The sequence below is a fragment of the Priestia sp. KCTC 13724 genome, assembly GCF_056820425.1.
Map to the genome: position 1 here is coordinate 1 of NZ_JBXDLD010000017.1, position 49952 is coordinate 49952.

At 37.4% G+C, this 49952-nt stretch carries 57 protein-coding genes, 1 pseudogene and 3 other annotated features; of the genes and pseudogenes, 17 read left to right on the forward strand and 41 right to left on the reverse strand.

Going from position 1 to position 49952, the window contains the following annotated elements; genetic code table 11:
* Nucleotides 1-178: 178 nt before the first annotated feature.
* The 3 genes from AC1UFB_RS02090 to AC1UFB_RS02100 all read right to left on the reverse strand — a co-directional run bounded on the left by AC1UFB_RS02090 (nt 179) and on the right by AC1UFB_RS02100 (nt 1566).
* Nucleotides 179-403: a hypothetical protein gene (locus AC1UFB_RS02090; protein WP_061786370.1), complete on the reverse strand. Its 225-nt coding sequence runs from the start codon at nt 401-403 to the stop codon at nt 179-181.
* A 588-nt stretch (nt 404-991) separates the two neighbouring features.
* Nucleotides 992-1168, reverse strand: a complete 177-nt coding sequence (locus AC1UFB_RS02095) for a hypothetical protein (protein ID WP_167556128.1) — start codon at nt 1166-1168, stop codon at nt 992-994.
* A 119-nt stretch (nt 1169-1287) separates the two neighbouring features.
* On the reverse strand, nt 1288-1566 hold the full coding sequence (locus AC1UFB_RS02100; protein WP_025911238.1) for a Fe-S cluster assembly protein HesB: 279 nt from the start codon (nt 1564-1566) through the stop codon (nt 1288-1290).
* Between the two features lie 172 nt (nt 1567-1738).
* Between AC1UFB_RS02100 and AC1UFB_RS02105 the strand changes: the two genes are divergently transcribed.
* Entirely contained in the window at nt 1739-2185 is a 447-nt protein-coding gene (locus tag AC1UFB_RS02105) for a Dps family protein (RefSeq protein WP_061786371.1), read from the forward strand.
* A gap of 18 nt (nt 2186-2203) precedes the next feature.
* Here the strand turns inward: AC1UFB_RS02105 and AC1UFB_RS02110 are convergent, their stop codons facing one another.
* Complete coding sequence (locus AC1UFB_RS02110) at nt 2204-2755, reverse strand: hypothetical protein (protein ID WP_025911234.1); 552 nt, start codon at nt 2753-2755, stop codon at nt 2204-2206.
* A 172-nt stretch (nt 2756-2927) separates the two neighbouring features.
* On the opposite strand from AC1UFB_RS02110, the gene AC1UFB_RS02115 reads away from it, so the two are divergent.
* Nucleotides 2928-3560: a spore coat protein gene (locus AC1UFB_RS02115; RefSeq protein WP_100347970.1), complete on the forward strand. Its 633-nt coding sequence runs from the start codon at nt 2928-2930 to the stop codon at nt 3558-3560.
* Nucleotides 3561-3596: 36 nt separating this feature from the next.
* Here AC1UFB_RS02115 and AC1UFB_RS02120 read toward each other — a convergent pair whose 3' ends face one another.
* Entirely contained in the window at nt 3597-4340 is a 744-nt protein-coding gene (locus AC1UFB_RS02120; RefSeq protein ID WP_061786372.1) for a YwqG family protein, read from the reverse strand.
* Between the two features lie 151 nt (nt 4341-4491).
* Here AC1UFB_RS02120 and AC1UFB_RS02125 point away from each other — a divergent pair, with 151 nt between their 5' ends.
* Nucleotides 4492-5844 (forward strand): hemolysin family protein, encoded by a 1353-nt coding sequence (locus tag AC1UFB_RS02125; protein ID WP_100347971.1) that lies wholly within the window; start codon nt 4492-4494, stop codon nt 5842-5844.
* A 243-nt stretch (nt 5845-6087) separates the two neighbouring features.
* Here the strand turns inward: AC1UFB_RS02125 and AC1UFB_RS02130 are convergent, their stop codons facing one another.
* The 6 genes from AC1UFB_RS02130 to AC1UFB_RS02155 form a co-directional block, all read right to left on the reverse strand.
* Nucleotides 6088-7038 carry a sporulation protein gene (locus AC1UFB_RS02130; RefSeq protein WP_482588422.1) on the reverse strand — a complete coding sequence of 317 codons (951 nt, stop codon included), beginning with the start codon at nt 7036-7038 and terminating at the stop codon, nt 6088-6090.
* Nucleotides 7039-7128: 90 nt separating this feature from the next.
* A complete protein-coding gene (locus tag AC1UFB_RS02135) occupies nt 7129-7290 on the reverse strand; it encodes a hypothetical protein (RefSeq protein ID WP_157803618.1) in 162 nt (53 codons plus the stop codon).
* 78 nt (nt 7291-7368) lie between these two features.
* The gene (chrA, locus tag AC1UFB_RS02140) at nt 7369-8553 is read right to left on the reverse strand and encodes a chromate efflux transporter (RefSeq protein WP_163070884.1); all 1185 of its coding nucleotides are present in this window, start codon (nt 8551-8553) and stop codon (nt 7369-7371) included.
* Nucleotides 8550-8864 (reverse strand): PadR family transcriptional regulator, encoded by a 315-nt coding sequence (locus AC1UFB_RS02145; protein WP_025911351.1) that lies wholly within the window; start codon nt 8862-8864, stop codon nt 8550-8552. Before AC1UFB_RS02145 ends, chrA begins: the two co-directional genes overlap by 4 nt.
* A gap of 148 nt (nt 8865-9012) precedes the next feature.
* Nucleotides 9013-9354 (reverse strand): hypothetical protein, encoded by a 342-nt coding sequence (locus tag AC1UFB_RS02150; protein ID WP_025911349.1) that lies wholly within the window; start codon nt 9352-9354, stop codon nt 9013-9015.
* Between the two features lie 155 nt (nt 9355-9509).
* Complete coding sequence (locus AC1UFB_RS02155; protein WP_025911347.1) at nt 9510-9926, reverse strand: CBS domain-containing protein; 417 nt, start codon at nt 9924-9926, stop codon at nt 9510-9512.
* Nucleotides 9927-10208: 282 nt separating this feature from the next.
* On the opposite strand from AC1UFB_RS02155, the gene AC1UFB_RS02160 reads away from it, so the two are divergent.
* A complete protein-coding gene (locus AC1UFB_RS02160) occupies nt 10209-10313 on the forward strand; it encodes a YjcZ family sporulation protein (RefSeq protein ID WP_076512409.1) in 105 nt (34 codons plus the stop codon).
* A 166-nt stretch (nt 10314-10479) separates the two neighbouring features.
* On the opposite strand, the gene AC1UFB_RS02165 is transcribed toward AC1UFB_RS02160, so the two are convergent.
* A complete protein-coding gene (locus AC1UFB_RS02165; RefSeq protein ID WP_100347975.1) occupies nt 10480-11472 on the reverse strand; it encodes an extracellular catalytic domain type 1 short-chain-length polyhydroxyalkanoate depolymerase in 993 nt (330 codons plus the stop codon).
* A 408-nt stretch (nt 11473-11880) separates the two neighbouring features.
* On the opposite strand from AC1UFB_RS02165, the gene AC1UFB_RS02170 reads away from it, so the two are divergent.
* Together AC1UFB_RS02170 and AC1UFB_RS02175 are read left to right on the forward strand one after the other, a co-directional pair.
* A complete protein-coding gene (locus tag AC1UFB_RS02170; protein ID WP_153301150.1) occupies nt 11881-12018 on the forward strand; it encodes a hypothetical protein in 138 nt (45 codons plus the stop codon).
* Between the two features lie 196 nt (nt 12019-12214).
* Complete coding sequence (locus AC1UFB_RS02175) at nt 12215-13723, forward strand: FAD-dependent oxidoreductase (protein ID WP_482588437.1); 1509 nt, start codon at nt 12215-12217, stop codon at nt 13721-13723.
* Between the two features lie 205 nt (nt 13724-13928).
* Here the strand turns inward: AC1UFB_RS02175 and AC1UFB_RS02180 are convergent, their stop codons facing one another.
* From AC1UFB_RS02180 to AC1UFB_RS02230, 11 genes are all read right to left on the reverse strand, one after another.
* A complete protein-coding gene (locus tag AC1UFB_RS02180; protein WP_035321301.1) occupies nt 13929-14165 on the reverse strand; it encodes a hypothetical protein in 237 nt (78 codons plus the stop codon).
* 118 nt (nt 14166-14283) lie between these two features.
* A complete protein-coding gene (aroA, locus tag AC1UFB_RS02185) occupies nt 14284-15567 on the reverse strand; it encodes a 3-phosphoshikimate 1-carboxyvinyltransferase (RefSeq protein WP_459213890.1) in 1284 nt (427 codons plus the stop codon).
* A gap of 16 nt (nt 15568-15583) precedes the next feature.
* Complete coding sequence (locus tag AC1UFB_RS02190; RefSeq protein WP_482588423.1) at nt 15584-16441, reverse strand: prephenate dehydrogenase; 858 nt, start codon at nt 16439-16441, stop codon at nt 15584-15586.
* Between the two features lie 20 nt (nt 16442-16461).
* Nucleotides 16462-17628: a chorismate synthase gene (aroC, locus tag AC1UFB_RS02195; RefSeq protein WP_061786230.1), complete on the reverse strand. Its 1167-nt coding sequence runs from the start codon at nt 17626-17628 to the stop codon at nt 16462-16464.
* Between the two features lie 68 nt (nt 17629-17696).
* Nucleotides 17697-17901 (reverse strand) — a binding site (T-box leader).
* Between the two features lie 6 nt (nt 17902-17907).
* On the reverse strand, nt 17908-18981 hold the full coding sequence (locus tag AC1UFB_RS02200) for a bifunctional 3-deoxy-7-phosphoheptulonate synthase/chorismate mutase (RefSeq protein ID WP_025911338.1): 1074 nt from the start codon (nt 18979-18981) through the stop codon (nt 17908-17910).
* Nucleotides 18982-19072: 91 nt separating this feature from the next.
* Nucleotides 19073-19277: a binding site (T-box leader), on the reverse strand.
* Between the two features lie 69 nt (nt 19278-19346).
* Nucleotides 19347-19551: a binding site (T-box leader), on the reverse strand.
* A gap of 264 nt (nt 19552-19815) precedes the next feature.
* Complete coding sequence (locus AC1UFB_RS02205) at nt 19816-20346, reverse strand: chromate transporter (protein WP_025911336.1); 531 nt, start codon at nt 20344-20346, stop codon at nt 19816-19818.
* The gene (locus AC1UFB_RS02210; protein WP_025911334.1) at nt 20343-20921 is read right to left on the reverse strand and encodes a chromate transporter; all 579 of its coding nucleotides are present in this window, start codon (nt 20919-20921) and stop codon (nt 20343-20345) included. The genes AC1UFB_RS02205 and AC1UFB_RS02210 overlap by 4 nt, the downstream gene beginning before the upstream one ends.
* Before the next feature lie 33 nt (nt 20922-20954).
* The gene (locus tag AC1UFB_RS02215; protein ID WP_025911333.1) at nt 20955-22568 is read right to left on the reverse strand and encodes a gamma-glutamyltransferase family protein; all 1614 of its coding nucleotides are present in this window, start codon (nt 22566-22568) and stop codon (nt 20955-20957) included.
* A gap of 28 nt (nt 22569-22596) precedes the next feature.
* A complete protein-coding gene (locus AC1UFB_RS02220; RefSeq protein ID WP_482588424.1) occupies nt 22597-23838 on the reverse strand; it encodes a pyridoxal-phosphate-dependent aminotransferase family protein in 1242 nt (413 codons plus the stop codon).
* A 12-nt stretch (nt 23839-23850) separates the two neighbouring features.
* Entirely contained in the window at nt 23851-25101 is a 1251-nt protein-coding gene (gene allC / locus AC1UFB_RS02225) for an allantoate deiminase (protein WP_328101634.1), read from the reverse strand.
* A 93-nt stretch (nt 25102-25194) separates the two neighbouring features.
* A complete protein-coding gene (locus AC1UFB_RS02230; protein WP_482588425.1) occupies nt 25195-26583 on the reverse strand; it encodes a YfcC family protein in 1389 nt (462 codons plus the stop codon).
* 189 nt (nt 26584-26772) lie between these two features.
* On the opposite strand from AC1UFB_RS02230, the gene AC1UFB_RS02235 reads away from it, so the two are divergent.
* Together AC1UFB_RS02235 and AC1UFB_RS02240 are read left to right on the forward strand one after the other, a co-directional pair.
* Nucleotides 26773-28374 carry a PucR family transcriptional regulator gene (locus AC1UFB_RS02235; RefSeq protein WP_482588427.1) on the forward strand — a complete coding sequence of 534 codons (1602 nt, stop codon included), beginning with the start codon at nt 26773-26775 and terminating at the stop codon, nt 28372-28374.
* 114 nt (nt 28375-28488) lie between these two features.
* Nucleotides 28489-28650, forward strand: coding sequence for a hypothetical protein (locus AC1UFB_RS02240; RefSeq protein ID WP_156413431.1), 162 nt, complete (start codon nt 28489-28491; stop codon nt 28648-28650).
* 313 nt (nt 28651-28963) lie between these two features.
* Here the strand turns inward: AC1UFB_RS02240 and AC1UFB_RS02245 are convergent, their stop codons facing one another.
* Nucleotides 28964-29275: an MTH1187 family thiamine-binding protein gene (locus AC1UFB_RS02245; RefSeq protein ID WP_025911324.1), complete on the reverse strand. Its 312-nt coding sequence runs from the start codon at nt 29273-29275 to the stop codon at nt 28964-28966.
* 109 nt (nt 29276-29384) lie between these two features.
* Entirely contained in the window at nt 29385-30554 is a 1170-nt protein-coding gene (locus tag AC1UFB_RS02250; RefSeq protein WP_061786389.1) for a C40 family peptidase, read from the reverse strand.
* Between the two features lie 423 nt (nt 30555-30977).
* Between AC1UFB_RS02250 and AC1UFB_RS02255 the strand changes: the two are divergent.
* Nucleotides 30978-32675: pseudogene (locus tag AC1UFB_RS02255) on the forward strand (catalase).
* A gap of 61 nt (nt 32676-32736) precedes the next feature.
* Here AC1UFB_RS02255 and AC1UFB_RS02260 read toward each other — a convergent pair.
* Complete coding sequence (locus tag AC1UFB_RS02260; protein WP_225002376.1) at nt 32737-33135, reverse strand: hypothetical protein; 399 nt, start codon at nt 33133-33135, stop codon at nt 32737-32739.
* Between the two features lie 306 nt (nt 33136-33441).
* Nucleotides 33442-34779 carry a sodium-dependent transporter gene (locus AC1UFB_RS02265; RefSeq protein WP_025911316.1) on the reverse strand — a complete coding sequence of 446 codons (1338 nt, stop codon included), beginning with the start codon at nt 34777-34779 and terminating at the stop codon, nt 33442-33444.
* 182 nt (nt 34780-34961) lie between these two features.
* Here AC1UFB_RS02265 and AC1UFB_RS02270 point away from each other — a divergent pair, with 182 nt between their 5' ends.
* Entirely contained in the window at nt 34962-35414 is a 453-nt protein-coding gene (locus AC1UFB_RS02270) for a hypothetical protein (protein ID WP_061786391.1), read from the forward strand.
* Between the two features lie 25 nt (nt 35415-35439).
* Here AC1UFB_RS02270 and AC1UFB_RS02275 read toward each other — a convergent pair whose 3' ends face one another.
* Nucleotides 35440-35865, reverse strand: a complete 426-nt coding sequence (locus tag AC1UFB_RS02275) for a DUF6843 domain-containing protein (RefSeq protein WP_061786392.1) — start codon at nt 35863-35865, stop codon at nt 35440-35442.
* 178 nt (nt 35866-36043) lie between these two features.
* Between AC1UFB_RS02275 and AC1UFB_RS02280 the strand changes: the two genes are divergently transcribed.
* Entirely contained in the window at nt 36044-36184 is a 141-nt protein-coding gene (locus AC1UFB_RS02280) for a hypothetical protein (RefSeq protein WP_175384183.1), read from the forward strand.
* Nucleotides 36185-36235: 51 nt separating this feature from the next.
* Here AC1UFB_RS02280 and AC1UFB_RS02285 read toward each other — a convergent pair whose 3' ends face one another.
* The 8 genes from AC1UFB_RS02285 to lepB form a co-directional block, all read right to left on the reverse strand.
* Nucleotides 36236-36652 carry a DUF350 domain-containing protein gene (locus AC1UFB_RS02285; protein ID WP_081801912.1) on the reverse strand — a complete coding sequence of 139 codons (417 nt, stop codon included), beginning with the start codon at nt 36650-36652 and terminating at the stop codon, nt 36236-36238.
* Complete coding sequence (locus AC1UFB_RS02290; RefSeq protein WP_482588428.1) at nt 36649-37842, reverse strand: glutathionylspermidine synthase family protein; 1194 nt, start codon at nt 37840-37842, stop codon at nt 36649-36651. The genes AC1UFB_RS02285 and AC1UFB_RS02290 overlap by 4 nt, the downstream gene beginning before the upstream one ends.
* Before the next feature lie 364 nt (nt 37843-38206).
* Nucleotides 38207-38332, reverse strand: coding sequence for a hypothetical protein (locus tag AC1UFB_RS02295; protein WP_482588429.1), 126 nt, complete (start codon nt 38330-38332; stop codon nt 38207-38209).
* Nucleotides 38333-38478: 146 nt separating this feature from the next.
* Entirely contained in the window at nt 38479-38946 is a 468-nt protein-coding gene (locus AC1UFB_RS02300; protein ID WP_482588431.1) for a hypothetical protein, read from the reverse strand.
* 96 nt (nt 38947-39042) lie between these two features.
* The gene (locus AC1UFB_RS02305) at nt 39043-39282 is read right to left on the reverse strand and encodes a hypothetical protein (protein ID WP_100347189.1); all 240 of its coding nucleotides are present in this window, start codon (nt 39280-39282) and stop codon (nt 39043-39045) included.
* 308 nt (nt 39283-39590) lie between these two features.
* Nucleotides 39591-40517 (reverse strand): sulfite exporter TauE/SafE family protein, encoded by a 927-nt coding sequence (locus AC1UFB_RS02310; protein WP_411831189.1) that lies wholly within the window; start codon nt 40515-40517, stop codon nt 39591-39593.
* A 219-nt stretch (nt 40518-40736) separates the two neighbouring features.
* Entirely contained in the window at nt 40737-41840 is a 1104-nt protein-coding gene (locus AC1UFB_RS02315; RefSeq protein ID WP_100347188.1) for an oxidoreductase, read from the reverse strand.
* Nucleotides 41841-41922: 82 nt separating this feature from the next.
* The gene (gene lepB / locus AC1UFB_RS02320; protein WP_100347187.1) at nt 41923-42477 is read right to left on the reverse strand and encodes a signal peptidase I; all 555 of its coding nucleotides are present in this window, start codon (nt 42475-42477) and stop codon (nt 41923-41925) included.
* Between the two features lie 339 nt (nt 42478-42816).
* On the opposite strand from lepB, the gene AC1UFB_RS02325 reads away from it, so the two are divergent.
* The gene (locus AC1UFB_RS02325) at nt 42817-43479 is read left to right on the forward strand and encodes a hypothetical protein (protein WP_025911297.1); all 663 of its coding nucleotides are present in this window, start codon (nt 42817-42819) and stop codon (nt 43477-43479) included.
* A 77-nt stretch (nt 43480-43556) separates the two neighbouring features.
* On the opposite strand, the gene AC1UFB_RS02330 is transcribed toward AC1UFB_RS02325, so the two are convergent.
* The gene (locus AC1UFB_RS02330) at nt 43557-44621 is read right to left on the reverse strand and encodes an undecaprenyldiphospho-muramoylpentapeptide beta-N-acetylglucosaminyltransferase (RefSeq protein WP_328101879.1); all 1065 of its coding nucleotides are present in this window, start codon (nt 44619-44621) and stop codon (nt 43557-43559) included.
* Nucleotides 44622-44776: 155 nt separating this feature from the next.
* On the opposite strand from AC1UFB_RS02330, the gene AC1UFB_RS02335 reads away from it, so the two are divergent.
* Nucleotides 44777-45139, forward strand: a complete 363-nt coding sequence (locus tag AC1UFB_RS02335) for a CHY zinc finger protein (protein ID WP_076512423.1) — start codon at nt 44777-44779, stop codon at nt 45137-45139.
* A 48-nt stretch (nt 45140-45187) separates the two neighbouring features.
* On the opposite strand, the gene AC1UFB_RS02340 is transcribed toward AC1UFB_RS02335, so the two are convergent.
* Nucleotides 45188-45364 carry a hypothetical protein gene (locus AC1UFB_RS02340; RefSeq protein WP_482588433.1) on the reverse strand — a complete coding sequence of 59 codons (177 nt, stop codon included), beginning with the start codon at nt 45362-45364 and terminating at the stop codon, nt 45188-45190.
* 114 nt (nt 45365-45478) lie between these two features.
* Nucleotides 45479-45793, reverse strand: a complete 315-nt coding sequence (locus AC1UFB_RS02345; RefSeq protein ID WP_025911292.1) for an ArsR/SmtB family transcription factor — start codon at nt 45791-45793, stop codon at nt 45479-45481.
* Between the two features lie 177 nt (nt 45794-45970).
* Between AC1UFB_RS02345 and AC1UFB_RS02350 the strand changes: the two genes are divergently transcribed.
* Both AC1UFB_RS02350 and AC1UFB_RS02355 read left to right on the forward strand, forming a co-directional pair.
* Nucleotides 45971-46264 (forward strand): putative quinol monooxygenase, encoded by a 294-nt coding sequence (locus tag AC1UFB_RS02350; RefSeq protein WP_025911289.1) that lies wholly within the window; start codon nt 45971-45973, stop codon nt 46262-46264.
* A 529-nt stretch (nt 46265-46793) separates the two neighbouring features.
* Nucleotides 46794-47084, forward strand: a complete 291-nt coding sequence (locus AC1UFB_RS02355; RefSeq protein ID WP_025911288.1) for a hypothetical protein — start codon at nt 46794-46796, stop codon at nt 47082-47084.
* A gap of 62 nt (nt 47085-47146) precedes the next feature.
* On the opposite strand, the gene AC1UFB_RS02360 is transcribed toward AC1UFB_RS02355, so the two are convergent.
* A complete protein-coding gene (locus tag AC1UFB_RS02360) occupies nt 47147-47308 on the reverse strand; it encodes a hypothetical protein (RefSeq protein ID WP_482588434.1) in 162 nt (53 codons plus the stop codon).
* Between the two features lie 207 nt (nt 47309-47515).
* Between AC1UFB_RS02360 and AC1UFB_RS02365 the strand changes: the two genes are divergently transcribed.
* The gene (locus AC1UFB_RS02365) at nt 47516-48199 is read left to right on the forward strand and encodes a DUF4397 domain-containing protein (RefSeq protein WP_025911287.1); all 684 of its coding nucleotides are present in this window, start codon (nt 47516-47518) and stop codon (nt 48197-48199) included.
* A 37-nt stretch (nt 48200-48236) separates the two neighbouring features.
* On the opposite strand, the gene AC1UFB_RS02370 is transcribed toward AC1UFB_RS02365, so the two are convergent.
* Entirely contained in the window at nt 48237-48803 is a 567-nt protein-coding gene (locus AC1UFB_RS02370; protein ID WP_328101830.1) for a GrpB family protein, read from the reverse strand.
* A gap of 423 nt (nt 48804-49226) precedes the next feature.
* On the opposite strand from AC1UFB_RS02370, the gene AC1UFB_RS02375 reads away from it, so the two are divergent.
* Nucleotides 49227-49952 (forward strand): SH3 domain-containing protein (locus AC1UFB_RS02375; RefSeq protein WP_482588436.1); only part of this gene is annotated, 726 nt, incomplete at its 3' end.

Consider the following 49952-nt stretch of genomic DNA (forward strand, 5'->3'; position numbering starts at 1 on the left):
ACTTTTTGTTTGCCTAAAATAATAAAATTGAAGATTTTGAGTCTTTTTAATAGTTAATTTAAATTAATGCAACACTAGTGATTTCAAATACATATTGAAATAATAAAAAACTGTTTGGGGCTAATGATTACTGCTTCCTGATGCATATCGACCTTTGTAATAGCACGTCACCTCATCTCTAGTTTACAATTAGGTGGTTAATAGGCTTAAAAATTGCACTCAGCCAATCTAACGGATTAGGGAGCGGAAAGTGCATGCTATGTAAAATATTTAGAGTCATGCTAAAGAGTAGAAAGAAAGAAAATAAATAGAGTTCTTTTTTCTGCTCTTTTTTTAATAAAGAAGGAAGCTCAATCGCCGTAATGATACCGCTTAAAAGTAAAACACCAATTAGTAACTTCATCTTCCTTCCCTCCTTCTTCATCCTAGTTAGTAATAGCATTTCTCTAACCCCCAAAAATATTTATCAAAATAAAAAGACTAGATACTGGTTTGTATCTAGCCGGTAATCTAGCAACTTATTAGCTTGTCCGTTATGTGTTATAAACTGATCTTTAATAATAACTTTATCCATCCAAAGACAGAAAGCCAAAGCGGAATACTTAAAGACGTTCCCCATAGTAAGCCCAGTAAGAAGTTTCCATTTTCACTCATGCAAACCAACTCCTTCTTGCTTTTTAGAACGCATTTTACATATGTTATATTGGAACTAATTATAGTTTAACTTTAACAGAAAACGCTTTCAAAAGATAGTGAAATAATACCTAATAAAGAGTCTAGCACATAACGAAATGATTCTTTCCCAAAGACGAATGGTGATGTTTCTAAAATAGTTAGGTTGTAAGAACAAGTTTATTTCATTGCGCTGCAAACACTCGCTTTTTTAAATTGTTTTCAAACCAACAAAAAATATCCGAACTATCAAAAGGAGTTAACTCCCGACAGTTCGGATAGATCCTTGACTGAAATACGTATGTCCCAGCCTTGTTACTCACTTGTGCTCTCCATGACGCTGAAGACGATTCTCGATAAACAGTCGCTCAACAAATTGATTTAACTGCTGCTGATACATCAAACGTTCTTTGGCTGAACGCGAGTCTCGAATTAACTGTTTAAAATGTTTAATTTTTTTACGTTGTTCAACCGTTACATGATGAGAAAGAAGCATGTAATCCCCCCTCGTTTTCATTAACGCTTAAATTAAGTAAAACAATATTTTTCCATTATTCCAACAGATTTGTCAGACATTCTAACAAATTATTTATCGACTTTTTTCAAAACCTTTACTTATTGACCTTTGGCACCTACTAAAGCTAGCCCAGGTCCGTATGGTGTTAGATGAACATCTAGTAAAAGTTCTTTTGTATAAGGTAGAATCGCCTCTTGGATTGCTACTGATATACCGTTAATGACCTGCAGTTCATCATTTTCTTGGGCTTCTTCAAATGACAATCCGATATTTGGAATTTCACAGCTAATTCCTTTAAAGTAAAGACGAATACCTTCAATTTCTTGTTCTGATAAAATCTCTTCAATCAATGCTTTTGCTTCATTTGTAATAATCATTCAATCTCTTCCCTTTACTATATTCTCTTAGCTATCTTAACATAACCTCCTAACTCTTCTCATTAAAGAAAAAAGGTTCGTTATTAAATTATAATAATTATAAATAAGTATTGATTATAATATAATATATGTTATAATCTATATATATCAGTTAAACCAGGAGGAATGACACATGAATTTAGAACAATTCTTAAATCAGCAAATTGCTAACTTAAACGTATTTTACACGAAGCTCCACCGCTTTCATTGGTATGTAAAAGGACCTCAGTTCTTTACTCTTCATGAGAAATTTGAAGAACTATATACAGAAACGGCTGCGGATATCGATGAATATGCAGAGCGTTTACTAGCAATTGGTGGACAGCCTGTAGCTACGTTAAAAGGTTTTTTAAGCCTAGCTACTTTAAGTGAAGAGGGAAATGAACAAACTGCTCACGAAATGATTGAATCTGTTGTTAATGATTACCTAATTCTCGTTCAACAGCTCAAAATGGGGATTAAGATTGCTGAAGAAGCAAATGATCACGTTACTGCTGACTTATTCATCGGCACAGTTGGTCGTTTTGAAAAGCATATCTGGATGCTTAATGCGTTTTTACCAGTAAAAGAATTAGTATAAATAAAAGACGAGCCTACTTTACTTGGCTCGTTTTTTATGTTGTAGCCATTTAAAAAAAGTCATATCATCTTGAACACCTTCAACCAAAACTGCTTCATACACATGTGCACTTTTATAATAGCGATTATACCCATTTTGCTGTTTAAAAAATAAAATCTGCTCTCTTTTCTTCTCTGTCATTTTTGCTTTTAACTTTTGCTGTTTTTGTAGCATCTGCTGTATGGTTGCTTCAGACACAACATTCACATTAATTTTCCATTCATGTCCTTCGATGTCTGTGTATACAGCCCAAGTCATTTCTTCTTCCTTTTCTTTATTACCAATAAAGATCATTTTAACAGGCTTCATTCTCAATGCTAAGTCTTTACCAAGTGCAAAAAATAAATCTTCAATAACCTTATCGCTTCCAATGTAAACATCGAGATGACGAAGTACCATGACATTTAAATCAAAGCTGCCTGCAATGAGAGGGTTGCCATATTGTTTGCATAAATGTAAAAGCTGATATTCTTCCAATAAGCTTGTTGCTTCTGCTTGTAGTTGCTCTGACCATACCATTAACTCATTCATTAAGCTATATCTCCAATCCTTAAAGTTAAAGTTCATATTCGATATGTGTTGTAAAATTCCTTTGATATCATCAATAAAATCTAAAACCTTTCAATATTTTTATTTTTGTACGTATAAAGATGCTTGGATTCTTTACACTAAACAACGTATTTATTACACTAGGAGGATGGATATGAATAACGAACAAACACATATGAATATGCATACTGGTAAGGTTCCTCAAGTTATGAATCACGGAGGACATGAACTATTTGACGTTCATGAAACGCTAGCTGGCATGATCAATGTTTTAGATCAGTTCATGATGTTTCGACAATACATTCAAGATGAAGAGTTAAAGCAAATGTTAGATCGTCAATATAGTTTTATTTTGGAAGACTACAACCGTATTGTAGAATCTTTTTCAACAGGCCAAGACCCTTCTAGTCCAACGCAAACCTATAACATGGCAGAATCAAACGATTTTGTATACGGATTAAAAGCAAGTCAGCCTAAAAAACCAAGTCAATCCATTAATGACATTAGCGATAAAGGAATTTCTGGGCACATGTTAGGCTTATTAAAAGGTCATGCTTCACTCGTTACCATGACCTCACTTGAAATTACAAATCCTATTGTACGCCGCTTATTCGCTGATAGCGTTCCTAATTGGATTGAAATGGCATATGAAGTAGCTCACTATCAAAACAAGCGTCATGATTACCAAGTACCGCAGCTAGCCGCTCAAGATGTACAGCAAATGACGCAAAGTTTCGCAAAATCTACACAGCCTCCCGAGCTTCCAAACAATAAAACGTTACATTAAAAAAACATCTGCTTTGTGTGAAAGCAGGTGTTTTTCTTATGAACATTGCATGATTAACCATGTGTTTTCGAATTGTTTTTTTTCAAGAGCTTGTCTTTCAATACAATAATATAAGATTCCAACGTCGCCCCACATCATATTAAGCTGATCATCAGAGTCAATTTGAAATAATAACTGCCAGTCGCCTTTCTTACCAGAGAACTCTTGACATTCTTCCAAAACGTCCCCTTGGATATCCCACGCTGTTCCCCCAATTTGGTGAAATGGAATGTTACCATTGATTTCTAACATAAGAGCATCAAATTGATCATACAGCTGATCGTCTTCTATATATGTATCTCCAAGTCGGATATCATAGCTAAACTCTACCCCACACTGTAGGTATATGCTTGAAACGTCTACTTTTGTTGCAGTTAAATCATCTGCTGTCCCTTCATAAAAAAGTACGCGCCAACCATTTTGTTGATCCGCTTCACCATATGCTTCACCATCATAAAAGAAGTACAGATAACCCGTGTCAGGAAGAAGTAAATCTTGCTTCCACGCACCTTCTAACTGAGATAGATTGATTTGACCAATAAACTGTAGATATTCTCCATCCTGTTTAGGCCAGTAAAAATCTTCCGGTAAATCTGGGTATCCTCCTAATTTTGATGTACCCACTTCCAGTTCGTCAGCACGTGTTGGGTGTACCATAACACATGTATACAAAGAGCTATATATATCTTCCTTTAGTGTTTGAAGTCCATGTTTCAAAATTAAATTATCCAATATATTCACTATTTTCACCTCTAGGCTAGTATAGCACAAACCCATTAATGAGAACGCTTCTTTCTCTTTTTAAATAGCGCTGGGGATTGTTTCAATACATGTTCTTCCTTCGTTTAGATAACACTTACTATATACACGTACTAAATAGGTGGTGAAACGTTTGACGATTTTAAATCTTTTCCTCGTTGCTCTTTTAATTGGCTTAACTGCCTTTTTCGTAGCAACTGAGTTCGCAATTGTAAAAGTGAGAAGCTCGCGCATTAACCAGCTTGTTGATGAAGGAAATAAAAAAGCGATAGCGGCTAAGCATGTTATCACGCATCTAGACGAATATCTATCTGCTTGTCAGCTTGGAATTACCATTACAGCTCTAGGTCTTGGTTGGCTTGGTGAACCAACACTTGAACGCATCCTACATCCTCTTTTTGACGATATCAATATGAATGAACGTTTAGCAGGCATTCTGTCATTTGCGATTGCATTTGTCATTATTACATTTTTACATGTTGTGGTAGGTGAACTAGCACCGAAAACGTTCGCTATTCAAATGGCAGAACGAATTACTTTATTATTTTCTAAGCCAATTATTGGGTTTTATAAAATTATGTATCCATTTATTAAAACACTAAACGGATCCGCTCAGCTCCTAACTCGTATGTTTGGGTTACAGCCTGCTTTTGAGCATGAGGTAGCTCATAGCGAAGAAGAAATTCGAATTTTACTTTCTGAAAGCTTAAAAGGCGGAGAAATTAACCAATCTGAATATAAGTATATGAATAAGATTTTTGATTTTGATGACCGCTTAGCAAAAGAAGTGATGGTACCTCGCACTGAGATTGTAACTGCATCAAAAGATGATATTGTAGAAGTTTTTCTACAAGTGGCCAATGTGGAAAAATATACTCGCTATCCAATTATTGAAGATGGTGACAAAGATAAAATAGTTGGGCTTGTAAATATCAAAGAAATTTATAATGACATTGTGTTTAACCAAAAGGATGGTACAAACACTTTAGAATCCTATGTCAAGCCAATTTTAAAAGTAATTGAAACCATCCCGATTCATGATTTATTAGTAAAAATGCAAAAAGATCGTGTCCAAATGGCGATTTTATTTGATGAGTATGGCGGTACAGCTGGTTTAGTCACAATTGAAGACATCGTTGAAGAAATTGTTGGTGAAATTCGTGATGAGTTTGATGCAGACGAAATTCCCTATGTACAAAAAATTAAAGAAAATCATTATATTTTAGATGGCAAAATGTTAATTAGCGAAGTAAATGATTTGCTTGGTACAGATATTAGCGACGACGAAGTAGATACGATTGCCGGTTGGGTACTAACTGAACGATTCGATGTTGTTAAAAACGATATAGTACAATATAATGATTTTTATTTTAAAGTGTTAGTCATTGAAGACTTTCATATTAAATACGTGGAAGTAAAGAAACGAAAAGAAAATTCTTCAAGTAGTAATGAAGATAAAATAAAAAAAGAAGAGTTTGAGACATAACAAAATGATGGCTTCTAAAAGACGAACACTAGCTGTTCTCATCTCTTTAGTTTGTCTCAACACGTTCGTTCCATTGCGCTACGGCCACTCGCTTTCCGCGGGGAGGAACCTGAGCTTCCTCGCTGCGCTGCGGGAGTTTTCACAATCAACCAAAAAACCTGAACGATTAAAAGTTATGAACTCTCAATCGTTCAGGTATAGTAGAGGCTGAACTACTTATGTCTCAGTCTCCTTTGTTTCTTATTACCACTCATCGTCTCCGCTAAAAAAGTCACCATCAAAGAGATCATCGGCTCCTTCTAAGTCTTCTTGTATGTCATCAAATGCCACATCTTCAAACATGTCATCCATCACTTCTCCTAAAAGCATACCACCTATCATACCTGCTGCAAACCCTCCCATAGCGCCTCCAAGACCGCTCATACCTCTTTTATACTCGCCTCTTTGGTAATGAGAAGGCTGAAAGTGTTCATAGCTAGCTGGATTGTCAATCATTTCTTCAATAATTTGATAAAGTGATTGCTGAAGCTTCTTATTATTACTGAGTTCTTCAGTTGAAAAAGAGATTTCTCGCTTTATTTCACGCTCTCGACCAAAGCTTGGTAAATCCAGTTCAAGCAAAATACGAAGACCTTTATCTTCTACAGCTACCTCAAATTCTAGCTCTCGAATACTGCGTTGAAATTGAGAGGTTGGGAAAAACTCAAACTCTTGTTTATAACCGTTAAATTGGCCAGAATGCTGTTTCTCTCTAAAACCTAAACTTTCAAGTGCTTCTACAAATTGATAAAGTGCCTCAGGAGCTTTAATACGGATGTCATCTCGATCTTTGGCATCTGCTCCTCCTTCAATATCTAAATGTGTTTGAAAGAAATAGCTACAATTGCTTGCTGAAATAGGAATATCCATTGGTAAATCATATTTAAAACCCCATTCTTTCTCTTCTCCTTCTCTAATAAGGAAAGAAGAAACGATTGGGATGCTCGCTACTTTATGTGTATGAAACTGACCGTTACGTCCACGCACCTCCAGCCATAGTTCTACATTTATAAAATTAATGTGCTGCTCAATTTTGCCACCTTGGACTTTGATTTTTCCTTCCACATGCTCACCTAGCTTATATGTATTTTCGTTCAAAGTGAGGTCGACTTTTGCAGCGCCTACACCCATCTTTGCAAATATTTTCCTTAACATGATAATCCTTTTAAATTACTTACACTTGTATTACTACATACGAACGCTTTTTATATAAGTTTCAAAAAAAAGTTCTCACTCCGAGAACTTTTATCGCACCCTTAATTCTTTCATCTTTTGTAAAATGTTCAGCTCGCTCGCTTCGCCGACAAATAAACAAATATAGCCTATCACAATAATGCTAACACCGACTGTTTTAATTAACTGAGCCGCAATTTCTTTATCACGTAATAGCTCTTCAATCCACTCCACGGATTTTTCCTCTTCAGTGATAACGTATAGTTATCTATACTATGCGTTCACCCAGTTAGAAGTGAATAGTCATTGGTATTAGAAAAAAACCGATAGTAGATAACCACCTAGAGCAGTTGCAAGTACAACAATCCAGGGAGCTACTTTCCAGTACATTAATAAGCCAAATGCCACAAGCACTAATGCAAAGTCTGGTGTTGTTTTGATTGCACTAGTAAAAACTGGATCATATAATGCTGCAAGCAAAATTCCTACAACAGCTGCATTTACGCCCATTAAAGCTGCTCGTACGCTTGGTTTTCTACGAAGAACATTCCAAAATGGTAAGGTTCCAAGAACAAGCAAGAATGACGGTAGAAACATTGCAACAGTTGCAACTAAGGCACCGGACCAACCAGCGGTTACTGTTCCAAGGTAGCTCGCAAACGTAAATAAAGGCCCTGGAACTGCTTGAGTTGCACCGTATCCGGCTAGAAATTCAGACTCTGTCACCATGTTAATTGGTACTACTTCACGTTCTAGCATTGGAAGAACAACGTGGCCTCCTCCAAAGACAATCGAACCAACTCGATAGTAAATATCAATTATGCTCATCCAAACAGTAGGAATTGCGGTACGTAAAAGTGGTAACCCTACTAATAATGCGATAAATACAATCCATGCCAGCACGCCAACTTTTCGGCTGATTGTAATAGGCATGTCCTGCACATCATCCATTTTCATTTCTTTATATAGAACATATCCTATTATGCCAGCAGCTATAATAGTGCCAATTTGTCCAATAGCGCTTGGAAAAAACAAAGTAATTAGCGCTGCGAGTATAGCCATCGTAATACGGGGTCGATCTGGCGCTAAGTTTTTTCCCATGCCAAGAACCGCTTGGGCAACTACTGCAACAGCAACAATTTTCAGACCATTAATCCAGCCTGCACTTGATGCGTCAAATCCTTGCACTAAATATGCAAACACGATAAGCACAATAACTGAAGGCATTGTAAAACCTATCCATGACAACACGCCTCCAAAAATCCCACCGCGCAGCATCCCAATCGAAATTCCCACTTGACTGCTAGCTGGTCCCGGTAAAAATTGACACAATGCAATCAAATCCGCATAGCTTTTTTCATCAAGCCACTTTCTCTTTTTTACATATTCTTCTCTGAAATATCCTAAATGCGCAATAGGACCACCAAAAGAGGTTAACCCAAGCTTAGTTGAAATCAGTAAAATTTCAATCCACCTTCGAAACACTGATTGATTCATGTTGTATCCTCTCCTTCTTTTAATACTTCTCTAGCTAATTCACGAATTTGCTCTTTTGCACCTTGAAGCACCTCTTGCCCTTTTTCAGTAATCGTATAATACTTGCGAATTTTCCCTTTTACAATTCGCTCTTCTTTTATTAAAAGCCCATCTTTCTCCAAATGATGAAGCGTAGGATAAATGGTTCCAGGGCTAATATCGTAACCATGTGAATGAAGTTCTTCAATCATATACGACCCGTAAATTGGCTCGACGCTGGCATGGTACAAAATGTGGATTTTAATACTTCCCAGAAAGAATTCGCGTAACATAAGGATCCCCCTTATCTAATATCATATTTTGATATCGGACATTGATATCATAACATGATAAAGTTAATCATAATGTTAAGTGTTTGTAAACTTTATTTTTTTATTAAAATAAAAAAACCTTACCCGATGTAGGTAAGGTTTTACACTCTTAATATAGTAGGCGATTCCAGTTATCTCCCTTTTTCTTATGATGCGTACTTTTTTCATCATGCTGTTTTTTTTCTTTTCGATCCTGTCTTTCCGCTCTACGCTCATCACGAAGGCGATGTCTTTCTGCACGTTCTTCCTTCTTTTTGCAGTGCCCTTTTTCTCTTTCTACTCGCTCTTCCTTCTTTTTACAGTTCCCTTTTTCTACACGACATTCCGCTTTGGCATAATCTTCTTCTTTGCGTTTGCATCTTCTTTTCTTACATTTAGCTTCTGCTTTAAAGTAGTATTGATTTGATTGATGAAACTTTTTTTCTGCTTCTTTACGATGTTTTTCTGTCATATAAATTCACCTTTCAACATAGAATATTTTATTTATAGTAATAAACTATGTACAATCCTATAAGTACGTGCATTGTTGCAATTAAGTAACTGCGCCTTTTTTTATATTTCTTCTAAAAAAAAGCCTTTACATCGTTTTGGATGTAAAGGCTTTTTTCACTTAATCATACGTTTAATTATATTATCTGAATAAAACTCTAATATTTCTCTTCTACGAATAATACCGATAAAGACTCCTTGATCATCAACAACAGGTACAAAATTTTGCTCGATTGCCTTTGTAATAATCCCATCAATTTCTCCATAAATTGGAATTGGTTGATAATCTTGATAACGATCAACCTCTGTTACCTTAATATTTTCCATATCTTGAAAGCGATAATCTCCTAGACTTTTTAACTTCCAAAGCAAGTCCCCTTCAGTTAAAACACCAACGTATTTACCTTCATCATCTACCAAAGGTACCGTAGAATAGCGATGGTGCTCCATCTTCTCAAGCGCCTGCCTTAAGGTTGATTGAATATTAAGGGTTACTACTTCTTGTTTTGGAATCAAAAAAAATGCCAAATTCATTTTTTACTCTCCTTTTTTCCCACTAAACGTCCTTCTTATCTGTTTACTTTTCTTGTTATTTATTTCGAACAGTAACAAATTATAATTAGTATATACATGTTTACACGTTTTCTTCATTACTATTCCCTAACAAGCATATCATCAATCTTATTTTACACATTTTATTCACTCTAATCGAGAAATTACATAAGTTCGCACATTTAGTATTCCCGCCTATTATCGTCACCTTTTCCAGCGTCTTGCGTACAATAAAAGTGTAATATAAGGAAGGAGGCGTTACGAATGGGTTCTTATGGCGGTTACAATGGTGGTTTTGCATTTTTAGTCGTACTATTCATTCTTTTAGTTATCGTAGGTTGCAGTTGCTATGGTGGCTGGGGATACTAATGAATAAGTGAAGAGCTGACTCGTCAGCTCTTCTTTCCTTTATATTACATATTCTTTACACACCTGAATATTCCTGCTATACAAGGCTATTTATCATAAGTAAATGTCTTGATATCATAGTAGAAAGCTCAGTATATGAACCGGACTGAGCTTTTTATTTATTAGTTTATACACGAAAAGCATTTCCGTTTTTCATAAAAAACTCCCACATAATCCTACTTGAATCAGGGCCTTTTTCATCCGTATAGCTTCCTTCTGCGTTTCCGCCAGACCACGCGTGTCCCATACCATTTACAGTGTATTGATCGATTGAAATTTCTCCTTTGGGGCTTGCATATTGAGCATAAGTAAAATCTCTTCCAAACTGCCTTTTTTCTTCTCTAACCACTTTAGGCTTATGGTCAATCCACCCTTCAACCTTTCCATCAAACGCTAAATTATTCGTAGTAATCCACTGTTCTACGACTTGATCTGCATTTAAAACATTTACCGTAGAGTCCGCATTTCCATGAAACACAATCACCGGCATCGGCTTAGCTCGCTTACCCATTACCTGATGTGCAACTCTACCTTGTCTCACAGGTGGAGGACCTTGATTCGCCATTGCTGCGTACGCATTAAATACATTTAATGCTGCCTGATACTCAAGTCCAGCCGCCACGCCGATTCCAGAAAATAATTCAGGATACGTAACGCCCATAACGATGCTCATTGCTCCGCCAGCAGATAGCCCTGCAATAAACACTTTGTCGTGTTGAATAAAGTGCATACGCTTTACTTTTTTAACCATCCCAGCAATAATAGCAGGCTCTCCCAAACCTCTCAGTTGATGAAGAGGCTCAAACCAGTTCCAGCACTTCTTTAAATTTGCATTACTTGATTGCTGAGGATAGATAACGATAAATCCTTTTTCATCTGCAAGTGTGTTCATGTTTGTTCCTTTTGCGAAATCGCCTGCGCTCTGTGTACAACCGTGCAGCATAACCATAAGAGGATACGTTTTCAAGAAATAATAATTTTTAGGCAAATAAACTTTAAATTTCTTTCCTTGATAAGTATATGTTTTAAACGTACCACCAGATTGTGTTGAGAATTCCTGATCGTGATCTAAAGAGAGAAGTAACAAAGCCATAATAACAAAAGGTAGTGAGCCTGTCATAACATTCCACCTCTTTTTGTCAACGTTTTCATTTTTCTGTTTACACCTATATGTGAAAATTATCACTAGAAGATGATAAAAGGACAAACAAATCGTTTGCCCAGTTATAATTAAACGAATAAGAACGTCGTCAGTGTACTTATTCTATACCCCGTTAGCTAGTCTTGAACACATTAATGTTCATATACTTCTATTCTATGAACGTTTTTTGACAAATATCATTTTTATTATGATAAACAAACAATGGTTAACGTAACACCGGCTCCAGTAGTCAATACGGCTGCACCAAGTAAACCAAATAACTGTAGTGAAATTGTCGAGCCTGCTGCTAAAGTGACGATACTTTATCCCTTATAGTTTAGTAAACTAACCAAACCTCCTACAACCATGGATGGGACTGCTACACCATTGGTTACAATCCGTGCTGTCGCTAATAAGCCTGCATTAGACTGCTGTTTGTTAAGCATTCATCAACTAGTTGATGAAATTATTATTATCGATACGGGTTCTGTTGATGATACAGTCAAAATTAATGTACGGATTTAATCCCTACACACGCTAGCACTTTATATAATGAACACTATTTTAAGCAACGAAAATCTTTGATATAGACTGAGCTTAGAGGACAACGCTAAGCTCTTTAATGATTTATAGACATATTCACGACCTTATTTGGAAACATTATGCATATACAACGAAAAAGGTGGAGATAGTGTTGGATATTCCCAAAAAGGCACAGCCGATGTGGAGAGAAGAAGTTAAACTCCCAAAAGGCAGTACATTACAGGAAAATCGCAAAGTAGATGTGGTAGTAGTTGGTGGTGGAATTACTGGAATTACAACGGCTTATTTGTTGCAGAACGAAGGGCTAAACGTGGCACTTCTAGAAGCTAATGAAATTTTAAATGGGACAACTGGTCATACAACAGCCAAAATTACTGCTCAGCATGACGTTATTTATGATGAATTAATTGGACATATTGGCGTTGAGCAAGCAAGGCTTTATTATGAAGCAAATGATAACGCTCTACACTTTATGAAAGATCTAATAGAAAAAGAAAACATTGATTGCCAATTCTCAACGCAAGACGCTTACTTGTATGGTGCTACACTAGAATTTGATCATCGGATACATAAAGAATTTCGTGCGTATGAAAAACTTAACATTCCATGCGATTTTAAAACATCGCTTCCGTTTCAGTTTGATATTCGCGCTGCAGCTATTATGAAAAATCAAGCTCAATTTCATCCTCTCCAATATTTAACTCACCTTGCCAAACAGTTTTTGGAAAAGGGCGGAGTGATTTTTGAAAATACCGTAGCAAATGATATTGAAGAAGGTACATCCCCTACTGTCATTACGAGGGATGGCCACCGAATATCCTGTCAGCATGTTGCGATTTGTACACATTTTCCTTTTTATGATGGAGCAGGGTTTTTTTATACTCGAATGTACGCCAAGCGCTCTTACGTATTAGCGGCAAAAACAAAACAAAAATTTTCGGGAGGTATGTACTTAGGAGCAGACCAACCAACACACTCGCTGCGCTCAGCTACTTTAAATGGTGAGGAAGTAGTGTTAATTGGTGGTGAAGGTCATAAAGTAGGACAAGGAATCAATACAGAATACCACTATCAATCGTTACAGCGATTTGCAGAAGAAAACTTTAACGTTCTTTCCTATCCCTATCGATGGTCAGCTCAAGATCTTATTACCATTGACAAGATCCCTTATATTGGTAAATTGAAAGAAAGCAAAGAAAACATCTTTATTGCAACAGGATTTAAAAAATGGGGAATGACGCACGGAACGGTAGCCGCACAGCTTATTACAGACCTTATTATGCAACGGAAGAATCCGTATGAAGAAGTATATAAGCCTTCTCGTTTTCATGCTGATCCAAGTATCCGCTACTTCTTACGTCAAAATTTAGATGTTGCAGATCATTTTATTCGTGGAAAGCTTGATTTGCCTAAAAAGTCCGTTGAACAACTAGAAAAAGGAGAAGGAAATATCATTTATGTAAACAGTAAACGAGCAGGAGCCTACAAAGATGAAGGTGGAAAAATCCATTGTGTTGACACTACTTGTACACATTTAGGCTGTGAAGTGAACTGGAATGCTGGAGATAGCACATGGGACTGTCCATGTCATGGATCCCGCTTTTCTTATGATGGTACGGTCTTAGAGGGTCCAGCTAAAACGCCGCTAAAAACGATTAATCTAAACGACGAAGAGTTTGGGACATAACAAAATGATTGCTTCTAAAAGACGAACACTAGCTGTTCCCAACTCTTTAGTTTGTCTCAACACGTTCATTCCATTGCGCTACGGCCACTCGCTTTCTGTTTCCAACATTGTTTTCACAATCAACAAAAAAACTGAACGATTAAAAGTGAGAAACTCTCAATCGTTCAGGTTTATCATTGGCTGAATTACTTATGTCCCAGCCTCTTTATGCTTCTTTTCGAAAGAATCGATTATAGACTAAAATCATTGCGTACATCATTAAAAAGGAAGAGGTAAAAAAAACAAGCTTTCCCCAAACTGGGATATGATTAAAATAGCTTGTTTCATAAAACAAAACAAAAAAGCTAAATGGCAACAAAAACAATAGCCAAATAAAATCTCTATCCTTTAAAACTTTTAGAAAGAATAAAATCCCTCCGATATAGACAAACATTAAAAACATTGTAATTCACCAAATTCTCTTTCGTACTTTCTTCCATTATATAAGATAGTTAAAAGAAAACCTAGGTATATTCAAGTTAAATATGAAATACCGATCTTTTCACCTAGTTTTTAATCGGTTATTTACTTCCTTTAAGTTTATCTAGATGAACAAAGAATGATGGGTATGATACCGATACAGCTTCGCGGTTTTTAATGATTGTTTCACCTTCTGCAATACAAGAAGCAACTGCTAGCATCATGCCAATACGGTGATCTCCATGACTATTTACGCTTGCACCATGAAGCGGCGTTCCTCCATGAATAATCATTCCATCTTCTGTTGCTTCAATATTAGCACCCATTTTATTTAGCTCATTAACGACTGTGTCAATTCGATTTGTTTCTTTCACTTTTAATTCAGCTGCATCTTTAATAACTGTCGTTCCTTGAGCCTGAGTTGCAGCCAGCGCGATAATTGGAATTTCATCAATTAAACGAGGAATGAGATCGCCTCCTACTTCAGTGCCTTTTAAAGGTGCTGACTTTACAACTAAATCTGCAAAAGGTTCTGCTACATCTGTCTTTAAATTCTTTTCTTCAATAGATGCACCCATATTAAGTAATACATCTAAAATTCCTGTGCGAGTTGGGTTCATACCAACCTTTTTTAATTCAATTTGACTGTTTGAAATAATAGACCCTGCTACTAAGAAAAACGCAGCCGATGAAATATCTCCGGGCACTTCAATATGTGTACCTGTTAACGTTTGTCCACCTTCAATTGAAACAGATAATCCTTCTTCTTTCACTTGAACACCAAAAGCTTCTAGCATTCGCTCAGTATGATCTCGCGACTTTTCTGGCTCAATAACCGTTGTAACGCCTTCGGCTTGTAGACCAGCTAATAAAATCGCTGACTTTACCTGCGCACTAGCTACCGGAGATTTATATGTAATTCCTTTTACATTTCCACCTCTTAAAGAAAGAGGAGTAAAGTTGCCTTCTTCACGTCCATCTAATTGAATTCCCATACTACGTAAAGGGTCTGTCACTCGCTTCATGGGACGCTTTGCAATAGACTCATCTCCTATCAGCGTATGATGATGTGCCGTATTTGATAAAATCCCCATTATTAAACGAATTGTTGTTCCTGAATTTCCAACGTCCAATACTTCAGTCGGCTCTTGTAGCCCTTGAATGCCACGACCTTTTACAATAACTGTTTCTTCATTCACAACTTCAATTTCTACGCCTAATTTACGAAAGCAAGAAATAGTGCTAAGGCAATCATCACCTGGTAGGAATCCTGAGATGGTTGTTGTTCCTTCTGCAATTGATCCAAACATTACCGATCTGTGCGAAATCGATTTATCACCTGGAACTTGAATTATCCCGTTTAATCCTTGAAGTGTCATATTCATTCTCCTTTATAATAATTTATACGTGCAGGGAATCTCTGAATTGTTTAGCATCTGAAAAGTAATGAAACAATTCATGACTATCTCCCTTTTCGAGCAAGTTCTTCACTTGCTCCATTTCTTTCATCCAATCATCTAAAAGTGCTAACAGCGTGTAGCGATTTTGTTTTAGAATATCTCTCCACATATGCGGGCTACTTGATGCGATCCGAGTAAGGTCTCGAAAGCCACCTGCTGCCATCTCAGTAATAAGCGTATTCTTTGCTGAGTATCCTTTCACTTGACGAACAAGACTGGTAGCAATTACATGAGGCAAATGACTGATAACCCCTGTTACTTGGTCATGTGTAATCGCATCTATAAAGACAAAGTGAGCTTGTGTCGGCGCAAGTAAATGCATAAGCGCATCTATCTTTTGTGGATTTTCGTCTTCAAAAGGGTTTAACATATAGCGAGCTTCATAAAATAGATCTGCTCGTGCATTACTTGCACCACTTTGGTGAGAACCAGCCATTGGGTGTCCGCCAATGAACGTTACTCCTTTTTCTTTTAACAAAAATGCCGTTTCCATTACTGCTACTTTAGTACTTCCAACATCTGTTATAACAACATTTTGTTGCAATGTCCACTTTGAAAGAACGTGTATCCAATTAGCTGTCTCTTCTACTGGCGTTGCTAAAATAATATAATCTGCCATTTCAGCTTCTTTTTTTACATCATCTGCTTGTTCGTCAATGACTGCGTGTGCCATTGCCACACGCATTTCTTCTATATTAATATCTGCTCCCACAATATGCACGTTTTCATTTTTTTTAATAGAAAGTGCCAGTGAACCTCCGATAAGACCAACACCAATCAGTAATACACGTTTTTTCACCTTTCATTCTCCTTTATATGTTAAAATTGCGCTGCATGCTTTCGATGCTCATTAATGTTTTGTTGCAGCAAATCAATGCGGTCTGAACCAAATTGTTCAACAATAGCCGAAGCTAATTCCCATGCAATAACTGATTCAGCTACAACAGCTGCTGCTGGAACTGCACAGCTATCAGAGCGTTCAATACTAGCTGCAAACGGTTCTTTTGTATCAATATCTACGCTTTGAAGCGGTTTATATAACGTTGGGATTGGCTTCATTACGCCTCGCACAACGATTGGCATTCCAGTAGTCATACCACCTTCTAATCCGCCTGCATTGTTTGTTTTACGCGTGTAACCTTGCTCTTCACTCCATAAAATTTCATCGTGCACTTCACTTCCTGGCTTACGTGCTGCTTCGAATCCAACACCAATCTCTACACCCTTAAAAGCATTTATGCTCATAATCGCCGCTGCAAGCTTTGAATCTAGCTTGCGATCGTAGTGTACATAGCTTCCAACCGCTGTTGGCATCCCTTCTACGACTACTTCTACTACACCGCCAATGCTATCACCGTTTTCTTTGGCTTCATCAATTGCTTTCATCATCTTTTGTCCAGCTTCTTCATCCAAGCAACGCACGGGAGATGCTTCCGTTTTTTCTTGAAGTTCCGCTAAGGATTGGTATGATGTCTGCTCTGCTTTGACACCGCCAATTTCTAGAACATGACATGCAATATTGACACCAACAGCTTTTAAAATTTGCTTTGCAACAGCTCCCGTTGCAACACGAACTGTTGTTTCACGAGCAGATGAACGTTCTAAAACGTTTCTCATGTCACGATGTCCGTATTTAATTGCACCGTTTAAATCTGCATGACCTGGTCTTGGCTTTGTAATTTGACGCTTCACTTCTGCATCTTCATCCACAGGGTCAGCTCCCATGATATTTCTCCAATGCGTAAAATCTTTGTTTTCTACTACGAGTGCCACTGGTGAACCTAAAGTAGCCCCATGTCTTACTCCACCTACAATTTGTACACGGTCTGTTTCAATTTGCATGCGACGACCACGACCATGACCTTTTTGTCTTCTAGCTAAATCTTCATTAATATGTTCTGCCGTTAATTCAAGCCCTGCTGGTACCCCTTCAACAATTGCTGTTAATTGTGGACCATGTGACTCTCCTGCTGTTAAATATCTCATCGTTTCCATCCTCCAATTTGTAAAATTCAATCTTTTCACCTAATAAAATAAGCTCGCCCCTCTTTTAAGATAGGGACGAGCTTATTCTCGCGATACCACCCTAGTTGCAAGCTATTCGTACTTACCACCTTCATTGTTTAACGATCAGTCGACCGCTCTTTACAGAGTGCTCAAGGAGTGTATTTTGCTCACATCTTTGTACTGATTTACACCGTCCATCAGCTCTCTATAACAGGGAGATGCTTGCTACTAGAGTCCTCTCATTGCATCGCTATATAATTATGATAACTTAACTGCCGCACCTTTTAATTCTGCCATGAAGTCATGGAATTCAGGAATGTTCATTTGTTGTGCTGAATCTGATAATGCCACAGCTGGATCTGGATGAACTTCAGCCATAACTGCATCTGCACCAATCGCAATTGCAGCTTTTGCACAAGGTAATAATAAGTCTTTACGTCCAGTTGAATGCGTTACATCTACAACAACTGGTAAATGCGTTTCTTGTTTTAAGATTGGTACTGCTGAGATATCTAATGTGTTACGAGTTGCACGCTCGTATGTGCGGATACCACGCTCACAAAGGATGATGTTACCATTTCCACGAGACATAATGTACTCAGCAGCGTTAATGAACTCTTCAATTGTTGCAGCTAAGCCGCGTTTTAGTAGGATCGGTTTATCAACTGAACCTGCTGCTTTTAATAATTCAAAGTTTTGCATGTTACGTGCACCAATTTGAATTACATCTACGTACTCTAATGCTGTTTCAATATCTTGTGGTGAAACAATTTCACTGATAATTTGAAGACCTAACTCATCTCCAACTTTACGTAAGATTTGCAAACCTTCTACACCTAAACCTTGGAAATCATATGGTGATGTACGAGGCTTAAATGCTCCTCCACGCATTAGCGTAATGCCTTGTTCTTTTAGAGCTAAGCCAACTTGTTTTACTTGCTCGTAGCTTTCTACTGCACATGGTCCCATAACGAACTGTAAGTTTCCATCTCCAACTTTCGTTCCGTTTACATCGACTACTGTATCGTCAGATTTCTTTTTACGAGATACAAGAAGCGCTTTTCTATGATCATCTTCTTGAAGCTCTAAGCTTGCCTTGAAAATTTCTTTAAAAATATGTTGAACTGTTGATGCTTCAAATGGTCCGTTATGGTTTGCTAAAATGTGATTTAATGATTCACGCTCACGAACTGGATCAAAACGTTTTACACCTTGTGTACCTTTTAGTTCACCAATTTCTTTTGCAATCTCACCACGTTTATTTAATAATTCTAAAATTTCTAAATTTAATTGATCGATTTGTCCACGTAATTGCTCTAAAGTTTTTGTCATTGTTAAGACCCTCCTAGATTTTGTATGTTTTTATAGTATCTTACATGTCCGCTGAGTGCGGAATATACAAAAAGTCCCTACTGATTGTGTCAGTAGGGACGAATTGATCGCGGTACCACCCTAATTGCAAGCATTTGCTTGCCTCTTCATTACGATAACGGCTATGCCGCTTTTGCTATGCAAAAGTAAGCTCCAAGAATGTAATTCACAACTAGTTTGTGTTCTGACTCGCACCGACCGTCAGCTCTCTGAAACAGGGAAACACGTTGCTACTATGCTCTTTTCATCGCTTGTTTAATTATTTAATTTTCTATAGGGCGGTAAATACAAAAAGTCCCTACTGATCTCACCCTTAAGGTAAGGTCAGTAGGGACGAATTAATCGCGGTACCACCCTAGTTGCAAGCATTTGCTTGCCTCTTCATTACGATAACGGCTATGCCGTCTTTTCCTACTCAGAAAAGATGCTCAAGGAATGTACTTCGAAGGGTTTGTGTTCTGACTCGCACCGACCGTCAGCTCTCTGAAACAGGGAAACCTTTTCTACTATTGCTCCTATCAACGCTCAATATTGACTATGTATGTGTGTTTAAACGTTTGTTTTAACGTTTAAATGATGTTGTGTGATGTTGATTTGTATTATGAATGGTTTTACCTAAATCGTCAATACTTTTTTAGGTTTTTTTTTAAATCTTTTACAAACTTTTTCCATAGACTTCCTTAAAACGTTGAATTATAAGCATATAAAACGTTTTCAATTAACTTCATTTTTTTATAAATAATACTGATTTTTATTATTTTCACACAAAAAAAGGCCTCATACTCGAGGTCTTTTTTAAGCAAGAAAAATAGCACCGTAAGCAAGAGCACCTACAATAACAATCGCTGGATGAACACGTAATCTCTCCATCAATACAAAGCTCGTAACAATTAAAAATAACGTCTGCCATACCCCTGAATCCACATAAGAGCTTGCAAAGAAATCATAAGCCATAACTCCAAGTAGAACAGCAATAACAGGGCGAATAAAGTTTGTCATTTTCTTCACGTTTGGTGAATCTTTATACTTATATAAGATCCGTAATAAGACAACTAGAAGTATGACAGAAGGAGCAATTGTAGCTAGTAATGAAACAAACGCCCCCAGGATACCTGCTTCTTGATAGCCAATAAAACCTGCCATTTTTGTTGCGATTGGACCCGGTAGCGCATTACCAATTGCCAACATTTCACTAAACTCATTAACCGTTAACCACCCGTAGCGGTCAACTACTTCTTTTTGAATTAATGGAATTGAGGCTGGTCCCCCTCCATAACCTAAAATATTTGATACAAAAAAAGCCATAAACAATTGCCAATAAATCATACAGTTTCCCTCTTTTGTTCCTGAACTTCTTTTTCTTTTTGCTTTCTTTTAACGGGAATCCACGCTGCAACCATTAGTAAAATAATAATAATTGCTGGATGAATATGAATAAACTCCATCAGTACCAAACTTACAAATGCCAGTAAAATAGCTTTTGTCCAACCTAATCCACCAGTAGATTTTTTCAAGAAATCCCACGTCATAACAGCTAACATAACCCCAACTACAGGTACAACAGCTTTAGTCATTCCGATTACCCATGCCTGGTCTTTAAACTGCGTAAGGGTTGTCAAAAGGAGAACCATAAGCAAGACAGTTGGTGCTACTGCCGCAATTAATGCGTTAATCATCCCTATCACTCCGCCAACCCGATACCCAATATATCCGGCTAGCTTTGTTGCAATAGGACCTGGTAGCGTATTAGCAATTGCTAATACGTCACCAAACTCATCGCTATCCATCCACTTGTATGTATCAACAACCTCTTTTTTAACAAGTGGTATAGCGGACGGCCCACCTCCGTAACCAAGCATACCTGAGCGAAAAAACGCGATAAAAATATGTAATTGCTGCATTTTATACGCTCCTTTCTTTGTTGTAATCTCTCCTTAATACGTTAGAACAGCCCCATCTGTTCGAGGCTCTGTTCCTCCAAACAATACCCCTGTTTGAGGATCTCTGCGAATAATTTGTCCACGACCAAACGAATGACGACTTGTTGCCACTTGAACATCATGACCTTTTCTCTCTAACGCTTCCACAATATAACTTGGCATATCTTTTTCTACAAGAACTGTTTTATCATTGATCCATTGCCACCTTGGTGCATCTAGTGCCGCTTGAGGATTTAAATCAAAATCAACCATATTCATAATGACTTGAACATGACCTTGAGGCTGCATGAACGCTCCCATTACACCGAATGGTCCAACCGCTTGATTACCTTTTGTTAAAAAGCCTGGGATAATAGTATGATATGTTCTTTTACCTGGCTCTAGTCGATTATCGTGACTCTCATCGAGTGAAAAATTGTGTCCGCGGTTTTGAAGAGCAATGCCTGTTCCTGGAACAACTACTCCTGATCCAAAGCCTTTATAGTTGCTTTGAATAAAAGAAACCATATTCCCTTCATCATCAGCCGTTGCTAAATAAACGGTTCCACTGTGAAGTGGTTGACCAGCTTCTGGTAGCCTTGCATCGTCACCGATTAAAGCTCGACGTGCATCAGCATATTCATCGTGTAACAGATCTTCTATAGCCACCTTCATATGCTTAGAATCAGTAATAAATTTCTTTCCATCTGCAAAAGCTAGTTTCATCGCTTCAATTTGCTTATGGTACGTATCCACTGAATCTTTAGTTTTAAACTCATAACCTTTTAAGGTATTTAGTGCTAAAAGAGCAATTAAGCCTTGACCGTTAGGCGGAATCTCCCAAACATCATAGCCTCTATAAGACACCGAAATTGGCTTAACCCATTCAGGTTGAAAAGCTGCCAAATCTTCTTTTCGAATAAAGCCTCCATGAGCTTTAGAAAACGCATCAATTTTTTCAGCAATTCTTCCTCGATAAAATGATTCAGCTTCTGTTTCCGCAATCTCAATAAGCGTATCTGCATGATCACTTGATGACCACACTTCACCAATTTTTGGCGATTTTCCATTTATTCCAAATGTTTCAAACCAGCCAGCAAACTCTTCCCCTTTTAATTCGCCTTTAAACTTCTCGTATGCAACATTCCAATTGTAACCTAAAATCGGAGAGATAGGGAACCCCTCTTGAGCATATGTAATTGCAGGTTGCAGTACTTCTGTTAAAGGAAGCTTTCCAAATCGTTTTGATAATGCAGCCCAAGCACTAGGTGCACCAGGAACTGTTACAGGTGTTAAGCCATACTCGGGCATTTCTTCTGTTATACCTCTCTCTTTTAAAGCTTCTATTGAAAGCTTTTTAGGAGCAGGTCCGCTAGCATTTAAGCCGTGCAGTTCATCATTTATCCAAACAAGAGCAAATGCATCTCCTCCAATGCCATTTGACGTCGGCTCGACTACTGTTAAGCACGCTGCTGTTGCAATTGCCGCATCAACTGCGTTACCTCCTTTTTTTAGCATATCTAAACCTGCCTGCGCTGCTAAAGGTTGACTTGTTGCAACCATTCCATTTTTTCCAAATGTACACATTCTTTGCGAACCGTATGGATGCGTTAAAAAAAATTCATTCATTTCTCCCACTCCCCAACATGATCTATTTCTACACATGAACCAATTCACTATCATAAACATCTAAAGCAGCTTGTAAGGCTTTCCCTGCATTTATTAAAGTTCCTTTTCTTAACAAGGTTGCCTCAAGCCCGGCCAGCGTATATAAAACGTTATCCTGTCGACAGCTATATCCCATCGTACCAATTCTCCAAATCTTACCGTGAAGCGGACCAAAAGAGCTTGCTATTTCAATTCCAAATTGATCAAGTAGCGTACTGCGAACGTCTTCTCCATTAATACCGCTTGGAATAATAACGCACGTCACGGTTGTTAACTTTGAAGCCTCATTGCCAAATAACGATAACCCCATTGCTTTAATACCTGCAACAAGTGCTTTTTCATGTAATTTATGACGAGCAAACCGTATATCTAAACCTTCTTCAAGTAAGATCCGAACTCCTTCATGAAGAGCATATAACATTGATGTTGCTTCCGTATGATGATTAAGGCGACGATCACTCCAGTAATCTTGTAATTGACTTAAATCAAAATAATTACTAATAATATTCGGTCGTGTTCGAACATTGTTATCTGCTTCTGTAGCAATTCCTTTCTCCACTTTTTTTCGTTGAGTAATATGATGCTCCACTCGTTCATTATAAGTAATTGGTGCCATCCCTGAAGGTACAGATATACACTTTTGTGTTCCAACAATAAGTGCATCAATATACCAATCATCCACTTTAACATCTATACCCCCAATTGTTGCGACGGCATCAACAATAAATAAAGCATCGTTTTCTCGGCAAGCTTTCCCTATTTCTTTTAAGGACTGAACTCTACCTGTAGATGTTTCACCATGAACCATAGCTACTATTTTTGGATTGGTTCTCTTGATCTCACGAATAACTTGTTCTGGTTCAAACACGCTTCCCCATTCACATTCAATATTGTGGACAACTGCTCCGTATCGCTCAGAAATCTCTGTTAACAGGTGACCAAACCGTCCAAATATAGGTACAAATACCGTATCTCCTGGTTCAATAATGCTTGCTAACACTGCTTCAAGCCCAGCTCTTGAAGTTCCATCGATTGGGAATGCCCATTTATTTTTGGTTTGAAACAATTCTCTTAGCATCTCCATCGTTTCATTCATAATCGTTGTAAATGCAGGGTCGAACTGACCAAGGATTGGCGTTCCAAGCACCCTTAGCACCCTAGGGTCTGCTTCTACAGGTCCAGGTGTCATGATTGTTCTCGGTGGAGCATTTAGTATTTTTTTATTTAGCATCTTAACATCCTCCTAATAGGCTAATTTGTAAAGTAACTCAATTAATACCTGAATTCCTTTCTCAAGCTGCTCAGCGCTTGTGTATTCTTTAGGTGAGTGACTAATTCCATTTTTACTTGGTACAAACAGTAAGCAAGTAGGTAATTTTGGTCCAAACACCTGTGAATCGTGACCAGCCCCGCTCACCATGCTCATATATGAAATGTTCTTTTCCTCGGAAATATTTTTAGAAATTTCAGATAAATTTTTATCCATTTGTACTGGTTTTTCATTCATCCACCGATTAATTTCTGTTGTTACACCTGCATTTATAGCAATTTCTCGTAGCATCACTTTTATCTCATGTTCAACTTTATCCAAGACACCATCTTCACCGTGTCTTATATCAATACTAAAGCTGACTTTTCCAGGTATAACATTTGGTACGTTAGGTGAAACATCTAACTTTCCTACCGTCATATACAGCTTCTCTTCGTATTTTTTGCTCATATCCAAGAGAGACGTAATGAAACGACAGCTTGCTGCTAAAGCGTCTTTACGGTGAGTCATCGGTGTTGTTCCAGCATGATTGCTCTCTCCTTGCACGGTTACTGTAAACCTTTTTTGTCCTGCAATACTTGATACAAGTCCGATATCAAGCTGCTTTTTTTCAAGCTGCTCACCTTGCTCAATATGTAGCTCAATAAAATGTGAAATATCTTGTCTAAACGGCTTTTTATAGTGACCTTTTCCAAATTGGTATTGTTCCATTGCTTTCTTTAACGTAATATTTTCTCGATCTTTTATTTCTTGACTCATATTTTCATAGTTGTATAATCCAATAATGTGACCAGACCCCCAATAAGTTAAAGGAAATCGACTTCCTTCTTCCTCACAGAGAGACACTACTTCAATCGACCGCTTTGGCATTCCGTACGTTTTTCGTAAGTGCTCTACTGCTATAAGACCTGCGATAATTCCAAACGCTCCGTCATATTTGCCTCCATACACAACTGTATCCACATGTGATCCGACTAGAATGGTTTTTTGATTCTGTTCTATCCCCTCAAGTCTTCCATAAAGATTCCCCACATCATCATAGTAAGCAGTTAGTTGATTTTCTGTCATCTTCTCTTTTAATGCTTCTTGAGCAGCGTACCATTCTGGTGAATATAGTAAGCGCGTAACACCTTTTTTAGTATCTGCTCCAAATTGAGAAAGCCACTGAAGATCTTTTTCAACTTGTAAGCAGAGCTTTGATTTCCCCTTCATTTCAGCAACCATCTTTCCCACCTCTTTCTTTTCATTTTACGGAATCTAAAAGTAATTTTCATTGACAAATTCTCCAAAAAAAAGGCGTTTTTTTAGCTAATATAACTAATACCACCCAATTAAGTTTGCTACAACTAACAGTATAGCCCCAGCACTCATCCACAGCAGGAAAAGAGGAAGAATAAACTTTACCCAGCGGTTCCACCCTACTCCAGAAATCGCTAGCGTAGCCATAAAGTATCCTGATGTAGGGAACAAAATATTGGAAAAGCCGTCTCCAAACTGAAAAGCTAAAATAGCTGTTTGTCTCGTAATACCTACTAAGTCTGCTAACGGCGCCATAATTGGCATCATAATAAGTGCTTGCCCACTCCCACTTGGTACAAAGAAATTAAATAAACTTTGCGTAATTAGCATTCCTATTACGGTAACACTTTCAGGAAGTTGTGAAATAACAGTAGAAATCCCATATACAATTGTATCCATGATTTGACCTTCGTTCATCACAACAGCTACGGCTCTAGCAATTCCACAAACCATTGCACCCACTAAAACATCTCGAAACCCCTCGTTAAATGATTCAGCGATTTCTTTAGAACCCATTCCTACAATTAAAGCAGGAATAATTCCCATTGCAATAAAATAGCCCCCTAGTGTCACCATATCCCAACGATACAAAATAACGCCTGCAATCATTCCTATAAAAAACAGAGCCGTTACAATGCCAGCAACCTTTTGTCTATTTGTAACATTACTCTTTAAAGTGTGTGATTTGATAACATCCTTTGGCTTAGTACGAGTTTTTTCTGCATACCTCATGACATAAGCTATACCAATTATAATGATAATGAGAAAGCAAATTATTCGATAAATCATGCCTGAGTATAAGGGAAGGCCAGCAACCATCTGTGCTGTTCCTACTGTAAAGGGATTTGTAAGAGCTGCTGTAAAACCAGCGATGGTACCACATAATGAAATGGCTGCAGCTGTGACTCGGTCATACCCCAGGGACAGCATAAGTGGCATAATTACTGGGACATAGACAATTGCTAATTCAGGCGTTCCAATAAAGCATGCTATTAGTGCAAAAGTAAACATAAATACCGGAATTAGTAGCTTCGGCTTATGAGAAAAACTTTTTGCTATTTTTCCAACCCCAAGTTCGATTACACCTGCTGACCGAAGCGTTACAAATACTCCTCCAATTACAAATGTAAAGAAAATTACTGGAGCTGCTTCAACCATGCCTTGTGGAACAGCTTTTAGCATCCCTAGCAAACTTACAGGGCTTGATTCCAATTCCGTATAAGAAGTTGGATCAATCATTTCTCTCCCATCGTCTCCTTGAACCCGGTCATATGTTCCTGCTGGAACTAGATATGTAGCGATAGTCATTACACCAATGATAATGGCTAACATGAAGTAAATATGAGGAAATTCTCTTTTTTTCTTTACCTCTTTTAATGAATGTTCTTTTAAAATTGGTTGAGACATCCAACCCCTCCTTTTGTTATATTTCATAACACGTTACGTTATATAAAATATCTTACAAAAGAAAACATCTGGTTTCATCTACTTTTTATACATTTTTTTCTGAATTTTTTATTTATTTTAACCAATTTATGTTTTAAAATAGGAATATAGCAATATTTAATGTAACTTTTTATAACAAGGGGTGGGAACATGGAGTTACAAACATTATTAAGCAGTCGGCCTTATGCTAGCGCATCTGTTGTGGCCGGAAAAAATGGGTTAACAAGAACCGTCCAAAATATTAACATGATGGACGCTCCAGATATTTTAACGTTTCTAAAAGAAGGGGAGCTGCTCGTCACAACCGGCTATCACTTTAAAGAAAAAGAAGAGAACCTATTACAATTGGTTGAGGGCATGGCAAAAAAACAGTGCGCAGGTCTAGCAATAAAAACGAAGCGATTCTTCGAACAAGTACCTTCATCTATTTGCGAACTCGCAGAGAAGCTAAACTTTCCTATCATCGACTTACAAACAGACGAAGCACTTGGTTCCATTATCAACGAATCTTTAAGCTTTATTTTAGATAAAAAAACAAGCGATCTTCAACAAGCGATGATGACTCATCAACTCTTTTCCTCCTATATTCTACAAGGAAACGGTGTTGAAAAAATATTACATTCACTTCAAACGTTATGCGACGCTCCAGTTGGGCTATTCGACCCTCACGGAAATTTATTGTTTCACACAGAGAAAAAAGAAGAAAAAGCATCAGCTTCTTTAGAAAGGATCGCCGTTCAGATAAATAATTATTTTCACCTTAAAGCCAGCTATGCTACGTTTTCTATCACAAAAACAAAACAAGAACTCAGCTTATTTTTAATTCCTACACATACACACAAGAGCAACTTTTTAGTTATTTATCGCAGCATGTTGCCAAACGAGTCATCCTTATTAACAATTGAACAAGCAGCGAATGTACTTTCCTTTGAAATGATGCGTCAACATGCTTTAAAAGAAGCAGATCGCCGAAAGAAAAATGAATATTTCCATCAACTAACTCATGATTACTTCAAAAATATAGATGAAGCCACTTATCATGGAAAGCAGATCGGACTCTCTCCTGATAAAAAGTACATTTGTGCGGTTGGAAAAATACCACCACAATACTATACATACACAGATAGCGAAATGATTTACGAGCTCATCGAGTACGAATTATTAAAACAACCTATTCCAAGCTTATTATTTACACAGGATAATCGCTACGTCATTTTATTTTTCCCTGACAGTTATGACAAACACCAATTTATCGCCAACCAGCTTATCCTTATTCAAAAGGTTGTAAAAAGACATTATAAACAAAACGTATGCTTCGGAATAGGAAACCAAAGCCAGACGCTATTAACCGTGATAGATTCGTACAAAGAAGCCATCGAAGCACTTGAAAACATTCAAATGACCGACCAAGCAGCACCTATTCAATTTTATCAACCAAAACAATTTCGAGAACTTTTAAGACTTATTCCCTCTGCAGACTTGGAAGAATATCACGAAAAAGCGCTGGAAGGACTTCTTCACTACGATCGAAAAGACCAACCTATTTTATTAGACACGTTATCTACTTACCTAAACTTAAATTGTCAAATATCAGAAACAGCCAAACAGTTATTTATTCATAGAAACACCGTTATTTATCGAATTGAAAAGTGTGAAGAAATATTAGGGAGGTCGGTTCATACACCGGAAGAAACGCTTCGACTACGAATTGCGTTTCAAATCCACACTCATTTACACTCTAACTTTATTTAAAAAGAGACTGAGACATAAGTAGTTCAGCCTCTACTATACCTGAACGATTGAGAGTTCATAACTTTTAATCGTTCAGGTTTTTTGGTTGATTGCGAAAACAATGTTGGAAACAGGGTGGAATGGAGCGTAGGACACTCGACTCCTGCGGGAAAGAGAGGGAAAACGGAGATCCCGCAGCGCAGCGAGGAAGCTCAGGTTCCTCCCCGCGGAAAGCGAGTGGCCGTAGCGCAATGGAACGAACGTGTTGAGACAAACCAAAGAGATGGGAACAGCTAGTGTTCGTCTTTTAGAAGCAATCATTTTGTTATGTCCCAAACTCTTCACAGTCTTTATTAATTTATTCAAAAGATACCCTTCTAGATTATACCAATTTAACTAACTTAGATTTTTTACAGTTCCAACTACTTCAAACGGCACTAAAACCTCTATTTTATTTCCCAAAGGAGAAAAAGCAGAACCAGCATACTCCTTTACGTTTAACGGCTCGCAACTAACAAAATTTCTGTACCATGATGAAATGCATACATACTCCTTGTTACCATCTTCTTGGCAAACAAGTAACAAAAAAACTAGCAGCTGATGGTAGCTGCTAGTTTTGATTCATTTTTAATTCAACAGCCTTTAATTTACCAGCCATTGTATGCTTTTTATCTCGTCGATCATCGATACGCAAGTTAGTACACACTCGCTCGATTCCATTTTCAAACGGAACTTCATGTAGCTCTTGAACAATTTTCAACAAAAGACCAAGCTCACCTTCAATAAGCGTATTCATGGGAGTTAACTGATACTCTACCTCCTCTTTGTATTTCTCTAACACTTTCTGAATATCCGCTACGTATTGGCTAACGCTGGGCGTTTTAGTCCCTACCGGTATAATCGTTAAATCTACAATCGCCATATTACTTCTTCCTCCTTTTTCATGTTTATCATACCAAAAAGAAACAAAAGTCATACTTGTCTTGTTTCAATGACAAAAAAGAGGATAGTATATTATCCCCTTTTAAAACTTATAGATAACGTTTCGCACCTAAATAACGAGGCTGCCAGTATGAGTTACTCATAGAGCTAATCATAACACCTTTAGATGATGATGCATGAAGGAACTGACCTCCACCTAAGTAAATTCCTGCATGACTTGCACCCGGCTGATATGTTTCAAAGAATACAATATCTCCTGGGCTCGGTGTGCTAACACGAGTTCCTGTGCTGTAGATACCCGCAACTGTACGCGGTAAGCTAACTCCTGCAGCGTTACGATATACATAGTTTAAGAATCCACTGCAGTCAAATCCACTTGGAGAAGTCCCTCCCCATACGTATGGTGTTCCCACGAAACGTTTCCCATATGAAGTTACTTTTGAAGCACTAGAGCTTGATGGCGTACTAACGCTTGGCTTAGACGTAGTGTTGTTTGAACTTGAGCTAGAATTTAATTTGTTCATCGTAGCTGGCCCTGCAATTCCATCTGCTGACAAGCCGTTTGCGCGTTGGAACGAGCGAACTGCACTTGTTGTAATTGAACCGTAGTATCCCGTTACGTTAGCAGAGAAATAACCTTTATTTTTTAATTTTTGTTGCAAGCTACTTACTGATGAACCAGACATGCCCGGACGTAATATAGATGATGTACCCGTTGAAGTAGAGCCTGAACCAGCGCTAGTTCCACCATTTTTCAGTTTATTAAGCGTAGCTGGCCCTGCAATTCCATCTACTGACAGACCATTCGCACGTTGAAAAGCCATAACTGCATTTTTCGTAATTGACCCAAAATATTGAGTAGTATTTCCCTTGAAATAACCTTTGTTTTTCAGCTGCTGTTGTAGAGATTGAACATTTGCACCTCTAGAACCAACACGTAATAAAGTGCTAGATGTGCTAGAAGAATTAGAACTACTTCCTAACAGTTTACTAAATGTATTTTTACCGGCAATTCCATCTGCAGCTAATCCGTTCGCACGCTGAAAGTTCATAACTGCGCTCTTTGTAATTGTTCCATAATAATTTGTAGTTGTACCGTATGTAAAATAACCCTTGTTTTTTAATTGTTGTTGTAATTGTTTTACATCTGAATTACTCATTCCTGGACGTAAAGTTGTATCACCTAATGCCGCTTCACTAATTGTTGGTACTACTGTTAAAGATCCACATAATGCTAAAGAATATATTAACTTTTTCATAGAAAAGGTTCCTCCATTGTCATAATCTACTAATCTAAGACGTTTACATTGTAACAACACTGTATTACAAAATAACATCACCAATATTACATTTTTGTTACAAGAACCGACATTTTTCTTCCATTTCTATGCCTACAGAATGACATTTTCAGTACTTTATAAGTATATAAGATTATTTAATTAACTTTATTTTACATTTAAATTCCTTTTCGGAGGGTAAGATTGGTTCTAAAATCACCGTTAGCATTATGTTTATATTTCAATTATTTTTTTGTATAGTTCGTCGTATTTTTACCAAAAGCTGAAACTTTTTTGTGTTTTTTTCGTTTATGCACCTTTTCAAATGAAATAGATGCATAAAATGATAAAACATGGAAAAAATAGTTTACTGTAATAGCTTAAGCTGCTTGGAGGAATACGTAAATGTCTAACAAAGACGGAATTCACGGTACGAACGTAAATGGCGCCGGTGATTCTGAAGATAAGCGATTTACTGAAGGTGAAGATGAACAAACATTAACAACTCGTCAAGGACACCCCATTCGTGATAACCAAAACAGTCGCACAATTGGAAATCGCGGCCCTGCTACTTTAGAGAACTATCAACTAATTGAAAAACTTGCCCATTTCGATAGGGAACGTATACCAGAACGCGTAGTTCACGCTAGAGGAACCGGTGCTCACGGATACTTTGAAACATATGGAAAACTAGGTGACGAACCTGTAGAGAATTATACGCGTGCAAAAGTTTTTTCAGGAGCAGGTAAGCAAACTCCTGTGTTTGTACGTTTTTCCACTGTTACTCATGGAAAAGATTCTCCAGAAACGATGCGTGACCCTCGAGGATTTGCAGTTAAATTTTACACAGAGGATGGAAATTGGGACTTGGTGGGAAATAATTTAAAAATCTTTTTTATTCGGGATGCAATTAAGTTCCCTGACCTTATCCACTCATTTAAACCAGATCCTGTTACAAACAGACAAGATACGGAACGAATTTTCGATTTCATTTGCCAAACGCCTGAATCAATGCACATGATTACCTTTTTATTTTCTCCATGGGGGATTCCAGCTAACTACCGTCAAATGCAGGGCTCAGGAGTTAATACGTATAAGTGGGTAAATAAAAATGGGGATGCTTTTTTAGTTAAATACCACTGGGAGCCAAAACAAGGTATTAAAAATCTTACTCAGAGCGAAGCTGAAGCTATTCAGGCAAAGAACATTAGTCACGCTACGCAAGATTTATATGAGGCAATTGAAAAAGGAGATTATCCAGAATGGGAGCTTTGCATGCAAATTATGGAGGATGGCGAACACCCTGAACTGGATTTTGACCCTTTAGATGATACAAAGATTTGGCCTGAAGATTAATTTCCGTTTCTACCAGTTGGGAAAATGGTCCTTAATAAAAACCCGAATAATGTATTTGCTGAAACCGAGCAAATATCGTTTGGAACTGGCGTGTTAGTAGATGGTCTTGACTTCTCTGATGACAAAATGCTTCAAGGTAGAACGTTTTCTTACTCAGATACTCAGCGTCATCGCGTTGGTGCAAATTACTTGCAGCTGCCGATCAATGCACCAAAAAAGCATGTAGCAACAAATCAACGAGATGGTCAAATGGCTTACCATGTGGATGAGGCACCGACCCAAAACCCTCATGTTAACTATGAACCTTCGCTTTTAGGTGGCCTTAAAGAAGCAACAGATAGACCTAAGCCTCATCAACCCAAAGTAGAAGGCCATCTTAAAAAAGAAAAAATTGAACGTACAAATGATTTCAAGCAAGCTGGTGAGCGCTATCGTTTACTAGAAGAATGGGAGCGTAAAGATTTGATTCAAAACCTTGTGGACGGGCTTAAGCCTTGTCACCAACAGATCCAACAGCGTATGATCGAGCTTTTAACAAAGTGCGACGAAGATTATGGTCGACAAGTGGCAGCTGGCATTGGCTTTACGATGAATGATGATGGCACTTATGATATGGAAGCTGGATCCGAAATCACCCCATCATTTGGGCACTTCCCAATTGAAGGGGGTTCTCCTTTAGGAAGTAATAAGGCTTCTGATGCTGTACAAGAAGCTGAACAAAAAGGACACGATGCCCACCCTTATTAAACATATTTCAACAAAAACAGCCCCCCTACTAGCAGGGGGGCTGTTTTTGTTCGAAACGGGATTACCATTTTACAGCAAACACGCGGTAGTCATGTTTTAGCTGTGGCGCATTGTACGGTTCGCCATATAAATATCCTTCGCACACCATTGTCGGCTGTAGTGGTTCAACCCACTGTTCAACCTCTTTCGCTGTGCCATTTGTTAAAATATAAACACATTCAGAAACTGGTCCATCATTGTTAACATGATCGACTTGTAGTACTTCCACTAACACATCTTGGACACACGTTTTATTCTGAATTGACATAAGCGTACGATACGTAAGACCGGTTGGCAGCGTAGCTTTCACTCGAAAATGCAAACTATTTTCGTCAAAGAAAGACGCTAATGAGACAATTGGTAACGTCTTATTTTGTTCATACGCTTGAGATAGAATCTTGACCAGAACTTCCTCACTCAAGACGATCCCTCTTTCTAAAAAACGCTTCATCACAACACATGCGAACATTGTCTAATTATGCTCATAGGATATTATACTACCACATTTTTTAATAACGTGTACTATTTTTTTTGAAATTCAGATGGAATTTGTTACCATCTACTTCTTTCTACTCCCCACAACTCTAGCAATTATTAATAAAACAAACAGCAAAACAAATACTCCGACACCAACAAACATCTCATATAAGAAATTAACCACCTGCGTGTCCCCCCTTTTACTCATAGCAAAAAGAACGCCGTCAAAACAGCGTTCTCTCGCAACTTATCAAAGAAAGCCTAACATATTTACAAATACAATGATGATTAATACGGGAGCTACATAGCGAATGACTAGTAACCAAAGCGCAAACCACTTTTTCACATTGTTAGAACCTTGTTGAAACTCTTCAATTAAGACAGCTTTTTTCATTTTCCATGGTACAAATAAAGCTAAGAGCAAACAACCTAACGGCATTAAAATATTACTTACTAAAAAATCGGCAGCATCAAAAATTGATTTACCAAAAATCATTACGTCTGCTAGCGGTCCAAACGATAGTGCTGAAGGAATACCAACAATAAAAATTAATACTCCAGATATCCATGACAACTTAATACGTTTACCAGATTTCCCTTTTGCTAATGACGCCACAATAATCTCAAGCATAGAAAAAGCAGATGTCAATGTTGCAAATAAAAATAGCGCTAAAAACAATGTTTGGAATACTAGTCCAAAAGGAAGTTGTTCAAAAATTGTAGGTAAAACTACAAATAACAGCCCAGGTCCTTCTGCAGGCTCTCCTCCCATTGAAAAAACTGCTGGAAAAATTGCAAGGCCAGCTAATAGAGATATGACAATGTTTAAACCAGCAATAGACACTGCAGATTTCGGCAAGTTCTGTTGCTTCGTTAAATATGAGCTATACGTTACCATTACGGAAACACCCACACTTAATGAAAAGAATGCCTGACCCATCGCAAATAAAATAGCTTCAGACGTTAAGTTTGTAAAATCTGGATAAAGAAAAAACTTGACGCCTTCCATTGCGCCATCTAATGTTAAAGATCGAATAATAATAGCAATAAAAAGTACAAATAATGCAGGCATTAAAATATTGTTTGCTTTTTCAATTCCGTTTTGAATCCCTCGAGATACTACGATAATTGTCAGGAGTAAAAATACAAACTGTGCAATTACAGCGCTTGTTGGATTAGCAATTGTGTTACCAAACAATGTACTATAGTCTTTCACTCCACTGAGTCCACCTGTCACGCTGGCAAATAAGTATTGTAAAATCCAGCCGCCAACTACACTATAAAATGATAACAAAATAAAGCACGTAATTACGCCTAGGTAGCCAATTCCTTTCCAGATGGATTTGGGCGCTACAGCGTCATAAGCACGAATTGCTTCTTTTTGCGTATTACGTCCTAATACGAACTCTGCTAGTAGTAAAGGAAGACCGATAATAGCTGTAAACAGAATAAATAGAAGAAAGAACGCTCCTCCCCCACTTGTACCTGCTACATAAGGAAGCTTCCAAATAGCTCCAATTCCGATAGCGGAACCAGCCGAAGCTAAAATAAAGCCAATTTTTGATGTCCATTGTTCCTGTTGACTCATCTCATCTCACCATTCTCTATATTTTTTCTGATTTGTCATACTATATCACACAACTTTGGTTCCGAAAAGGTTTTTTATTGTTTTCCTGTAAAAGCTATGGTATGAATAATACAGAGAGTAAACGTTTAAAGTAAAAATACTCTTTACTTTTTCTAAAAGCTTTACAATTTGAGGTACAAATGATGACAAATCAACAAGAAAACAAAAAAGAATGCTTATATAAGTTTCATGATTTTATTTTAGTTCAATGTCCAAGCTGTCAACTTTGTGCTCGTATAACTTCAGTTAGCCATATCAATGGGTTACATCAGTGTGAATGCTCAAACTGCGGTTATGATGATAGTGCTTCACATAAAATGGAACTTTCTTTTGAATTTAAAGAAGGATTCGATCCCTTTTTCAACTTGCCTTTGTATTTAAAAACATCTTGTCCAAATCATTTGCTATGGGCATATAATTTAGAACACTTACAATACATTGAATCCTATGTTAAAGTCGGCCACCCAAGGCATATTCCCGAGCCCGATTTGTTCCATGTTTACGTTCCTAGCTGGGTTACAAGCAGCGAAGATCAAAAAGAAGCGCTAGCTAAAATTGAACAGCTCAAATTTAGTGTTTTTCATTCCGAAAAGTAGCCAGCACTCATAGCTGACTACTTTTTTAGTTTGATTTATATTCCCTTCTGTAATCACCTGCTTTGTCAAATTCATCTGCGCTTCCTACAAAGAAAAACTCAATTGTATGATTGGTATTTTCTGTCCCTTCCGTTGCGCCATGAATCATTTTTCCTGGTTTTAACTCTTTTCTATCGCCACCGTCGCTTACATAGTAATATTTATTCGTAGCCCATCCTTCATGCGTCAGTAACGTTTTTGTTCGACTTCTGCCGTTTTGGTCAATATGAAAAACTGTATATTCCCCTTCCATTTCCGTAGGTTGCCCGTTATCTTTATCATATTCAACCGCCACCCAACCTCTATATCCATCGGGAATTAAATAGAGGCTTGGCCTAGCTGTTTCATTTGAACGACTGCAACTTATTAATAGCATCATTGTAAAGCTTAACAACAAAAATCTCTTTTTCATTCATTCACCCTCTTTAATTTATTCAGTATAAAAGGCTGTATTTAGTGTTTGTTTTGAATATAAAACTATGCGAACGAACACGAGAAAAATATATGCTGAATGTTAATTTCTACAGAGAATTATTTTTATTATTTTTTCACATAATAAAAGTAAGACTTTTAATTGTGGAGGAAAGTACATGGGCTATTTGTTTTTATTTATTTTGCTGTTTGTGATTCCTTTTTATATGCAGCAACGAATTGTTCAAGCCGATCGAGCTCGTACAAAAGAGCTTCTTGATGCTGAGCAATCCAAAGTACCAAAAAGCGATTCCCCTTAATCAAGGAATCGCCTTTTGTCTATCGTTCATTCTTTAACATTTCAGCTAACGTTAATAAGTTAAGCTTCCCGCAACAATAAAGCCAACAGCAATCGCAGCAGCAAACAGCGTAAAACCAACGGCAATATTACCTTCTTCAACTTTCTTTGCCAAGTTTGTTTTAGGTGTCATAACGTATTCAATAATCCAATAAGCAATCACCTGTGTTACAATTCCCACTATGCCCCAAACAGCTGCATCAACTAAGTTAAAGCTATTGCTCCAAACCGTGTAAATAACAATTGCAAGACCAATTCCTTTTCCCCATAACTTAAGTGCAACGGCAAGGTTTCCTTTTCGAATAAGTTCACGGTCATTAAACTTTGTTGTTAATTCAAATACGATAATTCCAAGAAATAACAAAAGTAAACCTACAACTACGTGAGCTAGAAAGCTACCAATACTTCCCCATTCAATCCATTCAGTCAACGCCATTTTTTTTCATCCTCACTTTCATTTTTTAATCCAATTGGCAAATAATAAGATGCATTATCAGTAATTTGATTTCCCGCTCGAATACCAACTGCACTCGGCCTTCCATTTAGTAAAAAGCAACCATACATAATATGGGCCGGTTGTTTTCCTTTCTCTGTGACAATTTCTGCTATGTCAAGTTCTAAGAATTGTTGATAAACAGGCACTTCATCTTCATACGTTTTTTGTGCGTCCTCAGCCACTTTTTTACCTGAACCTTCATATATTTCAACCGTATCACCTTCTCGACCAAACGAAGGCTTTTTTACATAAGGCTTTTGACTTTTTATAAAAACATCTTCTTCTAAATATGTAGGTAAGAAATAAGTATAAATCCATTCATGCTCTTCTTTTGTAAAAAACGGATGCTTCTGCTCATACAGGCCCCAAATCACAACTTGAATTGCTTTTGATTGCAATAAAAAAGCAGATGGCGGATTGATAATTGCGAGTTGTTTATCTTTGACAAGCTTTAAAAGCATCTCACCAACGCCTTCATCTGTAACTGGATCTCTATCGTTCACTAAGTGTTCAATGGGATACGTTTGTCGATAAAGAACGTCAATTTTCTGCCCGGTCGTATCATATAGTCCTGGCTCTAAAATAAGCTCTCCTTGTTCATGTATTGGCTTATCTACAATTCTAAGCTTATCTAACGGTTCATACCTTGCTTTTACATTGGCTTGTTCCATTAAATACGTTGTTGTCCATTTGTCTTCTTCATGGTCACCATGGGATGAAAAAACAATATGCGGATACGTCGTCTTCCCAAGCTTTTCATAAGCTTTGAAAATGGCTTCTTTTAATACACGAGATAAATGTTCTTCTTCTTTTTGATTAGGATCATGTAAACCAAACTGCTTGCAAACACGACGATTCACGTGGAATAATTCTTTAATGAAGGTAGGAGTGTCCGCATTTAACTCCATCACTTTGATACCAGATTCGTTAACGATGAAATCAATTCGAGAAATCACAGTTTCTACCTCCATGGTCTGAAGCCGGATATAAGGTAAAACTTCTTTTACGAAAAATTCACATTCCCTCCGAGCAAGCACTTGTTCTAGTTCAATAGACTCATAATGATAAATAGAAGTATATGTTTCATTTAATTTCAATAGACGGTATTCCAACAAACTCTCCATCTTTTTTCACCTCCGTTTGTGACGATTGTGTGACATTACACCATTATATACGCGACGCAAACATGAAAGTTTCAAATTTTTAACAATATTTTCTCAAAAAAAATCGATTCAGCTGTCTGAATCGACTAGATATCATTGATTTTAATATGATCATTTCATATGAGCCTTGTACTAATAATGTAATAACTTAATAACCTACAGCACCTACCTAATAATAACAAATTCTGTAATAAAAAAAGTACAAAACTTACTATTGCGATAAGAAGCCCTCTCTCGATCTATACAAAATCTCGTTAAGAATTTTGTCAAACTAGTACATGTAACTTACAAAAAAGAAACTCGGACGTAACTACATGGTTCATTTTCACAGACGAATCATGACTGTTCTAACATCGTTAAGTTGTAAAAACAAGTTCGTTCCATTGCGCTGCGGGATCTCAGTTTTCCCTCTCTTTCCCGCAGGAGCTAAGTGTCTTACGCTCCATTCCACCCTGTTTCCAAAATCTTTTTCACAATCAACAAAAAACCTGAACGATTAAAAGTGAGAAACTCTCAATCGTTCAGGTTTATCATTGACTGAATTACTTATGTCCCAGGCTCAAATCATTGACTGAAACACTTATGCCCCAGCCCCTTTTACTCTTTGCTACCTCTCGATATTAGTTCAAAACCTCCGCTAAAAGGGTCAAAAGCATACTTTAACACTTGCTCTCCACGCGCAACTGTAAGCAAATATTGTCTCTTTTGAGAATTCTGAGGACCATTTGCTTCATACACTTTATCACCTTCCATAAATTGAGATAGAAGAAGCTGTTCTCGCTGGGCGAGTATATCTTTTGCCTCTTCGTAACTATATAATGGAAGGTTGTTTGTATAAATAACTGGGACAAATACTAACACAATAATGGCTGCTGTAAAGAACCCTTGTCGAGCTACTCGCATCATTCGGTTCGGTCGCTTTGATAATAAAATAGCAGCTGCTATTACAGCTATAAGCGGGACAATATAAAATTCTACCAATGGGATATTGACAAATACGGATCGATTAATTCCTAAAACAATAATTTCGATTGCTGCTACAAGAACTAGAATAAAATAAACCACAAACTTCTTTCACACCTTTATATTCCAATGAAGATTATATAATCTTCATTCGGTCATTTTTATCCTTATTGTACCATAGCACTACTAAATTAAGCATTATCTGATAAATGAAATTCGATCACTAGGTTGTAAAACTTTTACATGTTCTTCTACGCTCTCTGGGTATTTAATTCCTTGTCCTGTATTTAAGCAAACTATGTGCTCCGTTCCTTTTAGCCACCCACTCGCTTTTAGTTGTCTCACTGCAGCAAAGGTCGCTGTCCCTCTAGCTTTAGATGCATCATATTTCTTTTGACATTTTGGACAAGATAACGATTCTACATAGCTAAACGGCATATCAATAGCTCCTTTCTTTTATAAGGCAATATATACATGAAGGTGGGACATAACAAAACAAGTTTTCAAAAAGAAGAACAACTCCTTTTCTCATCTCTTTACGTTGTCAGAATACGTTTGTTCGATTGCGCTGCGGGATCTCAGTTTTCCCTCTCTTTCCCGCAGGAGCTAAGTGTCTTACGCTCCATTCCACCCTGTTTCCAAAATCGTTTTCACAATCAACAAAAAACCTGAACGATTAAAAGTGAGGAGCCCTCAACCGTTTAGGTTTATCATTGGCTGAATTACTTATGTCCCAGCCTCACTCTTTAATTATTTACCACTTTATTTGCAAGGTTTCCCGCTTCTTTTTTTTCTTTTTGACCTCTTCTTAACGCTAACGTGATGGAAGCAGCCCAAACAATTAAAATAAACGCATAGATAGCTGTTTGCATAGGAGTAGAAACAGAGCTAGACATTAAAAGAGTTCGTGCATTAGTCAAAATAATAAAGCCACCTACCAACGCCCCTAATAAATGGGCTGGAATAATTCGTACAAGCCAAGCTGCGATTGGCGCTGCAATAATTCCACCAATCATTAAAGCAGCTACCCACATCCAGTTCACTTGTTCCCAACCAAGCGAAATTAAGAATCCTAAAGTAGCTGAAACCGCAATAGCAAACTCACTCGTGTCTACTGTACCAATAACTTTACGAGCACTCAATCCACGTTTTGTTAATAAAACTGGGGTAGCAATTGGTCCCCATCCTCCTCCCCCCGTAGCATCAGCGAATCCCGCTATTAACCCCAAAGGAATTGATTGTTTTGCAGATAATGGCTTTGCTTCCCTTTCCTCACTCACTTTAAAAATAAATAAAAACCGAATTAAAACGTAAACCCCTAATAGCAGTAAAAATGTAGAGATATAAGGCTTTACCATATCACCTGGTATGTTACTTAAAAAACACGCTCCAACAAACGCTCCAATTGACCCTGGAATTACTAAGCGTAATACGGTTGTCTTATCAACATTTCCAAATCTAATATGGGAAGCTCCTGATGCAGCAGTCGTTACGACCTCCGCTAAATGAACGGATGCAGATGCAACAGCAGGTGCAATTCCAAATGTGAGTAATAGCGTGGTTGATGTAACTCCGTAAGCCATTCCTAACGATCCATCAATTAATTGAGCGAAAAATCCGATAATTGCAAACGTAAGTAGTTTTTTCATTTTTTTATTTCCTTCCCCTTTCATGATGATAAATTGTTTTCTTTTATAGTTAAAGTCCTTTTTGTATTTGGGTAACAAAAAAAGACTCCTAACCTATTGTTAGAAGCCTTCGGTTTTTCCAATCAGCCCACTCATTGCTAGCTACAGTATATTCAGCTTTTATGAGATGGTTTCATTTTAATTCAAACTATTCCTAGAAGTCAACTATGTTTTTTGAAAATCATAAATAATGATTTCTCTTTTTTAAAGTTCCTCCAATAAATCTTCAACCTCATTACTATCTACTTTTTGATAAGCTTCAACTTCTTCTAATTCAGGAACCTTTCCATAGAATGGCTCTTCGCTTCTTCTTACTTTTTCCACCCAGTAAGGATCTAGATTTAAAGCTTGTTGAATCGTTACCATTGATAACTTTCCTCTAATTGCCTCCTCCACTTGTAAAGGTGTAAATAAATTTCCTCCGCTAATAATGGGAATGCGCTGATTTACATGTTTAATAATCGCTGGCACAACCTCAGCCTCACCCTCTTTATGAGGCGTTGTTTTAGCATGAAAAGATTTGACTTCTAAATGAACATAGTCAACTTTTTCTTCAATTAACTGATCAATCCATACCATGGTATCATCTACCTTATTGCCTCCATATCCCTTTTCCTCCGGAGTCATCGCATAACCAAGTAAAAAGGGTCTATTAGTAGTATTTTTAATAACTTTGGAGACCATGCGAATGACTTGAATTGAAAAAGACAGGCGATTTTCAGCTATTCCTCCAAAAGTATCTTTACGATGATTTGCTTGCTTTGAAGTAAACTGCTGTAAAAGATGTCCGCTTCCTCCTTCAATTTCAACCCCATCAAAGCCAGCTTGAATAGCACGCTCGGTTGCACGAGCAAATGCGTGTAACGTATGATCTATTTGAGGTTCATTCAGTTCTTTTGGTTTTTTTCCTTTTCTACGGACCGCCACCCTGCTAGGAGCAACTGCTTTGTCCCCAACTTTTAAATACTCAGCTGACAAAGCTCCACCATGAGAGATGCGTAAAATCGTTTTAACCTTCATTCTTTTTGCCATGGCTGTAAATTCATGGAGTTTTCTTGCTACATAATCTCTATGAATCCCTAATTGACCATCCATTACCTTTCCGCCTTCTTCTATATAAGCGGGGCCTACTATCACCATGCTAACATCCTTAATTCGCTCTCGATAAAAAGCCATATCTTTATCAGACAACTCTCCATTTTCATGAGAACTCTGCGTAAATAAAGGCCCCATAACAAGGCGATTTTTCATTTCCATTCCGTGGACAAATTTAAAATGTTTAAATAATTTTTCATATGAGGCATTCAAAGGTTTCACACCCTTTTTTCTTTTAGCTTGGCTTTTATTTCAATCCTTTATGACGATTTATCACATAAAAAAGGAACGTTATTTAGTAAACGTTCCTTACGTTCTGAATGGGGTAGAAAACAAATTCTGCCTTTCCTACTACATCATTGATGTTAACATTCCCTAATCCATTTCGACTATCTTTGCTATATAATCGATTATCACCCATTACAAATATTGAGTCTGAAGGGACCTTAATTGGGCCAAAATCTCCGGTTAACTGCATTTGTAAGTATCGAGCTGCTTGTAAATTACGCTCTAAATACGGTTCTTTTACTTTCTTATCATTAATATATAATTCATCATCTTTCATTTCAATTTCCTCTCCAGGTAACCCAACTACTCGTTTTACATAATGCTTAGCTTCTCCGTTTCCATCAACAATGATAATATCTCCACGTTGCAAATCATGGATAGCGTAAGACAATTTGTTAACAAACAATCGTTCCCCATTTTCTAGCGTCGGGTTCATCGAAGCTCCTTGAACTATATATGGGCCAAATATAAAAGTACGAATAATATATATAAGTGCAATTATGCAGACTAAGGACTTAAACAGACTTCTCAGCTGATCACTTGTCGTCTTTTCAGTAGCCATGTTTTGAACTCCTTTATTGAAACATTCATTTGTTTTATTATTTTCTTCTTTACACATTTATTCTCATTACATAGTAGAAAGACTAACTTACATAGTAAAAAAATAACCCCTAATTTAACATTAGAGGTTTCCATTACGCAAGTTACGTCTTTACCCCTCTTATTATATCATCATGAAGCTAATAGAGACTAGCTTTTACATATTCTTTATCAAATTGTCATTTTTTATCATACTTCATCATATTGCCTAATGAGGTGATAAGTAAAGAATAATGCATAATTTACTCTATCTGTTAAAAGCTAACCAATAACAAACAATCAGATGAAAGGAGTAATCGACATGAGAAAAATCATCCTTCTCTTAACAACATTAATGCTGTTTTTCACCTGTACCTCTACCTCATGGGCTGCTGAAGAACCACGCTTTCAGTATCGCTATAACTATACCGAGTTAAGAGAGTTTTTACATATAAATAGTAAAGAATTTAAAAAAGAATGGAAAAGTGGCACGACGATTGCTCAAATGGCCGAAAAACGAAATATTAATGAGCAGGAACTTCTTTTATTTTTAGCGGATAAGCAATTTTCTCAGCTTGATCGGGCTCTTCAAAAAGGGGAAATTGATAAAGATTTTTATCATAACTATTCCATGACGTTAATGCGCGATAATATCTTGTCCTTTATTCATGCCAATGATCACAAATCTACCGCTAAGAGAATAGATAAACCCATTAAAACGTTAGCAGGAAAAACAGCACATTGGCGTGGCAAAGTAGAATTTCTAAAAGAAGAAGGCGAAGTTAAAAGCTATACCACCGTGCAACCTATTCAAAAAGAAAATGCCGAACAGCTTCTTTCTGTTGATACGGTATTAAGTAATAACCTTAAAGCTTATGACGTAAAAGACAGCAGCCAAGTAACAGAAGACATTACGTTTGCCATGATTGAAGTAACATGGGAAAAAGAAGGCAAAAAGCAAAAAGAAACGATTGTTGTAAAGTAAACTCATCAACTTTCCCATAAAAAAAATCAGCTGCTTATTATAGCAGCTGATTTTTTTTGGTACTTAAATTACATGCTTTAAATTTGATTTATCTCTTTCACTAACACAGAAATAGCGTCTGTTTTTGTCGCTTCACGCATTGTACGCTTCATTTCACTTGCTTGTTTTTGAAGAAGCTCTAATTCTTGTAAAAATGTTTCTTTTGTAAGCTGCTCTTCTTCTAAAACGGTACAGTAACCTTTCTTTTGAAAAGCTTTTGCATTCAGGATTTGATCTCCTCTGCTTTGCGCTTTAGATAAAGGAATAATCATCATTGGCTTATGAAGAGCTAAAAATTCGAAAATAGCATTAGATCCTCCGCGCGTAATGACGTAATCAGTCGCTGCTAACACGTCAGGTAGCTCTTCGTTCACGTACTCTAACTGGCGATAGCTCGGCAAGTTAACTAAGCTCTCATCAACGTTGCCTTTTCCACACAGGTGTACAATTTGGAACTTTCTTTGAAGTTCTGGAAGCGATTCACGAACAACTTCATTAATTTTTCGCGCACCTAAGCTTCCACCCATAATTGTAAGAATTGGATTTTTATCATAAAAGCGGAGCCAGCTTTGACCGTTGTTTGCTTTTCCGTGAAATAATTCTCGACGAATCGGCGAACCCACAACCTGCACTTTTTCTTTCGGAAAATAAGCAGCTGCTTCGTCAAATGATGTGAAAATTTTTGTTGCAAAACGCTGAGCGATTTTATTTGCCAGTCCCGGAGTTAAATCACTCTCATGAATAAATACTGGAATATTAAGCGACTTCGCTGCCATAATGACAGGTACCGTTACAAATCCACCTTTAGAAAACACAAGCGAAGGTTTAAGCTTTTTTAACACTCGCCTTGCGTCTCCTACACCTTTAACTACTCGAAAGACGTCTTTTACATTTTCCATATCCACGTATCGACGAAGTTTCCCACTCGAAATCGCATAATACGGAATATCTAAGTTTGTAATTAATTCTTTTTCAATCCCATTATGAGAGCCTACATATTGAATATCCCACTTCTCTTGATCTAACTCTTTCATAATAGCAATATTGGGAGTAACGTGGCCAGCTGTTCCCCCGCCAGTAAATACAATTACGTTCTTACTCATCTTATTTCCTCTCTTTACACTGCATTTCACGCATTTTTAATTTTCTATTCATTGAAAGATTCTTTGCCTTTATATAAATGATAAAGGCTTAACGCATTTATTATAACACCTTCTATGTATATATACTGTTTAAAATCCAAACGATGCTCAATTTCATGATACAATTATCATGTTTAGCTTTCAAAAAGGATGTGATTCTCATTAAGAACGTTAAAGGAAAAACAATCGACCAAGAAACGCGTTGCGTTCATTATCATTCCGCTAAAGATATTATTTCAATAAAATTTTATTGCTGTGAAGACTACTATCCTTGCCATCGCTGTCATGAAGAAACAGCAGATCACTCAGCTAAAGTTTGGCCTCAAAAGCTGTTTAATACAAAAGCTATCCTCTGTGGTGCATGTCATAATGAGCTAAGCGTTACTGAGTACTTATCTTGTAAATCACGATGCCCACACTGCCAAGCTGCTTTCAATCCAGGGTGTAACTTGCATATTCACCTCTATTTTGAGGTCTAAGTGCTTCATTCATTAAGAAGAGTTTGGGACATAACAAAATGATTGCTTCTAAGAGACGAACACTAGCTGTTCCAATCTCTTTAGTTTGTCTGAACACGTTCGTTCCATTGCGCTACGGTCACTCGCTTTCCGCGGGGGAGGAACCTGAGCTTCCTCGCTGCGCTGCGGGATTTCCGTTTTCCCTCTCTTTCCCGCAGGAGTCGAGTGTCCTACGCTCCATTCCACCCTGTTTCCAACATTGTTTTCACAATCAACCAAAAAAACCTAAACGATTAAAAGTGAGAAACTCTCAATCGTTCAGGTTTATCATCGGCTGAATTACTTATGTCCCAGCCTCTTTTATAGTAACTCTTCGTTAACGTTAACTACTGCTGAGAGCAAACCTGGAAATAGCTCCTCTAGATCTTCTATTCGCAGTGAGTAAAAGTGCTGTGTTCCTTCAATTCTAACCTTGATAACTCCTGCTTCGCGCAGTACCTTAAAATGGTGGGATAGCGTTGATTTTGATACATTAAGCGTCTGATAATAAGAACAGTGACTCTCCTTTCTTTTCCCTAAACATTGTACAATACGCAAGCGATTTGGATCACTCAAAGCATGTAAGATAGACGTTAAACGAATTTCAGATTTGGATGGTTGATATGGATTTCTCATACGTAAAAGGTATCACATTCTCATACCTCTTTTCAATGTTTGATAATCTCCGAACTTTAATGCTTGCATGGCCACTTTTCAAGTGATATAGTGTTCATTGTTCGATGGTTTTCGAACTAATAAGACTAACGTTTTAAATACGACTAAAAAACCTTTTCATTTTAGGAGGAAATAAATATGATTACCATTCAAGCTTATATGAAAATTAATCCTGCAAAGCGCGATGCTTTTTTAGAAGCTATTCAAACATTAATTAAACATTCTACTGAAGAGGATGGAAACGTGAGCTATCAATTATTTGAAGACGCATTTGAAAAAAATTCATTTGTAATGCTTGAACAGTGGAAAGATGAGGCTTCTATTCAAGCTCATAATCAATCTGCTCACTTTGTATCGTTCGTTCAGTTTGCTAAAGATGGCGTGTTAGTAGCTCCTTTAGAAGCAAAAACTTCATTTTCTAAGCCCGAATAATTCAAAGCACTTTGAAAGTATGAGTCCAGCCAAGTTAATGGATACGCAACTGGTCACAAACAGTAAGTTCTATTTATAAAACGATCTATTATCCTGAGGTTCGCGCCATGTTAGAAAAGCATGGATTTCAGTTCAATGTAAAAGAGTTTGGGACATAACAAAATGATTGCTTCTAAAAGACGAACACTCGCTGTTCCCATCTCTTTGGTTTGTCTCAACACGTTCGTTCCATTACGCTACGGCCACTCGCTTTCCGCGGGGAGGAACCTGAGCTTCCTCGCTGCGCTGCGGGATCTCACGTTTCCCTCTCTTTCCCGCAGGAGTCGAGTGTCCTACGCTCCATTCCACCCTGTTTCCAACATTGTTTTCACAATCAACAAAAAACCTAAACGATTAAAAGTGAGAAACTCTCAATCGTTCAGGTTTATCATTGGCTGAATTACTTATGTCCCAGCCTCTTTTTCCTTTCTTTTTCTAAGTTCTATGCCTATAATAGTCATAGTCAATTATTAAGAAGGTGATTAGCGGTATGATTATTTTAAACGTAATACAAGTGGGAACGTTTCTTTTACTATTCGTTGCTTTTTTATGCTTATTCTGGACAATTAGACGCCCTAAACCTTGGAAAGGAATTGCACTACTTGCGAGTTTTTTCGTTTGTTCTGCTCCTTTACTTTATGCTCTATACGATGAATCCAAACATAACTATTTAGATGCAAATATTGGGCTGGGATTAGCCTATATCTTCACTTGGGGATTAACTACGTTGCTTGCAGTTATTGCTCTATTCCGCACATTTTTCTTACGCCCTTATCGCTAAAAGGGCCCTCTAACAAAATGAGTTTGGGACATAACAAAATGATGGCTTCTAAGAGACGAACACTAGCTGTTCCCATCTCTTTGGTTTGTCTCAACACATTCGTTCCATTGCGCTACGGCCACTCGCTTTCCGCGGGGAGGAATCTGAGCTTCCTCGCTGCGCTGCGGGATCTCATGTTTTCCTCTCTTTCCCGCAGGAGTCGAGTGTCCTACGCTCCATTCCACCCTGTTTCCAACATTGTTTTCACAATCAACCAAAAAACCTGAACGATTAAAAGTTATGAACTCTCAATCGTTCAGGTATAGTAGAGGCTGAACTACTTATGTCTCAGTCTCATTTTTTCGTATAGTTGCTTTTAATTTGTATACGCTAATAGTTGAACAGTTTCCTTACATACAACTGTCTCAAGATGAAATGAGGAGTGAAAGAACATGAAACGACTATTAGTTATACTTACGGCGATTATGCTGATTGCCATAAGCCGCACACTTGTATTTGCTTCTGAAACAAAAGCGCCTAACGAAGCAGTTCCTGCAAAGAATGCTGATGTTCGCATCGTACATGCTTCTCCAGATGCGCCTGCAGTTGATATCTTCTTAGATACAAAACCCGTTGTTGAAGGTGTTAAATTTAAAGATACTACGGATTTTTTACAAGTACCTGCTGGATCACATGAAGTAGAAGTTTATGCAACTGGTACAAAAGGAACAAAAGAGCCCGTAGTAAAAGCAACGCTTGTTGTAGAAGGTGGAAAGTCTTACACGATTGCTGCTATTAACAAAGTAGATATGTTAGAACTAAAAGCAATCTCCAACAATACGGTAGGAACGCCTGATAAAGCAAAAGTTCGTGTTGCTCACTTTTCACCTGATGCTCCAGCTGTTAACGTTGGACCAAAAGGAGCCGCTCCACTGTTTACAAATTTAGCATTCAAAACAGTATCCGACTACCAGACTCTTGCTCCTGGTGCTTATGATTTAAGCGTAACAACCGAAGATGGCAAAGAAATACTTGGACTTCCAGGTACTAAAGTAGAAAATGGTAAGAATTATACGGTTTTAGCCGTGAATACTGCAAGCCAACTTGAAACAATTATCTTAGAAGATACAAAGTAACGCTTAAAAAACCAGCGCGTTTTTGCGCTGGCTTTTTCTATTTTATATCTGTTGATTGCAAAGTTTTAGAAGAAACATACGCTTGAATATAAGCCTGTTTTTCTTCCATATATCGCTCATAATTATTCCAATATGAAGATGCAAGTTTGTTTTTAAGGTCTATATACCCTTCCTGTAGCCTTTCACTTTTCTTAAGTTCATCTTGAAACGCTAAGCAGCCATCCCAAAAGGCTGAATCAACGGCCGTTACGTACAGATGAGCGTGTTGAATATGAGTTGGTATTGCACAGTAGGAGTCATTTTCCTTTATATATTTTGGATAATGCAACAAAGAAGCCTCATCTTTTAGAGCAATAAATATATTCATTTCTTCTATATAAACATATGGGCCATTTTGCAATATTTCAATAACTGACGTTAAGTCCTCAGAACGTTGAATACCTATTAATACATCGATAATTGGAGAAGCCGACATATTAGGGATAGCTGTACTTCCAATATGCTTAACTTCAATTGAAAAGTCTTTAAGCATTGAGGTTACCTTTTCTTTTTCAAATGCATAAAGAACCGGCCATTTTGTTTCATAATTCACAAGTTCAACCAATGATCTCCACCTCTCTTTAGCTTTCTTTATAATTTACCACTAAATTAATTAAAAATAAATAATTTTCTAATAATTATTTTTATACAATTTCCTCTTTCAAAAATTTTATGAAAATTGACCATTTCATTCTGAGCAATGTGGACTAAATTATTAATAAATACTCCATTTACTTGTTAATATTCCCTTATATATGCTTCTTTTTTTATGAATTAAAAGTTAACGCTAAAGCACTCTCCCTTTTTATCTTCCATTTGTTTAGGACAAATTCATTATACCGTCACCGTTCGACATGTAGTATGATGGATAATGTAGGTAACTTAAGAGAAATATAGTTTTACCTTGAATTTTTGGTTAAGTTGCCGATATATGCTTTGAAATCCATTTTATTTTTAAGTAAATTTAGTAGAATGCAAGGAGGAAAAGATGAATAATAAACACATGATGTATGCAGTTTGTACAACTGCTGCTCTGAGCTCTTCGGCTCTTTTTTTTAATTTAGAAGCTGAAGCCGCTCAACCAGCGACTGTTAATGCCACATCATTAAACGTGCGGGCAATTCCAAGCACAAGTGGGGCAATCGTTGGCAAGCTGTATAAAGGAAACACAATTAATGTATTAACAGAACAACAAGGATGGGCAAAAATCCAACTTAATGGCAAAGACGCTTGGATATCAAGTGAATACATAGAGAAAAAAACATCACCCACAAATGTTGTTTCAAAACAAGCTACCGTGAATGCTAGCTCTTTAAACGTTCGCTCTGCCGCTAGCACTTCAGCTTCCATCGTTACCATCTTGCCGCGCAATGCCAAAGTAACCGTGATTAAAGAAAACGGAGGCTGGTCGCAGATTAAAACGAGTGACGGTAAAACTGGCTGGGTTGCCAATCAATACTTAAAAGGGGGATCGGGATCTACTACTCCTTCTTCTGAAAGTGGGGGTACGTCTGTTTCCAAGCAAGCTACCGTGAATGCTAGCTCTTTAAACGTTCGTTCTGCCGCTAGCACTTCAGCTTCCATCGTTACCAACTTGCCGCGCAATGCCAAAGTAACCGTGATTAAAGAAAACGGAGACTGGTCGCAGATTAAAACGAGTAACGGTAAAACTGGCTGGGTTGCCAACAAATACTTAGCCGATGTGAAAGCTGAT

What these genes read in the sequence shown, in the direction of transcription:
- AC1UFB_RS02210 (WP_025911334.1), bottom strand. Translation starts at nt 20,921, where the DNA reads ATGCAGCAATTACATATTTTTATCGCGTTTTTTCGCTCAGGTATGCTT.
- AC1UFB_RS02235 (WP_482588427.1), top strand. Translation starts at nt 26,773, where the DNA reads ATGGAGTTACAAACATTATTAAGCAGTCGGCCTTATGCTAGCGCATCT.
- AC1UFB_RS02145 (WP_025911351.1), bottom strand. Translation starts at nt 8,864, where the DNA reads ATGTTACGCGAATTCTTTCTGGGAAGTATTAAAATCCACATTTTGTAC.
- aroC (WP_061786230.1), bottom strand. Translation starts at nt 17,628, where the DNA reads ATGAGATATTTAACAGCAGGAGAGTCACATGGTCCACAATTAACAGCA.
- AC1UFB_RS02270 (WP_061786391.1), top strand. Translation starts at nt 34,962, where the DNA reads ATGACAAATCAACAAGAAAACAAAAAAGAATGCTTATATAAGTTTCAT.
- AC1UFB_RS02105 (WP_061786371.1), top strand. Translation starts at nt 1,739, where the DNA reads ATGAATTTAGAACAATTCTTAAATCAGCAAATTGCTAACTTAAACGTA.
- AC1UFB_RS02280 (WP_175384183.1), top strand. Translation starts at nt 36,044, where the DNA reads ATGGGCTATTTGTTTTTATTTATTTTGCTGTTTGTGATTCCTTTTTAT.
- AC1UFB_RS02275 (WP_061786392.1), bottom strand. Translation starts at nt 35,865, where the DNA reads ATGAAAAAGAGATTTTTGTTGTTAAGCTTTACAATGATGCTATTAATA.
- lepB (WP_100347187.1), bottom strand. Translation starts at nt 42,477, where the DNA reads ATGGCTACTGAAAAGACGACAAGTGATCAGCTGAGAAGTCTGTTTAAG.
- AC1UFB_RS02345 (WP_025911292.1), bottom strand. Translation starts at nt 45,793, where the DNA reads ATGAGAAATCCATATCAACCATCCAAATCTGAAATTCGTTTAACGTCT.
- aroA (WP_459213890.1), bottom strand. Translation starts at nt 15,567, where the DNA reads ATGAATATGACACTTCAAGGATTAAACGGGATAATTCAAGTTCCAGGT.
- AC1UFB_RS02250 (WP_061786389.1), bottom strand. Translation starts at nt 30,554, where the DNA reads ATGAAAAAGTTAATATATTCTTTAGCATTATGTGGATCTTTAACAGTA.
- AC1UFB_RS02230 (WP_482588425.1), bottom strand. Translation starts at nt 26,583, where the DNA reads ATGTCTCAACCAATTTTAAAAGAACATTCATTAAAAGAGGTAAAGAAA.
- AC1UFB_RS02160 (WP_076512409.1), top strand. Translation starts at nt 10,209, where the DNA reads ATGGGTTCTTATGGCGGTTACAATGGTGGTTTTGCATTTTTAGTCGTA.
- AC1UFB_RS02200 (WP_025911338.1), bottom strand. Translation starts at nt 18,981, where the DNA reads ATGACAAAAACTTTAGAGCAATTACGTGGACAAATCGATCAATTAAAT.
- AC1UFB_RS02150 (WP_025911349.1), bottom strand. Translation starts at nt 9,354, where the DNA reads ATGACAGAAAAACATCGTAAAGAAGCAGAAAAAAAGTTTCATCAATCA.
- AC1UFB_RS02180 (WP_035321301.1), bottom strand. Translation starts at nt 14,165, where the DNA reads ATGTTTTTAATGTTTGTCTATATCGGAGGGATTTTATTCTTTCTAAAA.
- AC1UFB_RS02305 (WP_100347189.1), bottom strand. Translation starts at nt 39,282, where the DNA reads ATGCCGTTTAGCTATGTAGAATCGTTATCTTGTCCAAAATGTCAAAAG.
- AC1UFB_RS02215 (WP_025911333.1), bottom strand. Translation starts at nt 22,568, where the DNA reads ATGAATGAATTTTTTTTAACGCATCCATACGGTTCGCAAAGAATGTGT.
- AC1UFB_RS02220 (WP_482588424.1), bottom strand. Translation starts at nt 23,838, where the DNA reads ATGCTAAATAAAAAAATACTAAATGCTCCACCGAGAACAATCATGACA.
- AC1UFB_RS02290 (WP_482588428.1), bottom strand. Translation starts at nt 37,842, where the DNA reads ATGGAGAGTTTGTTGGAATACCGTCTATTGAAATTAAATGAAACATAT.
- AC1UFB_RS02335 (WP_076512423.1), top strand. Translation starts at nt 44,777, where the DNA reads ATGATACAATTATCATGTTTAGCTTTCAAAAAGGATGTGATTCTCATT.
- AC1UFB_RS02310 (WP_411831189.1), bottom strand. Translation starts at nt 40,517, where the DNA reads ATGAAAGGGGAAGGAAATAAAAAAATGAAAAAACTACTTACGTTTGCA.
- AC1UFB_RS02325 (WP_025911297.1), top strand. Translation starts at nt 42,817, where the DNA reads ATGAGAAAAATCATCCTTCTCTTAACAACATTAATGCTGTTTTTCACC.
- AC1UFB_RS02115 (WP_100347970.1), top strand. Translation starts at nt 2,928, where the DNA reads ATGAATAACGAACAAACACATATGAATATGCATACTGGTAAGGTTCCT.
- AC1UFB_RS02330 (WP_328101879.1), bottom strand. Translation starts at nt 44,621, where the DNA reads ATGAGTAAGAACGTAATTGTATTTACTGGCGGGGGAACAGCTGGCCAC.
- AC1UFB_RS02355 (WP_025911288.1), top strand. Translation starts at nt 46,794, where the DNA reads ATGATTATTTTAAACGTAATACAAGTGGGAACGTTTCTTTTACTATTC.
- chrA (WP_163070884.1), bottom strand. Translation starts at nt 8,553, where the DNA reads ATGAATCAATCAGTGTTTCGAAGGTGGATTGAAATTTTACTGATTTCA.
- AC1UFB_RS02100 (WP_025911238.1), bottom strand. Translation starts at nt 1,566, where the DNA reads ATGATTATTACAAATGAAGCAAAAGCATTGATTGAAGAGATTTTATCA.
- AC1UFB_RS02165 (WP_100347975.1), bottom strand. Translation starts at nt 11,472, where the DNA reads ATGACAGGCTCACTACCTTTTGTTATTATGGCTTTGTTACTTCTCTCT.
- AC1UFB_RS02155 (WP_025911347.1), bottom strand. Translation starts at nt 9,926, where the DNA reads ATGAATTTGGCATTTTTTTTGATTCCAAAACAAGAAGTAGTAACCCTT.
- AC1UFB_RS02175 (WP_482588437.1), top strand. Translation starts at nt 12,215, where the DNA reads ATGTGGAGAGAAGAAGTTAAACTCCCAAAAGGCAGTACATTACAGGAA.
- AC1UFB_RS02090 (WP_061786370.1), bottom strand. Translation starts at nt 403, where the DNA reads ATGAAGTTACTAATTGGTGTTTTACTTTTAAGCGGTATCATTACGGCG.
- AC1UFB_RS02265 (WP_025911316.1), bottom strand. Translation starts at nt 34,779, where the DNA reads ATGAGTCAACAGGAACAATGGACATCAAAAATTGGCTTTATTTTAGCT.
- AC1UFB_RS02365 (WP_025911287.1), top strand. Translation starts at nt 47,516, where the DNA reads ATGAAACGACTATTAGTTATACTTACGGCGATTATGCTGATTGCCATA.
- AC1UFB_RS02205 (WP_025911336.1), bottom strand. Translation starts at nt 20,346, where the DNA reads ATGATTTATTGGCAATTGTTTATGGCTTTTTTTGTATCAAATATTTTA.
- AC1UFB_RS02245 (WP_025911324.1), bottom strand. Translation starts at nt 29,275, where the DNA reads ATGGCGATTGTAGATTTAACGATTATACCGGTAGGGACTAAAACGCCC.
- allC (WP_328101634.1), bottom strand. Translation starts at nt 25,101, where the DNA reads ATGGTTGCTGAAATGAAGGGGAAATCAAAGCTCTGCTTACAAGTTGAA.
- AC1UFB_RS02350 (WP_025911289.1), top strand. Translation starts at nt 45,971, where the DNA reads ATGATTACCATTCAAGCTTATATGAAAATTAATCCTGCAAAGCGCGAT.
- AC1UFB_RS02130 (WP_482588422.1), bottom strand. Translation starts at nt 7,038, where the DNA reads ATGTTAAGGAAAATATTTGCAAAGATGGGTGTAGGCGCTGCAAAAGTC.
- AC1UFB_RS02095 (WP_167556128.1), bottom strand. Translation starts at nt 1,168, where the DNA reads ATGCTTCTTTCTCATCATGTAACGGTTGAACAACGTAAAAAAATTAAA.
- AC1UFB_RS02110 (WP_025911234.1), bottom strand. Translation starts at nt 2,755, where the DNA reads ATGAATGAGTTAATGGTATGGTCAGAGCAACTACAAGCAGAAGCAACA.